44 protein-coding genes (1 of these 44 running past the window's edge) are annotated in these 57,671 nt (G+C 42.5%); 22 read left to right on the top strand and 22 right to left on the bottom strand.

Annotated features, from left to right (window positions below; translation table 11 throughout):
- Both DXN04_RS27740 and DXN04_RS27735 read left to right on the top strand, forming a co-directional pair.
- Positions 1 to 607: the 3' portion of a sugar porter family MFS transporter gene (locus DXN04_RS27740; protein WP_116856673.1), read on the top strand. The gene continues 767 nt to the left of window position 1, outside the view; 607 of the gene's 1,374 nt are visible here — the last part of the coding sequence; its start codon lies beyond the left edge, outside the window; its stop codon occupies positions 605 to 607.
- Positions 608 to 610: 3 nt separating this feature from the next.
- On the top strand, positions 611 to 3,442 hold the full coding sequence (locus DXN04_RS27735) for a sugar-binding domain-containing protein (RefSeq protein WP_199415152.1): 2,832 nt from the start codon (positions 611 to 613) through the stop codon (positions 3,440 to 3,442).
- Here the strand turns inward: DXN04_RS27735 and rpiA are convergent.
- Entirely contained in the window at positions 3,439 to 4,107 is a 669-nt protein-coding gene (gene rpiA / locus DXN04_RS27730) for a ribose 5-phosphate isomerase A (protein ID WP_158569184.1), read from the bottom strand. The two genes, DXN04_RS27735 and rpiA, sit on opposite strands and share 4 nt — an antisense overlap.
- Positions 4,108 to 4,416: 309 nt before the next feature.
- Positions 4,417 to 5,526 carry an alkene reductase gene (locus DXN04_RS27720; RefSeq protein ID WP_116856846.1) on the bottom strand — a complete coding sequence of 370 codons (1,110 nt, stop codon included), beginning with the start codon at positions 5,524 to 5,526 and terminating at the stop codon, positions 4,417 to 4,419.
- A gap of 131 nt (positions 5,527 to 5,657) precedes the next feature.
- On the opposite strand from DXN04_RS27720, the gene DXN04_RS27715 reads away from it, so the two are divergent.
- The 3 genes from DXN04_RS27715 to DXN04_RS27705 all read left to right on the top strand — a co-directional run bounded on the left by DXN04_RS27715 (position 5,658) and on the right by DXN04_RS27705 (position 7,556).
- Entirely contained in the window at positions 5,658 to 6,068 is a 411-nt protein-coding gene (locus tag DXN04_RS27715; protein ID WP_116856671.1) for a winged helix-turn-helix transcriptional regulator, read from the top strand.
- A 297-nt stretch (positions 6,069 to 6,365) separates the two neighbouring features.
- Positions 6,366 to 6,767: an ester cyclase gene (locus DXN04_RS27710; protein WP_116856845.1), complete on the top strand. Its 402-nt coding sequence runs from the start codon at positions 6,366 to 6,368 to the stop codon at positions 6,765 to 6,767.
- Positions 6,768 to 6,782: 15 nt separating this feature from the next.
- Positions 6,783 to 7,556, top strand: a complete 774-nt coding sequence (locus tag DXN04_RS27705; protein WP_116856670.1) for a helix-turn-helix domain-containing protein — start codon at positions 6,783 to 6,785, stop codon at positions 7,554 to 7,556.
- Positions 7,557 to 7,702: 146 nt separating this feature from the next.
- On the opposite strand, the gene DXN04_RS27700 is transcribed toward DXN04_RS27705, so the two are convergent.
- Complete coding sequence (locus tag DXN04_RS27700; RefSeq protein WP_199415151.1) at positions 7,703 to 8,743, bottom strand: zinc-dependent alcohol dehydrogenase family protein; 1,041 nt, start codon at positions 8,741 to 8,743, stop codon at positions 7,703 to 7,705.
- A gap of 104 nt (positions 8,744 to 8,847) precedes the next feature.
- Between DXN04_RS27700 and DXN04_RS27695 the strand changes: the two genes are divergently transcribed.
- Entirely contained in the window at positions 8,848 to 9,210 is a 363-nt protein-coding gene (locus tag DXN04_RS27695) for a winged helix-turn-helix transcriptional regulator (protein ID WP_116856669.1), read from the top strand.
- Between the two features lie 178 nt (positions 9,211 to 9,388).
- Here DXN04_RS27695 and DXN04_RS27690 read toward each other — a convergent pair whose 3' ends face one another.
- Positions 9,389 to 10,375, bottom strand: coding sequence for an aldo/keto reductase (locus DXN04_RS27690; RefSeq protein ID WP_116856843.1), 987 nt, complete (start codon positions 10,373 to 10,375; stop codon positions 9,389 to 9,391).
- Positions 10,376 to 10,526: 151 nt separating this feature from the next.
- On the opposite strand from DXN04_RS27690, the gene DXN04_RS27685 reads away from it, so the two are divergent.
- From DXN04_RS27685 to DXN04_RS27675, 3 genes are all read left to right on the top strand, one after another.
- Entirely contained in the window at positions 10,527 to 11,423 is an 897-nt protein-coding gene (locus DXN04_RS27685; RefSeq protein WP_116856842.1) for a helix-turn-helix domain-containing protein, read from the top strand.
- Between the two features lie 102 nt (positions 11,424 to 11,525).
- Entirely contained in the window at positions 11,526 to 12,386 is an 861-nt protein-coding gene (locus DXN04_RS27680; RefSeq protein WP_116856668.1) for a chromate resistance protein ChrB domain-containing protein, read from the top strand.
- A gap of 71 nt (positions 12,387 to 12,457) precedes the next feature.
- A complete protein-coding gene (locus DXN04_RS27675; protein ID WP_116856667.1) occupies positions 12,458 to 12,703 on the top strand; it encodes a hypothetical protein in 246 nt (81 codons plus the stop codon).
- On the opposite strand, the gene DXN04_RS27670 is transcribed toward DXN04_RS27675, so the two are convergent.
- The 8 genes from DXN04_RS27670 to glgP form a co-directional block, all read right to left on the bottom strand.
- Positions 12,700 to 13,665, bottom strand: a complete 966-nt coding sequence (locus DXN04_RS27670; protein ID WP_116856666.1) for a hypothetical protein — start codon at positions 13,663 to 13,665, stop codon at positions 12,700 to 12,702. The genes DXN04_RS27675 and DXN04_RS27670 overlap by 4 nt on opposite strands.
- A gap of 11 nt (positions 13,666 to 13,676) precedes the next feature.
- Positions 13,677 to 14,738 (bottom strand): hypothetical protein, encoded by a 1,062-nt coding sequence (locus DXN04_RS27665; RefSeq protein WP_147320081.1) that lies wholly within the window; start codon positions 14,736 to 14,738, stop codon positions 13,677 to 13,679.
- A 230-nt stretch (positions 14,739 to 14,968) separates the two neighbouring features.
- Positions 14,969 to 16,507 carry a CotH kinase family protein gene (locus DXN04_RS27660; protein ID WP_116856664.1) on the bottom strand — a complete coding sequence of 513 codons (1,539 nt, stop codon included), beginning with the start codon at positions 16,505 to 16,507 and terminating at the stop codon, positions 14,969 to 14,971.
- Between the two features lie 158 nt (positions 16,508 to 16,665).
- Positions 16,666 to 17,391, bottom strand: a complete 726-nt coding sequence (locus tag DXN04_RS27655; RefSeq protein ID WP_116856663.1) for a polysaccharide deacetylase family protein — start codon at positions 17,389 to 17,391, stop codon at positions 16,666 to 16,668.
- A 2-nt stretch (positions 17,392 to 17,393) separates the two neighbouring features.
- Positions 17,394 to 19,430 (bottom strand): site-2 protease family protein, encoded by a 2,037-nt coding sequence (locus tag DXN04_RS27650; protein ID WP_116856662.1) that lies wholly within the window; start codon positions 19,428 to 19,430, stop codon positions 17,394 to 17,396.
- Positions 19,431 to 19,449: 19 nt separating this feature from the next.
- Positions 19,450 to 19,995, bottom strand: coding sequence for an HdeD family acid-resistance protein (locus DXN04_RS27645; protein ID WP_116856661.1), 546 nt, complete (start codon positions 19,993 to 19,995; stop codon positions 19,450 to 19,452).
- A gap of 45 nt (positions 19,996 to 20,040) precedes the next feature.
- Entirely contained in the window at positions 20,041 to 20,238 is a 198-nt protein-coding gene (locus tag DXN04_RS35910; RefSeq protein WP_116856660.1) for a YgaP family membrane protein, read from the bottom strand.
- A 75-nt stretch (positions 20,239 to 20,313) separates the two neighbouring features.
- A complete protein-coding gene (gene glgP / locus DXN04_RS27635) occupies positions 20,314 to 24,285 on the bottom strand; it encodes an alpha-glucan family phosphorylase (protein WP_116856659.1) in 3,972 nt (1,323 codons plus the stop codon).
- Between the two features lie 287 nt (positions 24,286 to 24,572).
- Between glgP and DXN04_RS27630 the strand changes: the two genes are divergently transcribed.
- The 6 genes from DXN04_RS27630 (at position 24,573) to DXN04_RS27610 (ending at position 30,859) form a co-directional block, all read left to right on the top strand.
- Positions 24,573 to 25,586, top strand: coding sequence for a zinc-dependent alcohol dehydrogenase family protein (locus tag DXN04_RS27630; protein ID WP_233525703.1), 1,014 nt, complete (start codon positions 24,573 to 24,575; stop codon positions 25,584 to 25,586).
- Positions 25,587 to 26,329: 743 nt separating this feature from the next.
- Positions 26,330 to 26,848 carry a hypothetical protein gene (locus tag DXN04_RS34640; RefSeq protein WP_147320080.1) on the top strand — a complete coding sequence of 173 codons (519 nt, stop codon included), beginning with the start codon at positions 26,330 to 26,332 and terminating at the stop codon, positions 26,846 to 26,848.
- A 22-nt stretch (positions 26,849 to 26,870) separates the two neighbouring features.
- Entirely contained in the window at positions 26,871 to 27,620 is a 750-nt protein-coding gene (locus DXN04_RS27620) for a hypothetical protein (RefSeq protein ID WP_116856657.1), read from the top strand.
- Positions 27,621 to 27,629: 9 nt separating this feature from the next.
- Entirely contained in the window at positions 27,630 to 28,982 is a 1,353-nt protein-coding gene (locus DXN04_RS35275) for an HAD-IC family P-type ATPase (RefSeq protein WP_199415150.1), read from the top strand.
- 30 nt (positions 28,983 to 29,012) lie between these two features.
- Entirely contained in the window at positions 29,013 to 30,158 is a 1,146-nt protein-coding gene (locus DXN04_RS35270) for an HAD-IC family P-type ATPase (RefSeq protein WP_199415149.1), read from the top strand.
- 239 nt (positions 30,159 to 30,397) lie between these two features.
- The gene (locus DXN04_RS27610) at positions 30,398 to 30,859 is read left to right on the top strand and encodes a hypothetical protein (protein ID WP_147320079.1); all 462 of its coding nucleotides are present in this window, start codon (positions 30,398 to 30,400) and stop codon (positions 30,857 to 30,859) included.
- Positions 30,860 to 30,894: 35 nt separating this feature from the next.
- On the opposite strand, the gene DXN04_RS27605 is transcribed toward DXN04_RS27610, so the two are convergent.
- Together DXN04_RS27605 and DXN04_RS27600 are read right to left on the bottom strand one after the other, a co-directional pair.
- Complete coding sequence (locus tag DXN04_RS27605; protein ID WP_116856655.1) at positions 30,895 to 31,902, bottom strand: hypothetical protein; 1,008 nt, start codon at positions 31,900 to 31,902, stop codon at positions 30,895 to 30,897.
- Positions 31,883 to 32,416 (bottom strand): AAA family ATPase, encoded by a 534-nt coding sequence (locus DXN04_RS27600; protein WP_233525702.1) that lies wholly within the window; start codon positions 32,414 to 32,416, stop codon positions 31,883 to 31,885. The genes DXN04_RS27605 and DXN04_RS27600 overlap by 20 nt, the downstream gene beginning before the upstream one ends.
- A gap of 504 nt (positions 32,417 to 32,920) precedes the next feature.
- On the opposite strand from DXN04_RS27600, the gene DXN04_RS27595 reads away from it, so the two are divergent.
- Both DXN04_RS27595 and DXN04_RS27585 read left to right on the top strand, forming a co-directional pair.
- Positions 32,921 to 33,577, top strand: coding sequence for a BON domain-containing protein (locus tag DXN04_RS27595; RefSeq protein WP_116856653.1), 657 nt, complete (start codon positions 32,921 to 32,923; stop codon positions 33,575 to 33,577).
- Positions 33,578 to 34,440: 863 nt separating this feature from the next.
- Positions 34,441 to 35,505, top strand: a complete 1,065-nt coding sequence (locus DXN04_RS27585; RefSeq protein ID WP_116856651.1) for a response regulator — start codon at positions 34,441 to 34,443, stop codon at positions 35,503 to 35,505.
- A gap of 282 nt (positions 35,506 to 35,787) precedes the next feature.
- On the opposite strand, the gene DXN04_RS27575 is transcribed toward DXN04_RS27585, so the two are convergent.
- Positions 35,788 to 38,061 (bottom strand): TonB-dependent receptor, encoded by a 2,274-nt coding sequence (locus DXN04_RS27575; protein ID WP_116856649.1) that lies wholly within the window; start codon positions 38,059 to 38,061, stop codon positions 35,788 to 35,790.
- A 74-nt stretch (positions 38,062 to 38,135) separates the two neighbouring features.
- A complete protein-coding gene (locus DXN04_RS27570; RefSeq protein WP_147320078.1) occupies positions 38,136 to 38,513 on the bottom strand; it encodes a hypothetical protein in 378 nt (125 codons plus the stop codon).
- A gap of 192 nt (positions 38,514 to 38,705) precedes the next feature.
- Here DXN04_RS27570 and DXN04_RS27565 point away from each other — a divergent pair, with 192 nt between their 5' ends.
- Positions 38,706 to 39,329, top strand: coding sequence for a HupE/UreJ family protein (locus DXN04_RS27565; protein WP_199415148.1), 624 nt, complete (start codon positions 38,706 to 38,708; stop codon positions 39,327 to 39,329).
- 82 nt (positions 39,330 to 39,411) lie between these two features.
- On the opposite strand, the gene DXN04_RS27560 is transcribed toward DXN04_RS27565, so the two are convergent.
- From DXN04_RS27560 to DXN04_RS27545, 4 genes are all read right to left on the bottom strand, one after another.
- Positions 39,412 to 40,827 carry a TlpA disulfide reductase family protein gene (locus DXN04_RS27560; RefSeq protein ID WP_116856646.1) on the bottom strand — a complete coding sequence of 472 codons (1,416 nt, stop codon included), beginning with the start codon at positions 40,825 to 40,827 and terminating at the stop codon, positions 39,412 to 39,414.
- A 111-nt stretch (positions 40,828 to 40,938) separates the two neighbouring features.
- On the bottom strand, positions 40,939 to 42,360 hold the full coding sequence (locus DXN04_RS27555) for a RagB/SusD family nutrient uptake outer membrane protein (protein ID WP_158569182.1): 1,422 nt from the start codon (positions 42,358 to 42,360) through the stop codon (positions 40,939 to 40,941).
- Between the two features lie 10 nt (positions 42,361 to 42,370).
- Positions 42,371 to 45,934, bottom strand: coding sequence for a SusC/RagA family TonB-linked outer membrane protein (locus DXN04_RS27550; protein WP_158569180.1), 3,564 nt, complete (start codon positions 45,932 to 45,934; stop codon positions 42,371 to 42,373).
- 161 nt (positions 45,935 to 46,095) lie between these two features.
- Positions 46,096 to 47,268: a FecR family protein gene (locus DXN04_RS27545; RefSeq protein WP_116856643.1), complete on the bottom strand. Its 1,173-nt coding sequence runs from the start codon at positions 47,266 to 47,268 to the stop codon at positions 46,096 to 46,098.
- A 150-nt stretch (positions 47,269 to 47,418) separates the two neighbouring features.
- Here DXN04_RS27545 and DXN04_RS27540 point away from each other — a divergent pair, with 150 nt between their 5' ends.
- Both DXN04_RS27540 and DXN04_RS27535 read left to right on the top strand, forming a co-directional pair.
- Positions 47,419 to 48,012, top strand: a complete 594-nt coding sequence (locus DXN04_RS27540) for an RNA polymerase sigma factor (protein ID WP_116856642.1) — start codon at positions 47,419 to 47,421, stop codon at positions 48,010 to 48,012.
- A 349-nt stretch (positions 48,013 to 48,361) separates the two neighbouring features.
- The gene (locus tag DXN04_RS27535; protein ID WP_116856641.1) at positions 48,362 to 50,230 is read left to right on the top strand and encodes a DUF4859 domain-containing protein; all 1,869 of its coding nucleotides are present in this window, start codon (positions 48,362 to 48,364) and stop codon (positions 50,228 to 50,230) included.
- Positions 50,231 to 50,449: 219 nt separating this feature from the next.
- Here the strand turns inward: DXN04_RS27535 and DXN04_RS27530 are convergent, their stop codons facing one another.
- Positions 50,450 to 52,336, bottom strand: a complete 1,887-nt coding sequence (locus tag DXN04_RS27530) for a RagB/SusD family nutrient uptake outer membrane protein (protein ID WP_158569178.1) — start codon at positions 52,334 to 52,336, stop codon at positions 50,450 to 50,452.
- Between the two features lie 26 nt (positions 52,337 to 52,362).
- Positions 52,363 to 55,446: a SusC/RagA family TonB-linked outer membrane protein gene (locus DXN04_RS27525; RefSeq protein WP_158569176.1), complete on the bottom strand. Its 3,084-nt coding sequence runs from the start codon at positions 55,444 to 55,446 to the stop codon at positions 52,363 to 52,365.
- Positions 55,447 to 56,030: 584 nt separating this feature from the next.
- On the opposite strand from DXN04_RS27525, the gene DXN04_RS27520 reads away from it, so the two are divergent.
- Both DXN04_RS27520 and DXN04_RS27515 read left to right on the top strand, forming a co-directional pair.
- Positions 56,031 to 56,837 carry an SDR family oxidoreductase gene (locus DXN04_RS27520; protein WP_116856638.1) on the top strand — a complete coding sequence of 269 codons (807 nt, stop codon included), beginning with the start codon at positions 56,031 to 56,033 and terminating at the stop codon, positions 56,835 to 56,837.
- Between the two features lie 9 nt (positions 56,838 to 56,846).
- A partial coding sequence (locus DXN04_RS27515; protein WP_116856637.1) for a helix-turn-helix domain-containing protein occupies positions 56,847 to 57,671 on the top strand: 825 nt, incomplete at its 3' end.

The following is a 57,671-nucleotide window of genomic DNA, read 5'->3' as shown; positions in this document are numbered from 1 at the left end:
TGGCAGGGTATTGCCCGCTGTATTGGCGGGTATTGGCCTGGCTGTGTTCCAGCAGTTATGTGGCATCAATGTCGTCTTTAACTATGCGCCAAAGATCTTTGAAAGTATTGGCGCATCGCAGGATGATCAGTTGTTGCAAACAGTATTCATTGGTAGTGTAAATGTTATATTTACGGTGCTGGCCATGCTGCTGGTTGACAAAATCGGGCGAAAGCCGCTCATGCTTGCCGGTGCCGGCGGACTCGCTATAGTGTATGTGATCGTGGCCAACCTGCTGGCCACAGGTGCGCAGTCTGTCGCCTGGTTCTTGTTGGCCGCGATCGGTACGTATGCGGTGTCCCTGGCACCTGTTACCTGGGTGCTTATCTCTGAGATCTTCCCCAATAATGTGCGGAGTGCTGCCACCACCATCGCTATAATCTGCCTTTGGGCGGCCTATTTTGTACTGGTATTTACTTTCCCGGTATTGTTCGAAAAACTCGGATCCTTGTCCTTCTATATTTATGCGGGCATCTGTGCAGCCGGTTTCCTGTTCGTCTGGTGGAAGATAAAAGAGACCAAAGGTAAAACATTGGAAGAATTAGAAGGTATTATGACTAAGCAATAATTTATGATGAAACGTATATTCATTTTAGTAAATTTTGTCCTGGGGGTTATTAGTATAGACACTAATGCACAGGAAAGCAATAAAATACCCCTTGCGGGGGAATGGCGTTTTCAGACAGATCCATCAGATCAGGGTATTGCTCAAAAGTGGTACACAGGTGCATTAAAGAAGACGATTCATTTACCCGGATCCATGACCACTAATGGAAAAGGAGATGACATCAGTCTGCTTACACCCTGGACAGGTGAGATTGTGGATTCCTCTTATTTTTTCCAATCACAATATGCACCTTATAGAATAGACGGGAACATAAAAATACCCTTTTGGCTGCAGCCGGTAAAGTACTATAAGGGAGCCGCCTGGTACCAGAAAAGTGTGGCTGTACCAGCCGGCTGGGCAAGGCAACACCTTGAACTATTCATAGAAAGGAGCCATTGGGAAACGACGGTATGGGTCGATGACAAATGTGTGGGTATGAAGAATAGCCTGGCGACAGCACAGGTATTTGACCTTAGCGGGTACTTAACGCCGGGTAAGCACCAGGTCACGATTCGGGTAGATAACCGTGTGAAGGACATCAATGTGGGCATGAATTCGCACAGTATCACCGATCATACGCAGACGAACTGGAACGGTATGGCAGGAGCGCTGTATATCTCCGCCAGACCGCAGCTGTTTATTAGTGATGTGCAATTGTATCCTGATGTGGCGAATAAGAAGGTGCATGTAAAGGTGCTGATAAAGAATACTACTGGAGCCAGGGTGAATACCAGCATCCAGCTGAATACGCAGCTGCAGCATCAACCTGGTGTAAAAGGAAAGTTGCTCGTAAAGAACATCACCGTTCCTGCAGATAGTTTGCTGTTTGAAACGGATTATAGTATGGGGGATAAGCCCTTGCTCTGGGATGAATTTCACCCAAATGTATATACGATGGAAGCCCGTCTGAAGAACGGAGATTTATCTGCTGTTGATTTTGGAATGCGGACATTTAGTGCGGCAGGCGGCCGGCTGACTAACAACGGCCGCAACGTATTTTTACGGGGCACTTTGGAGTGTGCGGTATTCCCTTTAACAGGTTATCCGGCTACAGACCTGGCTTCCTGGCTGCGTATTTTTGAAACCGCAAAATCCTATGGTCTCAATCACCTGCGTTTTCATTCCTGGTGCCCGCCGGAAGCCGCTTTTCAGGCAGCGGACCAGGTGGGTTTTTACCTGCAGATAGAATGTTCATCCTGGGCAAATAGTGATACCCGGATAGGGGAGGGGGCACCTATCGATCAATATATTTATGAGGAGAGCAATGCTATTATAAAGGCTTATGGCAATCATCCTTCTTTCTGCATGCTCACCTATGGTAACGAGCCGGCTGGAAAGGGGTACCAGGAATACCTGGCTAAATTTACCAATTACTGGAAGCAAAAAGACGGGCGCAGGATCTATACTGCTGGCAGCGGATGGCCTGCGATTGCAGAGAATGAATACAACGTTACGCCTGATCCACGGATACAATCATGGGGGGCAGGACTAAATAGTGTTATCAATGCACAGGCTCCCAGGTCGGATTATGACTGGTCTGCGATCATTAGTAAATGGCAGGTACCTACAGTCAGCCATGAGATCGGGCAATGGTGTGTGTACCCGGATTTTAAGGAGATCAAAAAGTATAGGGGTGTATTGAAAGCAAAGAACTTTGAGATCTTTCAATCCACCCTCCATGATAATGGTCTCGGCCAACTTGCAGATAGCTTTTTACTGGCATCAGGTAAGTTGCAGGCATTGTGTTACAAGGCAGATATTGAAGCTGCTTTGAGAACTCCGGGATTTGGCGGTTTCCAGTTATTGGGACTATATGATTTCCCTGGTCAGGGAACGGCACTGGTAGGTGTATTAAATGCGTTCTGGGAGAATAAGGGATATGTGACGGCAAAGGAGTTCAGGCAATTTTGTAACACAACAGTGCCCCTGGTAAGGTTACCGAAAATGGTGTATTTAAATAATGAACAATTGAAAGTGCCTGTGGAGGTAGCACACTTTGGTGCGGTGCCATTGAAAAATGCAAAACCCTTATGGCGGGTGACAGATGGAAAAGGTAAGGTATTGTTTAAAGGAGTGCTGAAACAGGGAGATCTGCCTATCGGGAATTGTATCCGGATAGGCGAAATAGCGCAGGATCTCAGCACTGTAACCACGCCTTCGAAACTGACCCTAAGTGTATCCGTGAATGAGTTTCAGAATAGCTGGGATCTTTTCGTATATCCAGCCGTAAAGCCCCCTGTTGAAAATAAAATCCTCCTTACCCAGGTATTTGATGCGAAGGCAGAGGCATATTTGCAGGAGGGCGGTAGTGTGTTGCTGACACTAAGGAAAGGGGCTGTTAAAAATGATTGTGGCGGAAGTGTTGCAGTAGGTTTTTCAAGTATCTTCTGGAATACGGCCTGGACCAAAGGACAGGCACCGCATACCCTGGGTGTGTTGGTGGATCCCCGCCATCCGGTCTTTAATGAGTTCCCGACTGATTATTACAGCAACTGGCAATGGTGGGATGCAATGAGTCATTCCAATGTGATCATTTCGGATGCTATTGCCGGGCATATGCGGCCGTTAATACGGGTGATAGATGATTGGGTAAGTGGGAGATCATTGGGGCTGTTGTATGAATGTAAGATAGGAAAGGGAAAACTGATGTTGTCAGGAATTGACCTGGTATCTGAGGCAGAGACACGGGTGGAAGCACAGCAATTGCTGTATAGCATAAAGCGGTATATGGCAGGGCAGGAGTTTCAACCTTCAATAGCAGTCAAAGCGGAGACAATTCGCGCATTGATGAATTAAGAGGAAGGGGTAATTTCCTTTATGCCGGCAGGTCCTGAAACGATTGCTTTAGTGGCCATGTGGTAGAACAGGGAATGATCGATCACGCCTGGCAGCATTTTAATAAATGTATTGAGCATATTCAGCTCGGGCAATTGCTCAAATTTCAAATCTAATAAATAATTGCCGCGATCATTTAACTGGTCGCGTATGTCGATGCTGGCATGCTGAAAGGAGCTTAAGAGTTTTGCCTGGATAGTGGCCAGTGCAGCGGGTATGATTTCTATGACAAGCGGGAATTGATTTGTAAGCTTTGCTGCATATTTGCCGCTATCACCCAGCAGGATAAACTCTTTTGCCATAGATGCGGCTATTTTTTCCATGGTATGAATACCGCTGCCACTCTTGAGCGCATTGAGCTCCTGGTCAAACTGGTCACAACCGTCAAAATAAAGATCCAGGTGATTGAGATCGGTTAATGCTTGCACAGTAAGATCAAGTTCCAATAGCCGATGGATAGTTCTGGTAGAAGAGGAAGCAAATGAAAGGGTGGATGCCAGTGTTTTGTCGGCGGCGATTAGTTGAACCAGGTAGAGGATTGTAGAGCCGTCGCCAAGGCCGATGCTTTGATTTGCCTGGATGAGTTGAAATGCTTTTTCTGCAGCTTCCATTTTATAATCGGCCATAGTCATGAATTAAGAGGAACTAATTTAAGACTTAATTGCAGATAATTCAACGGACGATCTCATCGGAAGTCTGGCTTCCGCCTGGCATACTGACCTGGACCTGGGTCGGCCCATTGTGGTCATAACGGATATGAGTAAGAGTAGGAACTTGGGTTTTGTGAAGTATCAGCGCACGAAGGATTCTTTTTTTGAGCTATTTGCAAGGTTGGAAAATGATGGCTTGGTTTAGGTGGCATATAGCTATACCGTTCACTTTAAAATTTTGAAGTGAAATGCTTTCTTGTATCAGCACAAGAAAGCATTTGCTTATTATTTGACACTAGCAGGATAATCGGTGTACCCCTTTTCACCTCCGCTATAATACGTATCCCTGTCACTTTCTGCCAATGGCAGATGATGCTGAAAGCGCTCCACCAGGTCAGGATTGGCAATAAACGGTGCGCCAAAAGATACCAGGTCAGCTAGGCCTTCTTTCAGAATAGCATTGCCGCTTTCCTGTGTAAATCCCATGTTTGCCATCAGTCTGCCGCTATAATGACGGCGGAAATGGCTGAAATAATTGTCCTGCAATACAGCCACAGGTGTACCTGTTAAATCTTCTGCGGGCCCTACAATATGCAGGAAAGCCAGCTGGTAATCATTCAATTTTTTAAGGATGTACTGGAACATGGGAATGGTCTCTTCGTCCGGCACCACGATGCCTACATGACTGAGCGCAACCGGTGTGAACTTGATAGCTACCCGTGTGCTGTCCCATACTTCTATAATGGCATCCAGGATCTCAAATACAATGCGGGCACGGTTTTCAATACTGCCACCATAAGCATCCGTACGCTGGTTAGTGGCCAGGCTTAGAAATTGAGGAATTAGCATACCTGCCTGCGCATGTATTTCGATCCCGTCAAATCCTGCCTCCCTGGCATTTTTAGCAGCCTGTTTGTAATCCTGAATCGTCTGTTTGATCTCTGCGAGGCTCAGTTCGCGGGGTGTTAGTGTTTCTTTAAAGCCCACGGGGGTAAAAGAATGGGTTTGCGGATTGATGGCGGAAGGTCCGGCCGGCAGTTCGCCATCAAAGAAATCAGGATGGGAGGCGGCACCAATATGGCCTAACTGGGAGAAAATCAAACCACCCTTGTCGTGGACGGCCTGAGTCACCAGTTTCCATCCGGCCACCTGTTCTTCGGTATAAATCCCCGGCACATTGATGAAACCAATGGCTTTTGGACTCACCCAGGTGCCTTCGCTCAGAATTAAGCCTGCTGAGGCTCGTTGCGCATAATACCTGGCCATTAATGGTGTGGGTACCAGACCTGCATTGGTGGCCCGCCCACGGGTAAGAGAAGCCATCACTACCCGGTTCTTCAAAGTTAAATCTCCCAGCTGGTATTCCTCTAATAGTGGCTGCTTTGTATCTTTCATTACTTTTTTTTTACAAACCTCGGGCATCTGCTGCAGCGGTACAATATGGGAGAAACTAATGGTATAGGGATAAATTTATCCTATGGATCAATTCAGGTACAATCCCTAATTTTGAGTAAAGTGAAAAGGAAATGTACGAAAGAAAAACGCCTCTTACTATAGATTGTGGCCTGCACCTTACTAAAGAAGTGCTGAATGGCAAATGGAAGCCGGCCCTGCTCAATGCTATATCCATGGATATAAAGCGACCAAGCGAAATGCTCCGCTTATTGCCGGGCGCTACCCGCAGGGTATTGGGTGTACAGCTCAAAGAACTGGAAGCGCATGGGATGATAGAGAAAAAGACCTATCCGCAGCTGCCGCCCAAAGTGGAGTATTCGCTTACGGAGATCGGCTGGTCGCTTATGCCGGTAATAGATGCCATGAACCAGTGGGGCGATGCTAACCGGAGCTTTTTGGAAACGGTTGTAGCACAGGATCCGAGGATTGTGGAAACAACAAAATCGGCCTGCCTGATTTATAGGAATAGAAAGGCAGGCTGAGGTGTAAGATGCGTTAACGGTAGCTTATCCAAAGGAGGACCTACTGGATTGGGAGAACTGGCTGTAAAGGAGTTGCCGATGGCAAAGGGAAAAGAAATGGTATGGAGGAGCGCTATCAGTGGTGCCCTAAATAGCAGGCAAACTATGCTGGATGTCTGGCAACAGTATTTTGGACGCGTAGCTATAACATGCAGGTAGATATTGAGATAATTTTGTGGTATGAAACAAATGATCACAGGCATAATAATGCTGTTTTCACAGATAGCATTTAGCCAAACAAACTACAAATTATCTACAATGGAAGCAAACAAAGCAATTGTAAAGCGATTTAACAAAGAAGTGATTGAGCAGGGGAATGTCGAAAGTTTTAAAGAATTAATGGATCCTGCCTTTATTAATCATTCCGCGCCGGCAGGGGCCAATAATGGGCCTGCTGGTATGATTAATACATTTAACAACGTACTTCGGCCTGCTATGCCGGATATGAAAGTGATTATCTATTCCCAGGTAGCGGAGGGTGACCTCGTCACTACACGCAAAGCGATCGTAGGTACTCAAACCGGTACTTTGCTGGGCATACCACCAAGCGGCAAACAGCTCACTATCGACGTGATCGATATCGTCAGGATCAAAGATGGTAAGTACTTTGAACACTGGGGCGTAAACACATTGCCTGCTGTATTGGCATCATTAAAATAATGATTAATTTTAGCGATGCAGGTTTATCATCTTCCTTTTGATCGGACACCCGATCCCGTTATTATAAAGATTTATGATAGTGACCATAGTACAATTAAGAACAGGATTGTACTTGAACGAAATATGATTAACCTGGTGGTAGCAGGAGAGAAGATGTTATATCATACGGATGGAAATGTAAAGGTTAATGCCAGTGAACTAATTTTGATCCGCAGGGGGAACGTATTGACGACGGAGGTAAAACCTGACCATGCTAATTTTAAGAGCATCATTATTTACTTTACGAATGAGTTGCTGCTGAAATTTAATCCATCCTTTGTACACCTGCAGCAGGACGAATTTATCCGTCACTATGTGCACTCCCTGGAAATACTGCTGAAATCTCCCGAGCCTTTATCAGATAAGATAAGGTTATTAAAACTGGAAGAATTGCTGGTGTATATCCGCGAGCGTTATCCTGCTGCAGAAGTACTGCCGCAACGCGATGAAGATACATTGATTCAACAGGTCATGGAGAATAACATTGTTACACCTGTTACAGTAGAGGAACTGGCATTCTTATGTAATTGCAGCCTGTCATCATTTAAACGGAAGTTCGCCAGGATTTATCATACTTCTCCGCAGAAATGGCTGGTAGAACAAAAGCTGGCATTGGCCGCACAATTACTGGCTTCAAACTCGGAACGACCCGCTACTGTTTATTTGAAGGTAGGATATGAAAATCATTCCAGCTTTTCGCAGGCGTTTAAATTACGATATGGGGTAAGTCCGAAAGATTACCAGGGGTGATATAAAAGGGCGGAATAATATGAGGTTGTATCAAAAGTAAAATCTCCGGGATTTATTCCGGACAGCTAACATAAAGGGATGATTGTTTATTTAATTCTCCATGTTCTTTTACTTTTAATACAACCTCATAGTGTAACAGGGAAACATCATCCGGCTGGATCAATATCAATCACAATTTTCCCAAAAGGTCCTTTGTCAAGATGATCCAAAGCAGTATTTAAATCCTGCATGGCATACCTGCTATCAATCACCGGTTTTAAGCCTGTACGGTCCACCGCCCTGACCAGGTGTTCCAATGCCTTCCTGCTGCCTGTTCCGATGCCGAAAATGCTTACATCTTTGAGCATCAGTGGCATAGCCGGGGCACTTAGCTCAAACCCGTCCAATGCACCAATCTGGCAGATGCGGGCACCTACTGCCGCTGCCTGCACCGCTTTGCCCAAGTGCGCCCCACCAATCACTTCCAATACAATATCTGCACCCCGATCGTTTGTGATTTCGTAAACTTTTTCAACCAGGTCATCATTATGCTTGTCGATAAAATAATCGGCCCCTGCACTGAGTGTACGTTCCCTGTTGGCTGCATTGCCTGCCACAATCACCTGGGCACCATGCGCCCTGGCGATCTGCATGCCGAACAAAGCCACTCCACCTGTGCTGGGAATTAAAACGGTGTCGCCTGCACGTACCCTGGCGCGCTCTGCCAATGCAAACCATGCAGTAAGGCCTGCACAGGGAAGAGTACTGGCTTCAGCAGCTGTCAAAGAAGCTGGTGCCGGCACTAACCATTCTTCCGGCATTGTGACAAATTCTGCTAGTACACCGGGGTAATATCCACCCAGGGTACGGTAGGCCGGCGTGCGGGCGTTGCCGGGGCGCAGGCCATCTGTCCAGTCAGGGGTAAATGCAGCCATCACACGATCGCCAACCCTGAAGCGGCTGACCGCCTTACCGCTTGCTACGACTTTCCCGCAGAAATCGGAGCCTGGCGTAAATGGAAAGATTAGCGGGAGGCCGCGCCCGCTTTCAATCACCATTTTATCACGGTAATTGAGTGATACGGCAGCTATTTTTACCAGTACTGCGTCCGGTGCGGGCTGGGGTACTGGTACCTCTCGCAGTGTAAGCAGTTCCCGTCCTATACCATCCATTTGCCAGCACTTCATCATCTTTGGAATTTGAGACATGTTCTTTCTTTTAAACCGCAAAATTCCCATACAAGTATCAGCCGCACAAGAGTGGATTAATTTATCTACTGTTCCGGGCGTTCATTATTCCTTATTTTTGGAATATGGCAAAAGGATATGAAAGAAAGATTCCTATATTGGATTGCGGGCATGAATATATCCGGCAGGTATTGCATGGCCGGTGGAAGATAGCATTGTTGCTACGTATTGCGAATGGGATTAACAGGCCCGGGGAACTGGCAAGAAGTATTCCGCAGGCTACAAGAAGAGTATTGGATGTACAGTTGGATGAACTGGTCAGGCACAGGCTTGTGGACAAGCAGGTTTTTAGTGGGAAAATACAGCATGTGAAATATGCCTTGAGTGAACTGGGGGAGTCGATTATGCCGGTGATTGCGGTGATGGGTAAATGGGGAGATGAACATGTGGAGCAATTGAAGGAGGTGCTTGATTCGAAGAGGGGATAGTGTTTTGTATTTTACTGCGATGATAGAAGACTTATTTCAATAGACAATAACGTATTCATTAATATCAACTGCAGATTCGAAGTATAATTAACATCCGGTTAGCCGGCTCTACGGATAGAGCCGGCTATCGGTTTAGATGTAAATCACCATCCCTAAAATCCTTCCATTCTCCAATCTCCTAAACTTTCCTATCTATCACCTTATCCAGGCTTTCCGGATACCTGCCTCCCCTGGCTTCAATCCTATCCGCCCCCTGTGTGATCATGCTTAACTCCGTGGGAGAAAGCTCCACAGCTGTCGCGCCGATGTTTTCTTTCACGCGTTCGGATTTCGTGGTACCAGGGATCGGAACGATCCATGGCTTTTGTGCCAGGATCCATGCGAGCGCTACCTGCGCGGTGGTAGCTCCTTTCTCATTGGCCACCCGATAGAGCACCTCTACAAAAGCCTGATTAGCTTCCATGTTTTCCTTCTGGAACCGTGGAAAGTAACTCCTGCCATCCTCTTTCTCAAAGACCGTATCAGCACTTATTTTGCCCGTCAGGAAGCCTCTGCCGAGTGGGCTGAACGGCACAAAACCAATCCCAAGTTCCTCAAGGACAGGAAATACCTTTTCTTCGGGTTCCCGCCACCAAAGGGAGTACTCGCTCTGCAACGCCGTCACGGGCTGCTCGGCGTGGGCTTTACGGATGTTTACAACACCGGCCTCCGAAAGTCCGAAGTACTTCACCTTACCCGCCGCAATAAGCTCCTTTACAGTGCCCGCCACTTCCTCAATGGGAACTGTCGGATCCACACGGTGTTGGTAAAGCAGATCGATGGTGTCAATGCGCAGGCGTTTGAGTGATGCATCTACTACATTGCGGATTGTTTCCGGCCGACTATCGAGTGCGGCGTTCGATCCATTTTTGAATCCAAATTTGGTGGCAATCACTACCTTGTCCCTGACTGGTGCGAGCGCTTCCCCGACGATGTCCTCGTTGGTGTAGGGGCCATACACCTCAGCTGTATCAAAGAAGGTGATACCCTGTTCCACCGCATCGCGCAATACGCGAATAGCTTCCTTCCTGTCAGGCTGGTTGGCATAGCCATGGCTGAGGCCCATGCAGCCGAAACCAAGTTCGGATACCGTTAATCCTGTGTTTCCTAATTGTCGCAATTTCATTTTGAACATTTTATGCTGCAAAATTGTGAAGGAAGGGCGGGCCGTTTTGTATATAGATTACGGGTTTCTCTACCAATATTACAGATGGGACATACAGGTATCAAAAGAGATGGCAGGAACCAGTAAATTTGTAAGGATTAATAAACAGCGTATGGAAGAGATAGTAAAAATTAGCAGCATCGTACAATACAATAGCTTGCGGGGTATGACTACCAAACATCCGCTGGTGACAGTGATTGACCTGTCTATTGCGCAACCATTGCCCGCCATGTCATTCAACTTTGGTTTGTATGCGGTGAGTCTGAAACAACTGAATTGTGGCCAGTTGCGCTATGGAAGAAAATATTATGACTACCAGGAAGGAAGTTTGGTATTTATAGCACCCGGACAGGTTGTAGGAGTGCAACCCGGCGTTGAATCTATTACCCCGCAAGGCTGGATATTGCTCTTTCATCCCGACCTGGTAAACGGTACTTCCCTGGGTAAACACATGCAGGATTATTCATTCTTTTCGTATGATGTAAGTGAAGCACTTCACCTGTCGGACAAAGAGAAAAGTATTGTGATTGATTGCTTCTCAAAAATTGAGTATGAACTTGATCAAAATATAGACAAGCACAGTAAAAAACTGATTGCATCCAACATTGAATTGTTGCTCAATTACTGCATCCGTTTTTACGACCGCCAGTTCATTACCCGCGACAGTGCCAACAAAGGAATCCTCGAGCGGTTTGAATACCTATTGAAAGGATATTTTTCATCCGGTAAACCACAGCATGAAGGCTTGCCTTCCGTCGCTTATTTTGCAGAAGCCCTGCATTTATCACCCAACTATTTTGGTGACCTGGTGAAAAAAGAAACCGGCAGATCTGCGCAGGAATACATCCAGTCGAAAGTAATAGATGTAGCGAAAGAGAGAGTGTTCGACAAGAATAAATCTGTGAGTGAGATAGCTTATGAATTGGGGTTTAAATACCCCCAACATTTCACCCGTTTATTCAAACAGAAAACAGGTATTACGCCGAATGATTACCGGATGATGAATTAAATTCCTTTTTAAACATTCAATTTTTTGCCAGTTAGCATTTTTTTAAAATCTATCTTCCAGTTTTTGTTAGTTTCGGGGACTATTGCAGCAAATCAATATAATATGAAGTGGATCACACGTGAACGGCCTAAAATAGACAGAATAGCCTGCCCCTGGCTTATCAGGCGCTTCATAGATAAAGAGGCTGAGATCATTTACGTGCCCTTTTCTGACGTGATCAACCAGGCATCCCGCCTGAATGCTATTCCATTCGATATTCCGGGTGTAGAATACACTCATTATGAAGGTCAATGTACATTTGATTACTTTCTCAAAAAACACCAGCTAAACGACCCTGCCCTTATCCGCATGGCGGCTATCATCCGCGGAGCAGATACTGATCGTCATGATTTCGCCCCTCAATCAGCCGGGCTCGAAGCGATCTTTTCAGGACTGGCGCACAATATCACGGACGATTATATATTGCTAGATCTTGGCATGACCATTTACGATGGACTGTATATATGGGCAAAAGATTTATACCAGCTTAAACATACCCAGGCGGGGCCGGCAGAACAAATGTTGCTGGAGATTTTCAACCGGTATATTAATAATAAAGGCAACTCAAAAACACCCGATTGGGTGGCCGGACTAAAAGCACTTATCCAGGATCAGATTGATACCAACCTCAGTCTTACGCTAAAGGACTTATCAAAAGACCTTGATGTAAATCCTTCCTACATTTCTAGGGAATTCTCAAGGTATTTTGATAACTTATCTTATGGTGATTATATACGCAAACTAAGGATTGAACGTTCTGTTGATCTACTCAGGACATCCACCTATTCCCTAACCGAGATTGCCTACCTGACAGGGTTTTCAGATCAAAGCCATTTTACACGGGTTTTTAAGCAACAAATGGGAGAAACGCCTTCTGAGTTCAAAAAAAAATACTTAAAAGGTAAAAAGGATTCCAAAAGTTAATGCTGTTCTTTTCTATTTTAAAAGACAGCAAGGGGATTGAATTGCAGTTATAATTCATTTAGTTGAAAAATATGAAAGCAACTGTAGTTTTTGTATTGATTGTTCTTGTCTGCATGATTTCTTCCGGGGTTTTAATTGCTCAGACCTATCCAAAAATCACAGGGTATGTTGGCATCATACATCTCATTGTCACCTTCGGAAATGGTGCTACTATACAAATACGGGGAGTATCTCCTTCATTACAGGGCTGTGGCTCCAATGAATTACAAAAAGAGCTATCACCTTTTAACCTGATGATAGCCCTCTGTTCATTTTAAAAATCAAAATTTGTTGTTCCTGTCCAGGCAGTATCCGTCAACTGGAAATTTGGGCTTACATTCAACGAATCCGTATTCAGAAACACGGAGATAGCCGTCAGCGAACTACGTTTGGGCCGGACTGGTTTGGTCCCTAATACGATGGCATTCCCGCCCCCTTTTATCCAGGTAAGTGTGACCTGTAGCTGTGCCCCGGGAATAGAATCCTGTGTTCTGAACAGGTCAGCCGTATAAATCCTAATGGGCAGGGTATCGTTGGTACGCAATGTATCGGGCATCATTTGTCCGCCGTAGGTAGCTTGTACATATCCACTGGTCAGGTTATGAACATCATACCGGATAGCAAACGCCAGTCTTTTTAACAACAGGCTGATAGTGGTATTGCTTGCATCGCGGGCAGTGTAATTGGTGCTACCGAAATAAGTATCGGCTTGAGACAAAGGATATTTTGCAAATGTATTTGCCAGGGTATCTGTTACGATACTCATATTGTTCAGCGAGTCGATGAAACCTGGTTCCATTGTTTCATTTACAGCATACACCATACGATTCTGCAGGATTCGATGTATTGGATACGCATATTGCTTACCACCATTTACAGAGAGCTGCCACCACAATCCCAGGCCGCTGCCTCTTTTTATAGCGGCTACATTGACGATGTATGAGCTGTCTTTCAGCAGGTCGATGCTGATGCTGTCTGTGTTGTCAAATAATCCCTGTGCATATAACGCGCCCTGGCCGGTTCTGATATTCACACCATAAATGGTGCTGTCATACGCTGATCTGGCGGCGATCGATGTTTTGCGCAGATCCCCTATGCTGGTAGTAATGTCTCCACTGAGCTGTAAGTGAATGGTTACCTTTTCAGCGTTAGTGGGCGGTGGAGTAGGGGGCGTGGTAGCATCTCTTTTGCAGGATAGAAAAAGAAAAAGTGCTGCCGGTATGAGTAGGTAATTTTTCATAATGAAATTGCTTAGAATCTGATAGGAGTATTTGTAGACCAGGATGTTGTTGAATATTTCAGGCTAAGGGTACTATTGCCTGAAGTAGCGCTACTATCCAGTAAGGGTAATGTAATGTTTACATTGAGGAGTTGATTCCTGCCTGGCGTAGGTAGTGTGGTTAAACCATTGCCTATATTGTAAGTCCGGCCATCGGGAAGTTCCCATTTGATGCTGGCAACGATGTCATAAGTACCAACGGTGCCACTACCTCTTTGTAAGGTATCAGCTGTTAAGAATTCAACGGCAGAATAGATGCCCAGGTCAGTGTCGATCGTGTTTGGATACAATACTTTGCCAGGTAAATAATTAGGATAGTCAAAAGTAACCAGTAGCCGGCCCTGTGTGAGTTGGGGGCAGGTATATTTTATACCAAATACCAGCCGGCGCATGGGAATAGTGATAGTGGGCTGAGTAGCATCTACGGTGTAATTTTTTACTTCTCCGGCGTAGGTAGTGGCTTCAGCCAGGGGTCCGGTGACGATCGAGCCGGTGCTGTCGCTGGTAAAGGTCTGATAATCGGTCCCATTTTCCCCAAAGCCATAGGAGTAGAAAAGGATGTTTGGAGCATAATCCATATGGTTTTGCAGAATGCCACCTATGGGGTAATAGAACAGGGGCTTGCCATTATCCTGTGGATTGCCATAGGAATCGCCCCATTCATAATAATCACGGTAAAATCCGTGGCCGGTACCTTTTTGCAATACGACCAACCGTATTTTGTAGGTATAGGCCGGATCGAGCAGGAAATGGATAGAGTCGGGGTTGTCAAAAATTCCTAATGCATATTTCGAAGATCCATTCCAGATCTCTACAGAATAGTAGGTGCTATCCCGTATAGTTTTGGCGATCGTACTGCTGTTAATTTTTCTGGCAGACTGATCGACTGTGAATTCACCGCCGGGCTGGAGGGTGATCATTACTTTTTGGGAGGAGGTCGTTGAGGAAGGTTTGTTGTCTGTGTTCTTTTGGCAGGAACAGCAGTACATAACAAAGGCCACCCCACAAACAATCAGAGAGATTGTAGTTTTCATTTTGGGTTTTGTTTTTTTGATGAATGCTACACTTTCCAGGCTAACAGGCAGGGAGTTACAGCATGGAATAATTAGTAGTAATTGTATTGGTCCCCTTTATAAGGAGCAATTTACTGCATTTTTTGAGCTGGAATATTACTTGTAATAGTAGAGTGGGTGAGGCGTTTTGTATTCTTAAAGCAGGGATAAACGAAAGAAGGTGCATCTTTTGATGCACCTTCTTTTCTGGTTTAATTCACGGCGCTTCCCAGCCCCGCAAAAGCCTGATCCAGCCAAGCAATCCTATTGTGTAACCATGTCTTCATATAAAGTACTTCATTGTTATACGAGCCCCAAATGGCATAATTAGGAAAGGTATAGTTGTATAAAGTATTGTACTTATTATTGTTTTCAACGACTGCCCATTTCAGTTCAGCTGCGTTCTTATTGATAAAAGCGAGAATATCATTTTCTTTGGCCTTAAAATACGGCCATCTTGCTTTTACCTTCGCTACAAATGCCGGATCATCAAAGAGGCGGGAAATCCATAAGGCATTCTTTACCCAAAATCCCGTGTAGTCCTGGTTGTTATTATAGTTTACATTCCCCAATGCGATATCAAAATCCCAGATAGGTCCCATTTTTAATTTACCACCGGGCTTCAGGTTCATATAGCAGCTGGAATAAAAAACAGCATCATTGTTTTTAGTGATTTCATTGACCAGGTACCAATCTACAAAACTGTTTACATCCAGGTATTTGTTATAGCCTTCGGTGGAGTCCGTGAAGTTAGGGCTATAGAGTGCTACTTCCGCCATATAAACATATTGGTGGATGTAGTTATACTTTGCATCGCCGGGAGTCACATCCGGATCTTTGATAGTAATGGTCAGTCCCATCGTCTGGAAATAGATATCATCCGGGGCCAGTCTGCCTAACTGATCGACCTCGAGTACATATCCATTATCGCCTACATTGATACGATTGGTGCCTGTTTCAATCTTTTCCATGACCAGGTACGTGCCGATGTACACATCATTCATGAATACTTCTGCAAAATGACCATGTGGTGTCCAGTCCTGGTTGCTCAGTTGACCCATGTAGTAGGCAGTGGCATTGCGTAGCATGGTTTTATCAAAATAGTTAGCGATCAGGAGCCAGTCTTTGGCCTTGGGTTCACCGAGTACGGAAGTCTTGCTGTCGAATTTTATTTTGTAAGGATTTTTGGGATTGCCCCAGGTGGTGCCGCCATGGCCTTTTATCTGCATAGTGGCTGTGGCGAGGTCTGCATATTGGCCAGCGCCATCGATAGAGACGGAGCCTTTCACATAAGTGTCTTTCGAGGTGACAGGGGCTTCCGTTTTGATTTTGATAACAGGCAATCCTGTAAAGTTCACAAGTTTGACAGTGTAGTCAGTTTTGGCACCATCAGTACTGGTAACAGTGTACGTGAGGGGCTTTTTAAAATTTTGGGGGGTGATGCCGCTGGTTTGTATGCTGTCGTTGACTGTGACAGTGGCACCGGCACTCTCGAACGAAGGAATCAAATTACCAGGATCCGAGTAATAAGGAATTCTGCCTGTGATCGTATTGCCCGATATGGTCATATCGATCGTGTCGTTAAGGTAGAGTCTGTTTTGGGCGGTGTCGAACCAGAAGCGATAAAAATTGTTGGCTGCTGTAACCTGCGTGAGTGTTTGTACAAGGACTTCTTTTTTACAGGCGTAGCTTACAGTCAGCATAAACAATAGCATTGCATGCCTTTTTCGAAAAAGCTGTGGTCTTTTCATGTGGATCGTGGTTATAGAGTAAATAGTTAGGAAATGGTAATTTGGGACAATCTTTAGGCGAATGTAGCGTAATTATTTGAAAATCCAAGTTTTATAAAGGTCAACTCAGGTGGGGGAAGATACAATACCTTCTTTACTTCGTTTTTCATTGTGTTATTTTAATAGGGGAGCGTAAAAGCGTTCGTCATTGCTTTTTTGAGTTCAGCACCAGACCATTTTCCTGATACCATGATTCGCCTGATTGTATAGTTAGGATCTGTTGAGTACTGAGGTTTATCCAGCTGGAAGGCCGCGATGTAATCAGTTTCTTTCAAATCTTTAATAGCCTTTTCACTCCACACGCCGTAGGGATATGCAAAATAGCTGATGGTTTTTCCGGTTATTTTTTCCAGCTGTTTTTTTGGTTGTATCAACTGTTCATTAAGATGATAGTTTGGATGTAATGCCAGATTGGTATGGTCCCATGTATGACAGGCAATAATATGGCCTTGTGCGGACATTTCCCGGATCTCCTTGTCAGTTAACCAACCCGGTTTATTCAGGCAAACTGTCATAATAAAGAATACTCCCCTATAGTGGTATTTATTTAATACTGGTATTGCAATAGTGAAATGTGCTTCATGGCTGTCGTCAAACGTAATCATTACCGGTTTGGATGGTAATGGAGCGCTTCCATTCATGTAAGCATATAATTCATCGGGTGTAATCGTTACATATCCATCTTCATGCAGGTAACGTAATTGTTCATTTAACTGTTTATCGCTAATATGTAAGAGGTCTTCTTTTCCGTCCTTCCCATTACTTATGTTATGATAACACAAGATGGGTACTTCCTGCAACCGTAAGCAGCAAGATAAAATCAGGTATATAAGTGTATGGCCCATTATTATTGATATTGAATATAGACGGGAATTGGAAACAATTTCAAAATTTCATCCGGCTGCATGATTGTTTGCCTGGCCGGTGTAATGTCATTTTTATAAAAAAGTTTAAAGCCGGTATATTGAACAGGTTCTTTGGCTACAAAATATTTATAAGAGTCTTTTTTCTTTGCAGGAAATCCAAATCCATCCATGTTAATTACTATCTGGACCTGTTCACAGATTTTTATATTCCTGTAATTAGTGACCATTGATTGAGTGAAGCGATGAACAATGAGGATTTTGGGTGGCAGATGGTATTTTAATACCAGGTCTTGCAGGTAACTACATGCAAAATTTATATCTGCTGCGTCAAAGGTGCCAATTTCCGAACAGGGAATAGCATTATTTTTCATGGAATATTCAGGATCTATACCCAGGTGTACATCTGGTAGTTGCAGATATTTTTCCAGCGTCACCAGTTCCTCCTGCAAAGAGCTATGGCCTACCTGCACATCCAGGAAGATGATAGCATTGATCTGATGTGCGATTTTGATAATGCTGTCGATTTGGGATGCCGGCATCCGTAGGCGGTATTTTTTATCCTTTCCGGGTTTTTGTTGTGCTGTAACGGCAATATAATGTAAAGCCGGTTGTACCGGAAATAGAGGATCTGCCGCTGCCCATTTTTGAGATTCGGACAGTAATTGTGCTTTCATTTTCTCTGGTGGCAATTCGCCAAGTATGCCCATATTGGGTGAATATAGGTTGCCATAAAAAGCAACAATTCTTTTATAAGGTAAAATTGCACCCTGCAATGGAGGAGTTGGGTTATACTTCCATGTTAAGGTAGGTGTGTCATGCAATATTCTCATAGCATGACTATAATAGCCTGTAGTATCAACTGAGGGCTTTTGCTGAATACTAAATAGTGATAGTAGTAAAGGAAGTATAAAAGCCAGTGCAAATGGTTCTCTATGTGCCGTCATTGCCTGATTCAAAAGCGTACTGATAATATTGTCTCTGCTGATTACTCCAAGTACCTTTTTATTAGGTGATGTGACAGGCAGGAAAACATCTGCTTTTGAAGGCAATTGATTCCAGATGTCTGTTAATTTATTATCAAGCGGAATGGGCGTGATATCCGGGATGACAATGTTTTTCAGGGCAACTGCTTTCCTGTTGGTTAAAAATGAAAACAGGATTATCTCTTTGTCAAGGATGCCGACCACATTTTCATTGTCGGTTAATACAAAATACCGGTCATTGCAGGAGCAGATAATTTGAAGTATTTCTTCCTGTGAGTTTTGTACATCAATTTGCTTAAAATCGTGCGAAATTACATCGGCTACATTTTCATCCTTCAGCAGGAAGGAAATTATATAATTATCTTTTTCGATAGTTGAAAGGAAGAGCAGGAAGCTTCCAAATAAAATGAGTAGTAGGTTGCCTGTAAACAATCCGGCAAAGGTTAGCAGCAAACTAAATGTCCTGGTTATGATCAAAGTAGTTCTAAATGCCATATATGGAGATAAAAAAAGTCCCATTACCCCTTTAATTATTTTCCCCCCATCCATGGGTAGTGCTGGCAACAGGTTGATAATAGCCAGTGCAATATTGATGTTATATATAAAGTGGAACAGGTTTCCGGGATGCCAGTCCCCCCAAATTATACTTAATTTCCAAAAGGCAGTACCAGCTGGCAAAAACGGCAATGTTATAATTGCCAAACAAATATTGACCAGGGGGCCGGCCAGGCTAATCACTGTTTCCTGGCGGGGATTAGCTGGTTGGCGTGAGAAATAGGTAAGTCCTCCTACAGGCAATAACTGTATCTTGCGTATTGAAATTTTGTAATAGCTTGCAGCTAATGCATGGCCCATTTCATGCATGAACACACATACAAACACCACCAGTAATTCACCTATGGTCAATAGCACAGTATTCGCCGGTTCTCTGCTTATTACCTGGGTTATTAATACCCAAAATATCAATAAGAGAACTGTCCAGTGTATTTGGATCGGAATGCCTTTGAGGAAAAATGTTTTAATGGGATTTTTCATATAGAACCATTTTTAGTGATCATGGGGCATATATAATTTCTGCTTTGCGTAAACGGAATGAAAATAGGAATATAAATAACCCTACTCCAAAGAATGCCATACCCGTAAATAATCCTATAGTAAACCCAGTAATAATGGGGTTCCACAACAATAGGAGAGAAAGCAGCATAGACAAAATACTTATACCCATTAGCCAGAACCATCCTATTCCGTCATATAACCTCAGGCTGAATGAAAGCATCATCATCATTACCGAACGAAACATCAGTGAAATCGCAAGTAGATATGACAAGCCCTCAAACGAAAATTCCGGATAGATGATGACTCCAATAATCAGGTCCGTTATCCCGCCTGCAATCCGCCAGCCGCTGCTTTTCTGAAGTTTATCTTTGCGGATACCCATAACAATTTCGGCAGTACCGCCGACGATGAAAGTGATGCTTAAAAGCAGGCTGAGCGCATAGTATGTGCCAAAAGGTAGTATAGCCATTCCTGCGCCTGCCAGCATGAACAGCAGTCCTATTACAAAGGCCAAGCCCCAGTAATGCCTGAAGATGTGGTTCATGGTTTTGGTTTTTTATGGTTATTACATCTTTCTATACGACTGAGGTTATGAGGTTTTCTTTATTCCCAGCAAAGCATATAAAGGACACCATCCTACAAGTCCTGTAATTATTAAAATACCTGCTATTACCATCAGTACATATGCTGATGAACCGGATAACCTGTTAGCATAAAAGAGCACGCAAATGCCTACTCCCAAAAATATCCGTATACCCCTGTCTATGTTTCCGACATTTGTTTTCATTGGAATTAGTTTTGTTTCAATACTAAATTAGATATCTCATTAGTCAAAAGCATTGATTTCCATCATGTGAAATTATTACGTCCATAGTACTAATGGTATTTCAGTTTTGAACATGAGCAAAATGTTTCGGGCATATATTCTGCATGTTAAATTGTATTCCCCATTTTTGATCAGGGTTATATTTGCTGAATAGGTAGCGATAGCATCCTTTCGCTGAGTCAGCAATAATTCTTTTTTGAATACCTCCTGCTGGTCTCCGTGTTTTGAAGTAAATATTACATCTACCCCAATATCATCTGTAGAGAGCACACCAGTATCGATAGTAATGATGAAGTTTATGGTATCACCGGCCTTTCCGGAAAGTAATTTCCCTTTCTCCGGACTTACCTGTAGTACCTGGATGCTATTCCATCCATTGCTGATCTTCTCTTTCCAGGATGCTACTGACTTTGCCCGGTAATAATTGTCGATACTTAATGCCAGGGTATGGTCATGTAATTTTTTATAATAATAATAGTATTCGGTCATCATCCTGGTGGATGAAATCTTAGGTGCAGTATGTACAAAGGCATTCCTGATCATGGCTGTCCAACCCGTAGGAATATCATGTTCATCTCTTGTATAATATAGAGGTATGATATGGTGTTCCAACAGATTGTATAATTCCTCAGCATCTACTTTGCGCTGATCAGGAGTATCTTCATTTGCTGATACAGAATGTGAAGAAAGTGCCCATCCGGTTTCGGGGGTATAAAATTCGGCCCACCAACCGTCAGGCGTGCTGAAGTTCAGCACGCCATTAACCAGTGCTTTCATACCGCTGGTGCCGCAGGCCTCCGTATCCCTTATCGGTAGATTTAGCCAGCAATCGACACCTTGCGTTAGGAGCTGAGCGATTTTGATGTCATAATTTTCCAGGAATAGGATATTATTATGACTCGTCAGACTGAAAACTTTTTCCAGTATTTTTTGTCCTTCTATATCTGCTGGATGTGCTTTGCCCGCGATGATTAATATTACGGGCCGGTCTTTGAGATGTAGCAGTCGGGTGAGCCTGTCAATATCATAATATAAAAGGTCTGCCCGCTTATAGTGGGTAATTCTTCTGGCATAGCCGATAAACATAGTTGTAGGTTGCAGTTGCGCCAGGAAGTTTGTGATTTTTTCAGCAGGATAATGATGCCGGGTAAATTGTTCTGACAACAGTTCCCTTATTTCCGTTATACACCTCTTTTTTACAGAGAGCCTGGTGGCCCATATTTCGGCATCTGCCAGCTCCTTCAATTTTTCCCAATTTTCATCAGGGGTAGTAAGATGGAGGCCGTTTTGCTGAAATACCTGTTGCCATTCCGGAGCTACCCAGGTAGGCAGGTGAATGCCATTGGTTACTGCAATAAGTGGTAAATCCATTGGCAGGTAATTTTTCCAGAGGGGGCCCAATAACTGTGCTGTTACCGTCTTGTGTTTGCAACTGACAGCATTAATGAGTTGGGAAGTTCTGGCTGCCAGGCAGAACATAGAAAAGACAGTATCCTGGTTACCACCGGAACCCAATGAGAATAGCTGCTCCCAGGAAATGAAGCATTCTTTTGCAATATGTGCCAGGTAGGTATGTAGCAGTGTTTCATCATAAGTATCCATAGCAGCAAGGGCGGATGTATGCGTAGTAAACAGTTGGGAAGACCGCACAATTTCAGCTGCCTCGGCAAAGGTTAAATGTGATGTTGCTATCAGTTGGCGGATTCTTTCAAGTGATAGAAATGCTGCATGGCCTTCATTACAATGATAGACATCAATGGATAGTCCCAGTTCACTTATCAACCTGACACCTCCAATGCCGAGAATGATTTCCTGCTGAAGACGGTATTCTTTTTCTGCAGGGTATAGCTGGCCCGTAATTAGACGGTCATCGGGCATATTGGTAATGATATCTGAATCAAGTAGGTAAAGCATGGTATTGCCTACTTTTGCTTTCCATGCCTTAACCCATACCTGCCTTCCGGGAAAGCTTAAGCTGATCTGAAGCGTATCTCCGCAATGGTGTTTTACTTCCTGGAGGGGTAGGGTTGTTGGATCCAATTGTTCTTTTAATATGATTTGTTGTCCGCTGTCGGTCAGTTGCTGTCTGAAGTATCCCTGCCGGTAAAATAATCCAACAGCAATCACCGGGAGGTTTAGGTCGCTGGCAGTCTTCAGGTAATCACCTGCTAGAATACCCAGGCCACCTGCATAAATGGTAAGTGCCGGGTGAATGCCATATTCCATACAGAAATAAGCGATGGCAGGAGCGGCTTTTGCCTGATTTTTTTCCGTAGCATAGAGCTCATGTACCTGCTCCGGAGTAGACGATGAGATGTTAATCTCCCGCCATTTGGGCTCAGGTTTATATACTGATGGTATTTCAGGCGGGCGGGTGGCCGGCTTATCATGAAAGAGGTATTCCCGTTGCAAACTTTTGTTCAACGAAAAATGCCAGGCAGTCTTGTATTTATCAATACATTTTTCCCAGGTAAATTGTGCGCTTATATATTGGGCATTTGCAGACAGGGACAATTGCTCATCTTTGGATAAGTCCATATAGTGAACAATGCAGTTGGCAATTTCCTCAGTCGCCAGCATATTTTCTGTGAGGTGGCGATTTATGATAAATAGTCCTTTTGTTGCTTCTTTGGGTAATTGGGCAACAGCCTGGGCAAAACCGGCCTTATCACTTGTAATTGTATAGATGCCATTGGCCAGGCTTTCCATCGGGGTATATCCCCAGGGTTCATAGAAGGACGGGAATATGGCCAGATCGAAGGCGGATAGTACATTGTAATATGGCAGATTGAAAATACCGTCATTGCCATCCAGGTAAACAGGTGCGAAAATAACTCTTACAGGGCTGCTATCATTATTAACGAGGTCCTGGAAGAGCAAGCGTTTACAGATATCGTCTTTGTCAGGAGAATATAAATTATGAGTTAATATTTTAGAAAAAGGCCCTGCATCATTTGCAGACAGTACCCTGGGGCCGGTATGGCCGGCAGGAATAAACAAAAATAATATAACAGGATGATGAAGTGTCTTTTTTTTAAGGGCCCCCATGGCATCTATCAATAGGTCCAATCCTTTATTATGAAACTCATACCGGCCTGCCGAGAAAATAAACAGGGTATCTGGGGCAGTATTTTCCTTTAGTAAGCTAGTTGCCACCCAGGTTAGGAGATCGCGGACTTGTTGCCTGGACTGGGGTTTAGTTGCCGCAACCGGATGATTAAACCCATTAGGCGTTATAATGTCTGGTGCTTTGCCCAGGTAGGCAAGGCATTCACTAGCGGTAATTTCACTTACACAACAGAAGCAGTCTGCATTTGTGGCTGCATTTTTTTCAAGGGAATGTTTTGCCGTCAGGTGGAATGTGGCTGCCTGTACATCAGGCTGAATTTTATCCGGTATAATGCCGGCACCGGCAAGCGCTCTCCCCAGTACCGTTGCGTGAGTGGTAAATATCGTGGCTACCTGTGGAACATATTTTTCAATATACAGTACACCTGCACCGGTCATCCATTCATGAAAATGAGCTACAATACGATCCGTGGCATTTAGGTGGAATTTATAATAACTGTCAATGACTACCCCTGCTGCATATCCAAACAACGCAGGATCAATATAATCCCATTGCCCGGTTATAGAATCAAGCCTGTAGTGGACCCAGAGATCTCCGAAGATCTCATCTTTTTTACTGTAAAAAGTAGAGAAATCGATGAGGATAACGAGGGGTGAACCTTCAATATTCCATCTCCCTGTTTTTATGTTTAATCCTTCTTTTCCTGCCTGGGCTTTCCATCTGTAGAAGAGCGTATTGTCTTCAATAAATCCTGGTATGTTTCCTTCATGTCTGATGAGGTCGGGGCCGATCAATATATACCTGTTCCCAAATTGTTTTTGCACTAAAGTGGCTTTGGTACTGATCACTGTATAAATTCCTCCTACTTTGTTACATACTTCCCAACTTACTTCAAACAGATAATTGGGGGAGATCAATTCATGCATGGGGGCTGTCATGGCTGTTGATATTAAATTACAAACAAGGTATTTAAACGACGGGTGAATTAAAATGATAAAGGAGACAAGATTTTATTGAGTTTGGTCATAAGCAGGATGACCAATGTTAATGTTTTTGAGCAATAGGAGTGATAACTTGTGATGCATAATCAATTATAGCAATCTGGTATAAGATAACTGTTTGCGGGTGGACTACTCCACCCGCTTATTACATTGTACTTGATTTAGAAATAGAAACTAAGTTTTACGCTGCAGGCAGATTATCTGCCTGCTTAAATTTTATGAATATGAATGACATCATTTCATCCGGCAAAATGAGAGCGATGGTACTTCATCAGGTGGGGCATCCATTGATTCCATCAAGCATTGAAATTCCTGTGCCTGCAGCAGATCAATTATTACTCAGGGTTATTGCCTGTGGTGTTTGCAGAACCGACTTGCATATAGCAGATGGGGAGTTAGCACATTCTAAATTGCCATTGGTGCCGGGCCATGAGATAATTGGTACGGTTGTAAGGGTGGGGCAGCAGGTACAGGCCTTTAAAATTGGAGATATTGTGGGTGTTCCCTGGTTGGCCTATACCTGTAAACAATGCCGGTATTGTAAACGGCACCAGGAGAATTTGTGTGAACACGCACTGTTTACAGGCTATACTATGAATGGTGGTTATGCAGAGTATACGGTAGCTTATGAGCAATATTGTTTCCCTATGCCGGCTATATATGCCAATGCAGCGGGTGCGCCATTGTTGTGTGCAGGTTTTATTGGCTACCGGTCCTGGAATAAAATCCGGGAAGACGCTGAAAATATAGGAATCTATGGTTTTGGTGCAGCTGCACATATCCTGACACAGATCGCTGCATTTAAAAAGAAAAATATATATGCATTTACCAAACGTGGTGATAGTTTGTCCCAGATGTTTGCATTGGACAATGGTGCTCATTGGGCGGGTGATGCTACCGGCCATTCACCGGTAAAGCTCGATGCGGCCATAATATTTGCTCCTGATGGGGGCCTGCTTCCTATTGCTTTACGCAATCTTGATAAAGGAGGCCAGGTGATTTGTGGGGGGATCCATATGAGTGATATTCCTCCTTTTCCATATAGTCATCTGTGGGAAGAAAGATCTATCCAGTCGGTAGCCAATTTAACACGGGATGATGGGATATCCTTATTGCAGATAGCACCACAGGTGCCGGTCCGGACCACTGTCCGTACGTACAGCCTGGAGGAAGCAAATGATGCATTAAATGATTTGAGAACCGGGAAGCTTTATGGCGCAGCAGTATTAGTTTTATAGGATTGGAAAATGAGAGATCAACTGCCGGCTGCATTTTTTTGTGATGGATATCAATATCCGCGCTGATGATTCTTAATTTTTTTTGATGGCAAAAGTGGCAACTTTATAAAAGACTAAAAGGAAATGTTATGAAACGCGCCTCTTTAGTGCTTATCGGCAGATATAACAACATTCCATAATCGGACTATTTTTAAGGATATATATCTTATTGCTTACTATATTCAAATATAACAGACGACGAGTTATATAATCTGCAATTAAGTGCGGCATTCTACAAAGAATAAGGATGGATAGCGGGTGGAATTATCCACCTGCGCATTTTAATTCATATTTATGTCTTCAGGAGAAAATAATATACGATTCTTCATAAATGCAGTGGAATGGGCGCTGAATAAAATGACCTTATAATATTGTTACCCTGTTATCTATAATAATTCAAAGCTATGAGAAAGGTAATAATTGTCTTTGATGGCATACATTATTCTAATGGAGCATTTGAATTGGCTATGAGATTGAATGAACGGGAAAGGATTTTGTTAGTCGGCATTTTTATCCCGGAAATTGATTTTTCTGAGCCATCATTCGAATTGGAAGGTCAGGGTGTTTACAGGCCGTATAATTCATATGTAGAGGAAAATAAAATTGACAATAATATCAGGATCTTTGAAAAAAATTGCACCAGGCATGGAATTGATTTCAGTGTTCACAGGCCGCCGGTACCCTATTCCGTCAAAAACCTGTGTATGGAATCAAGATTTACTGATGTGCTGATAGTCGGCATGCAAAAGTTTTACGAGCATTTGCGTTTGGGGGAACCTAACGAACACCTAAGAGATTTGCTTCATGATTCAGAATGTCCTATAGTAGTTACACCTGAAAAATTTGCTTATCCCGAAAATGTGATTCTGGCATATGATGGAAGCAGGTCATCAGTGTATGCCATCAGGATGTTTTCCTATATATTCCCTGATTTGTGTCAATGTCCGGCTACTTTGGTATATGCTGCGTCAGGAAAACAATCCGAAATGCCGGAACAAGTTTGTATTCAGGAACTCGCCAGCCGGCATTTTAGCCAACTTACTTCCTTACTGCTGCAGGTGAAAAGGGTGGATGATCTTCATGGATGGTTGCAGAATATATCTAAACCAATATTGGTTACAGGAGCATTTGGCCGGTCCGGGTTGTCCAATTTATTTAAAAAGAGTTTTAGTACTAACTATATTTCTGATTATCGGTACCCCGTATTTATTGCGCATCAATGACGATACAGTTAAAATTTCAGTCATGAAAAGAATATTGTACGTGCAGGAAGCACTGAATTTTAATCCTGATAATCTCGAATTTATTGATTTTATATATGGTCTTGCAAGTGGACGGGTGATGGCATTTTTCCTGGAGAAAGAAGATATGCCGGAGGCATCGGTTCCCATCTCTAAAGGTAATATTTGTCGGTTTAAGGATGCCTGTCATGTCCGGGGAATTCCCTATTCTATTTTCAGGAATAATGTACAACAGTTGGTTGATATTGCCCTGGAAACAAGGTACGCAGACTTATTGTTAGTAGACCTTGCTAATAAGAAGGAGCATATTCCTGCTGAATTTGCTGCACAGCTGCTTCGTAATGCTGAATGTCCGGTAATTGTCCTGCCACTCAATTTTATGGGAATAGAAGAGCTGGTGTTTACTTACGATGGGAATGCATCTTCCGTTTATGCCATTAAGCAATTTGCCTATCTGTTTCCTTACCTGGGAAACTATAAAGCCAATTTAATCTGCATCAATCCCGGGAATATCCATGAAAGGGAATGGAATATATTTCGGGAGTGGATGAATACTGTCTATACCCGGATTGTTTTTATTTATGTAGAAGCCAATGTGGAGGAAAAGCTGTTGGAAATATTGCATAAAAGAGATCATCCTTTTATAGTAATGGGGGCCTATGGAAGAAGGGCGATTTCCGGATCTTTGGTTCCCGGTCATGCCGACGCTGTGATTCAACTGACCAGTCAGGCACTTTTTATTGCTCACCTATAAAAAGGCACTATGAATGGGCCTTTGTCAGATAATTTTTACCATCTCCCTGTCGGGGAAGTATTCAAGGCATTATCTGCCAGTGCTGAAGGACTATCAAATGAAGAAGCTGTTTTACGATTAAAAAAACGCGGTAACGGTTCCTTAAAAAATAATGAGCTCGTATCCTCTCTTAACCTTTTTATCTCACAGTTTAAAAGTCCGGTCACAATACTGCTGATCATAGCCGCTTTTCTATCGATGGGGCTTAGAGACATAATAGATGCCGGGATTATTCTTTTTATCATCCTGGTTAGTTGCGTGTTAAGTTTCTGGCAGGAAAAGGGCGCTAATCATGCTGTCAGTCAGTTGTTAAAGATAGTACAGATCAAATGCAGGCTAATCAGAAATGGGAAGGAAACTGATATAGCGGCGGAAGAAGTTGTTCCCGGCGATATTATTCTTCTGAAAGCAGGGGATATTATCCCGGGTGATAGTCTCTTGTTGTCTTCAGCTGCTTTGTATACCGACGAGGCGGCATTTACAGGGGAAACATTTCCTGTAGAAAAAATTGCCGGTCAGATTGCCCCTGATGCATTGTTGTCCAGACGGAGCAACACGCTTTTCATGGGTTCGCATGTGATAAGCGGGAATGGAAAGGCAATAATTGTTATTACGGGAAAAGAGACCCGGTTTGGCAGAATATCGGAACAGCTGAAATCAAAACCACCTGAAACAGGGTTTGAAAGTGGGGTGGAACAACTTGGGTATATGCTGATGGAAATTACCCTTTTGCTGGTAATGATCATCTTTGGCATCAACATACTATTGCATCGTCCTGCGCTTGATTCCATGCTTTTTTCCCTGGCGCTGGCGGTTGGTCTTACGCCTCAGCTTTTGCCGGCTATCATCACAATCAACCTGTCTGCCGGAGCCCGGGAAATGGCCCGGAACAAAGTAATCGTCAAACGCCTTTCTTCGATTGATAACCTGGGAAGTATGAATATGTTGTGTGCTGATAAAACGGGCACTATTACAGCCGGAAAAGTGACATTAAAAGATGCCCTGGATGCTGAAGGAAATCACTCGGAAAAAGTACTGCATTATGCCTGGCTGAATGCGACCCTACAAAGGGGATATGTTAACCCGGTTGATCAGGCCATACAATCCTCTTATAAGGGAGACGCAGGCGAATATAAGGCTCAGGCTGAAATAGCCTATGATTTTTCGCGGAAAAGGCTCTCTGTCCAGGTAAGACATCAGGGAGACAACTTCGTGGTCACCAAGGGCGCTTTAAATGCAATAATTGATTTATGTAGCCAGGTGGAGTTACCGGGTGGGGGAGTCCTCCCGATGCAGGAAAGGCTGCCGCTGATCAGGGAATAATATGAAAGGCTGAGCCATGATGGATACAGGGTGCTGGGTATTGCGTGGAAAAAAGGAAGTGATGACCGTGATTTTACCAGGAATAGTGAGGTAGAAATGATATTTCTGGGGTTTATTGTTTTATTTGATCCTATCAAAGCGGATGCAAATAAAACGATCGCGGCTTTGCAAGGCTTGGGTGTCCGGCTTAAAATTATTACTGGCGACAATGCAATTATTGCTGGTAATCTGGCCAGGCAGATAGGAATAGTGGATCCGGTGATAGTTACCGGCAAGCAGATAAATGAAATGAGCAACAATGCCCTTCTGTACCAGGCCCGGCATGCAGCTATCTTTGCTGAGGTAGCACCTGACCAGAAAGAGAAAATTGTGCTTTTCCTGAAAAAGTCCGGAAACGTGGTCGGGTTCATGGGTGATGGTATAAACGATGCACCTGCCCTGCACGTTGCTGATGTAGGTATTTCTGTTGATTCAGCAGTTGATGTGGCAAAAGAAGCAGCAGATATTGTATTGCTGAACCAAAGTCTGGAAGTGTTAATTCAGGGTATTATTTCAGGCAGGAAGACATTTACCAATACTCTTAAGTATATTTTTATGGCGACAAGTGCCAACTTTGGTAATATGTTTAGTATGGCGTTTGCTTCCCTGCTATTACCATTTCTTCCCTTGCTCCCCAAACAAATCCTGCTTACAAATATGCTGGCTGATTTCCCCGAAATGACTATTGCCGGGGACCGGGTGGATGAGAGGGCGATAGCCACACCACATAAATGGAATATAAAATTCCTCCGGCGATTTATGATCGTTTTTGGGCTACTAAGTTCAGTATTTGATCTATTAACCTTCTGTATACTGTTGTTTGTGTTGAAAACGGACACCGTTACTTTCAGGACCGGATGGTTTGTAGAATCTGTTGTTTCTGCTACATTGATTGTATTGGTTATGCGAACCCGTTTGCCTTTTTTTAAAAGTTTGCCAGGCAAAGGTATGTTGTTAGCGACCGGTTTAGTACTACTGTTTGTGTTAATGCTACCTTGGTTGCCAATAGCCGGATTTTTAGGGTTTACTCCGTTACAGGTGATTTATTATGGCTACATATTTCTGATAGTAGGCATGTACGTGTTATGTGCCGAGCTGGTAAAAAGTTGGTTTTTCCGAAAGCCGGTGAATACATAAATGTTATCTTTTTATGTGACGAATGTTATTGTCAGGAGCTGGATGATTTGCTACTTTTATTGAACTGATTCAAAAGTAAGGAGTCAGCCCATTCTGTTACAGAGGTAAGATAAGCGGGTAGAGTTATCTATCCGCTTTTTTAACTGTTAGCCAAATTGACACTGATATATGGTGTTAATCAAATTGATTTATGTTTTATAATGAAACAGATAAATGCTAACCCAATAACTTCATGTAGAATGAAAAAAATTGTCTATGTGCTGAATCCATTAAATTTAAAAATCAGGAATCTTGATTTTATCAGGTTTATTTGCAGCCAGACGGATTCCAGCCTTCATGCGGTATTCCTTGATAACAATATAGTTGAAAACATTCCCGATGACATTATACAACATGCAGCAATAGATATTGAAAAAGAAGATGTATTAAAAGACCTGGAGGCATTGAAGGAAAGGGTCTGTAGTGCCAATATGCTACGATTTAAGACGGCCTGGGACCATTACGGAATACCCTGTTACATGCACAGGGTAAGTAATAGTCCAATGGAAGAAATGGTGTTGGAAAGCAGGTATGCGGATCTTGTAATGCTGGACGTTTCTTTGAGTTTTTCTAGTCGTGATGAAAGTATACCATCTGATTTTGTTAAGAAATTTTTACACAATGCAGAATGCCCGGTAATTCTTTTACCAGTGAGTTTCTAATTCTTGTTTTAAATTTCTTTTTTTCCTGATGTTCCTCATATTGTTTGGCGGAGATAATTTTCCATCAACCGGAGATACTTTACAGTTTGCAGGAGATTCTCGTTTTTTGTTCTCTCATTGTCAGTAGTACTGGCTCTAAGGCTATTGACTTTTGCCCTCACGTTGGCACGATAACTTTTGTAATATATAAACAGTTTTTGTTCTTCAGTATTTTGTATAACGGGGAATTTTTCATTGTAACAGCTAATGAACTTATCAGATAGATCCTGTCTTCCTGCAGCATCCAGGTCCATACATAAGAAAGCAATTTCATTCAAAATATCAATCTGTCTGAAAGAGTCATTGAATTCAATACAGTCAAATGGTTGGGGATCAGGTAGAAGGAAGATATTCCTGGTATGAAGATCCCCATGGCAGTCCCGGTACAGACCGCTCTGTACTCGCTGTAATAATAATGGATAATTTTTTTTGAGGAAGTGATCAGAAGCCTGCATACTATCTTCTATAATAGCAAAGTCCGCATGGCTTAGATGCCCTCTTAAAAATGAAACTTCACTGCCGATGTCATTAAATTGTTTTTGCAGGTCCTGGGGGTCTATGTCATAAATTCTAACAGTATACTTATGAAAATTCGCCATTTTCCCGGCCAGTTTCATGATGTGCTCAGTAGTAACCTGGTTGTTTTTTAATAGTACATCCATTTGCAGGTTTCCGCCTATCCTTACCATCTTTACAGCATAGTCAACTGCATCACCGTTACCCTCCCCAATGCAATAATGGTCATTATCTATTCTGACTGCCTGCACGTTTATATAGATGTTGTCGGTAAGTCTTTTATTTAGTATCACTTCCTGTTCACAGTAGTATTTCCTCTGCTCTATTGTCGAAAAGTCGAGAAAGGAGTAATGCACCGGTTTTTTAATTTTATAGGCATATGCACCAGTCATAATCACCCATGAAATATGGGTTTCTATCAGCTCAGGTGGTTCCTGTAAGTATATGCTTATATCAGTAAGTAACTGATTAATCCCGTCTTTTGTCATTTCTTAATTGAATGTATTGATAAGCAAGTTCAAGCATTTTATTAATATTTTCATTTGTTGAGCGCAATGTTAAATGGGGGTCGTTTAAGGGCTCCCATTGCGATTTAATTAAATTATAAATCTTTAAATCAGCCTCGCTATCCGTTCTTGGTTGTTTGAGTCGCTCCTGAATGAGAGATTCGTCTGCAGTCACCTCGATGAAAATTATAGAACAGCCTGGCAATGCATGGCTGACGAACCTTTGCCGAATGCTATTTAAGTAAAAGGTACCATCCAAAACAATATTTTTTCCGTGGCGGATAGATATAAGCATCCGGTTAAGCATTTCCTCATAAACCATTTCCTTTTCTTTCGGAGAATATGTCCTGGTCTGTAGTATTGTTTTCCTGATACGGTCGCTACTGGCATATTCTGCCTGAAGATGGTTTGCCAGGCGCTCAGCAAAGTAGCTTTTCCCTGATCCCGGTAGCCCTGAAATGATTATAACCATACCAGCATTTTGATGAAGGTACATAAAAACGCGCGGAGAATTTTTTGATCTTCGTCGGGGATAATTTTAGCTGTAGAATAGACATGATAAATGCTACTTTTTTAAATGATGAATGCTATTGAAGTGCTATTTGACTTAAAATATCTTTGAGATAGAAAGTAAAATGCGATCAGGTGATTGCAGTTGACTATAATCTTGTTCGGTTAACTTCAGGTATATCTAAAATTCATCAGTATATCAGTGCCTGGAAAATAGTTCGATCTGTAAGGGTATTGCCCATATTATTTGTCGTGAAGATGGACAGAATTTATAGCTCTAAAGTGCATTGCCAATATTTAAGATGATACCCCGTTTTATTAAATAATTAAATAACACTATTAATATCGACACACATTAAAAGGCGATTAATCACTACTGCCAGATATTAATAAACCTGATGACCAATGTTAAGAGTTAAAGTGAATACAACATTTAAATTACAGTAGCCAATGAAATTATATTTATTCATTCACCCTAAAACTTATAATTATGAGAAGCGATTTGCAAATACAACAGGATGTTCAGGATGAATTACAATGGGATGCTATATTAAAGGCTGCTGAGATTGGCGTGTCTGTAAAAAATGGAATTGTTACCTTAAGTGGAACTGTTGACAGTTATAGTAAGAAAATTGCAGCGGAAGAGGCTGTAAAAAGGGTAAAGGATGTAAGAGCAGTGGCAGTAGATTTGGCCGTTGTATTTCCAGGAACAATTGATCACAAGTCCGACTCATCTTTAGCCAGTGTGGCGCTTGATGCTTTGAAATGGACAAGCTTTGTTCCGGAAGAAAGAATTCATTTACAGGTGGATAATGGGAACATTACCCTTGAAGGGGAGCTGGAATGGCAATATCAAAGGGATGCAGCTTTTAATGCTGTTAAAAATCTGCAGGGAGTTCGGAGTGTAATTAATAAGCTTCGGATAAAACCAGGTCCATCTGCCCATATCATAAAAGATAACATCTGGAAGGCCCTGACCAGGGATGCCAATATTGAAGCTAAAAATATAATAGTAGAAACCAGGGATAGAACGATTGTGCTGAAAGGGAAAGTAAGATCCTGGAGTGAAAGGTCAGATGTGGAAAGAGCTGTATGGTCTACACCTGGGGTACTGGCAGTACAGGATGAATTAACCGTTTCTTTATAATTTTGCGAACCTTACCTGACATGTAATCGCGGGCATATTCTTTTGTCCGCGTTTTTTATGATTTATTTCAAAACTTATAGAAGAGGTTGTGCTTTTTCCTTCGCTTTAAATTAACCCTACCCCCTAATAAAATTAATTAGCATAATACGGGTCAGATATATTTAATCATGCGTTTTTTTAACTCATTACCGTCTTAACCCAATGAGCCCGGAATAATATACTATGAGATTTATTGCCTGGCTATCGCTTGCTCGTTTTAGAAAAGATGAAACATGTTGAAAACCGGATACTCAACGTTCTTCACCGATATGGTAACCGGTGCATTTGCACTGTCGGAAGTATTTACTGTTTTTAGAATCATTTTTGCAGCAAGGGCTATTTTTTCAATAGTTTCCCCTTATTTATTCCTCATATTTATGATTATCCATCCAGGCGGATATTTCTACCTGCTTTTTTTTATCTTTGTCCTGATTTTTCCGGCCCAAAATAGCTCAACCACGTCAAGAACACAACAGGTACTGAAACTCTGACTATGTTAGCTAACAGATATGTGATTTCTCCCATAAGACCGGTGAAAAGTACTACCAGGCTTTTTGCTTTCCAAAAGATGAAAATTTACCTCAGACGAATGCATATATGAATAAGTCTATTATATTTTAAACAGGCACATATATTCCGCTTTCTGATTTACATGCATAACCGGATTAAATCCGGAAGGTTTGGTGCATATATAGATTACGCTTTGCCCTTGACCCCTTGAGCATGTTAACGAATGAACGGAATAAATTTAGCCATGGCTTTTAAGCGCAGGATGATTATAAAGTATTGAGCACAACCGATTATTCCAGTAATACTTCTCCTTTATGCCTACAATCCTGGTAATTGAAGATAATTTAACGGTAAGAGACAACCTGGTGGAGATCCTCCGGCTGGCCGGCTATGATGTCATTGTTGCCAGTGATGGGAAACAAGGCATAATGATGGCCGATACATTGCATCCGGATTTAATTATTTGTGATTTGTCTTTGCCAATCTTCGACGGTTATGTAGTACTTCAGATTTTAAGTAAAAATGAGTCCTGTTGTCGTATCCCGTTTATATTGCTGACCGCCCGTGCAGAACGGTCGGATGTCAGGATGGGAATGAACCTTGGTGCAGACGATTACATTACAAAACCTTTTGATCCATCAGAATTGCTTAGTTCCATTGAATGCCAGTTGAAAAAGGTAGAAAGTCACCGGCATCCACGGTTAAATGGTATGAAAAATATAATATCAGAAATAGATGTTCATGATTCCAACACAGAGGACCCACTCAAAGAGTTGGTGAGAGATCGTAATATTAAGATCTTTAAGAATAAACAAATTATTTACCAAGAAGGCAATTATCCATCGTGCTTATATTATATTGTAAAAGGGAAAATAAAGACGTTTGTTGTTGATGAGGACGGAAAGGACTTGATAACGGAGTTATGTAGTGAAGGCGATTTTTTGGGGTATGCTGCCTTGCTTGAGCGAACCCGGTACGTGGATACTGCCGAAGCTATTGGCGAGGTTGAATTGGCAATCATACCCATTGAGGATTTTGAGGAAGTACTGTTAAATGATTCAGCAATGCGACAACGGATTTTTAAATTGTTGACACAAAATATAGATGAAAAGGAGGTTCAACTATTAAAAATTGCTTATGATTCCCTACGGAAGAAAACCGCTGATGCATTGCTTACAGTATATCGTAAATATAATATAACTGATTACAGGAATGTAGGCCTGAAATTCAGTCGTGGCAACCTCGCAGCTCTTGCTGGTGTCCCCAAAGAATCATTGGCACGTACACTAGCTGCATTTCGTGACGAGCGTTTAATTGAATTGCGCAGCGGAATTATTTATATCCGTGAAATGGATAGGATTTCCCAGCTTAGTAAATGAATGTCGTTTTCCCTTTTTTTCCGGTCGGGCTTAGTCTAGCTGCAATGAATTTTATCTCTAATATGTTGGAATTGAAGGAAAGGAACTGTAAATCTGCCTTATATAATGCTGACATGGTGTATAAGATTGGTAAAAATTTATCTTCCACGATACCCCGTTCTTTAATCATGGCGCTTGTACCAGCTTTACCTATTAATAAAAAAGAGGTGCATCATAAAGCGGATGCACCCCTTTATGGGGAACCAGGATAATGAGGGAAAAAAGATCCCGGGTAACTATTGCTTACCTGAAGAAATAACTTACATGCGCAAGTGCTGCAAATTTCGTCCCCGCAGTGAATGCAATACCATCAACTGCCTGTTCTCCTCTTAAGCGTGTCACCGTCTCAAATTGGGTTTCTTTCCACCTTACATTGAATATATTATTCACAGTCAACCCTACCTCAAATTTTGCTCTTGTATAGTTCAATACCAGGTCATTTACAAAATATCCTTCCGCTCTCAAACTATAATCCTCATTAGCTGGCCTATCACCTAAATAACGATACCGGAAACTTCCATTGATACCATTTTTTAACTGCCAGGTGATACCGCCCGTACTGCTCCACACAGGAGCCAGCGGGATGTAATTTTCTCCCTTAGGATCATCAACAGAGCGACCATGCGCATAGTTTACATCCGCATCTACATACAAAGAAGCAATTGGCTGAAATCTTCCTGAAAAGTCAAACCCAAGGCGACGGGTACGGCCACTGAATTCCACAGTCCCTCCATCACCTGCATAGACATATTCTTTTTGCAGGTAACTATACCATACCGCAGCATTAAACAAGAGGCTTTTTGAGAGTTTTAAAACCGTTCCCAAATCGGCTCCATATGCAGCAGGCAAGGTTTGCCCTCCTTTTTCCACTACTACTACACGCGCATCATTGGAATGAAACCCTTTACCTAATAAAAGATAGATCTGGGCTTTGTCTGTTGCCTGGTAATAGAAATTAAGCTTCGGACTAAGCACATTATTATTCGCCTTATAAACACCTACTCCATGTAGTGTAGTATCCTGCGCCAGTTTGTTGTTGTACTTGTAATAAAACTGATCGAATCTGAGTCCGGCATTTAATGAAAACCGCTCATTAAACTGAAAAGTCTCGTTCAAATACCCACCCGCACTAAATTCAGTAATATCACCCAGTTTAAACGGTTCAATTAGGGTATATCTATTAATGGTGTGAGATAGAGATGAATTTTCCGTTGCATCGAAGCGTGCATTAATCCCTGCATGGCTGCTTAATTTAATATTCCCAAGATAGCTTTCATGCAGGTAACTTCCGTTATATCCAAATAGATTACGGGCTTCTTTCTGCCTGATCTCATCTCCATTTACAGTATCTTCTAAAAAGAAAGTAAAATTTGTGAACAGATCAAATTTATACCTGGAATAATACACCTGGTTTTTAATAATGTCATGATTAGGCAAGGTAGTAAGTAATTGTACATTCACATTTGTCCGTGAGGTAACGCCACCTTCATTAGGATCAAGCTGCCCGTAAAATCCTACCTTGCCTTCATCCACCGCACTTTCCGGGATCTGGCCGGAGGCATCCCATTTGCTATAAAGCGTAGAAGCCGTTAATGTTAGCCAGTTATGCTCATTCAGCTTACCATGGTATTTGGTAAAGAAATTGAACCGTTTAAAATGTTGCGACTTATTAAAGTAACTATCACTATAGCGATATTCTGATGCCGCATACCAGGATTGATCATTTGCCTTTGCATGTTCTCCCAGCAGGTTTAACATTGCCATTGCACGGTAGGTATTATATTGTCCTCCTTCGAGTTTTACAATATTAGCAGGGATTGCATCAGCGGTATTAAAGTTGACAAATCCGGTGACCGCCAAATCTCCTTTTTCAGCATTATACATCCCTTTTTGATAAGTCGTGCTTTCAATAGTTTCGGGGATAATAAAGTGGCTGTCAGCATATCCCTGACCGTGTGCCTGCGAAACCATATTGATTGGTAAACCGTCAACACTCATATTGATATCAGTGCCATGGTCATTATCAAATCCGCGTAGAAAAATCTGTTCTGCCTTACCACCGCCCTGGTGCTGGCCAATAAATAGTCCGGGTACGATACGCAGTACTTCCTGGGAATTAGATACTCCTCTGAGCCTGATATCCATTTCACTTAACACCTTATAAGGATTACCTGTATTAGCAGTAATTACTACATCAGTAAGTTGCGTTTGCCGTGTGGCAAGGCTTACTATCTGCCCGTCCTTAAATTCATTAATCTTGTACGATTCCTTCTTATACCCAACTGCTGAAATAGTCAGTACTTTTGCTTCCTTAGAAATCGTTTTAAAAAAGAAGCGTCCATTGTCATCCGTAATGTCTGTCTGGTTACCGGGACTCAGGCACACAGTTATCCCACTGGCAGGAATATGTGTAGCACTATCAATGACTTTGCCGGAAAGGGCTTGTTGTTGTGCAGAAATAGTATTCATGACCACGATGTTCATCGTGATAAATAGTAATAACTTATAAAACCTCATTTTTAAAATTATAGGACATACAATTGCTGATGGAAACCAATGGCTCCATCAAATCCAAAATAAATATTGTATGGCTATAACCGGGGAGGAGGGTAGTCTATATCAGGATAGGATGTGGGAGTAGCACTGGCAAATAAGGCATACACCCGCTTTATAATCTGTTCGGCAGGATAATCAAGATGTATATCAATTGCAGCAGTATGCGAAAAACTTTCCAGGTCGCTCTTTTGATTATTATCCGCATTTTCCTTGCCTGTTCGCTTATCCAACTTAATAATTTCAAGTCCCACGTGGTTGCTGCCATGTGCATGATGGGCAGTTTGTAAGTGTTCCTTCTTCCAGAATGTATGGGCGATAAGATCCGCCGTTAATGGCAGGTAAGGCGAAAATATATAGAAGATATATGAAAACAACACCAAATAAGACAAATCCTGCATCAATCTCTTTTTCACAGGCGTTTCCGAATCACTGGATACCTTAACCAGTGATTCATTTAAGTCACGTAAAAAAAGAAACTGATATAGTTTTTTAGTCAAGATCGCAGATAATGTTGTTAATTAAAGCTAAATTATTAATATAACCGGATAAACGCTGTATTTTCGACGTGCAAGTTAATATTATAGCTTAATATCATGCTGCTTCAGATGAAATTTATTATTATTTTTGCACATGTGCAGCCAGGAGAGCTGATCCGGTTATTAAAATCAAATGTAGCATCTGCTTACCTGTTAGAGGGTTATCAGCATATATTGCCCTACGGCTTTGATCATATTGCTTTTATATTAGGGCTGTTACTATTAAGCCCCCGTTTAAAACCTATCTTATGGCAGGCAACAGCATTTACCATTGCCCATTCTATTACCCTGGGACTATCCATGTACCATATAATAGCCCCTCCATTGAACCTCGTAGAGCCATTGATAGCACTTTCTATCTTATATGTTGCGGTGGAAAATTTACTTTCTGCTAAGCTGACACCATTCAGAATAGGAATTGTATTTCTTTTCGGATTGATCCATGGGTTAGGATTTGCAGGCTCATTGTCGCAATTAAACTTAACTCATGAACATTTTTTTACCTGCCTGATTATGTTTAACCTGGGAGTTGAATTAGGCCAGGTGACAGTAATTTTTGCTTTCTATTTTTTCCTGGCCAGATGGTTTGCCGATAAACCATATTACAGGAACTACATAGTTAAACCGCTGTCTGTTTTAATAGGTTTGATGGCGTGTTGTTGGATAGTACAAAGAATATTCTTCCTTTTTTAGTCAGTAAAAATTTGGATACGGCTTATACTGAAATGAATCAATATAAGCCGCTTGTTATCCTGGGTTAAATAATCAGGTACTATTATCCCTTTCTCACCTGTTCAATCATTGCGGATAATTTTTCTACAGCGGCATCAGTCCCGTCTTCGAAGCCTACGATACGGAAACGAATAACCCCATTTTTATCAATAATTATTTTATTGGGAATACCTTTTATCCCGTACTGATCAGCCACAATTGATTCACTATCCAGTAATACTTTAAAGGGATATTCATTTTTTGATAGAAAATTACTGATCATATTTGAAGGGTCTTTTACCCGCTCCATGCAATCAATAAACAGAAATACGACAGATGAATCGGCGGCATACCGGTTCATAGCAGACTTCATAGCAGGAAAAGATGCTTTACATGGACCACACCAGGTTGCCCAAAAGTCGAGGATAACAATTTTACCTTTCAGGTCTTCCAAAGAGACCGTGTTTCCGTTCAGGACCCTTAGTGAAAACGATGGTGCTTTTTCATCCAGCATTTGCAAGTCAAGCCCTGCTCTTGACGTTATTTTCATGCTGTCAATCAGTGGCTGTATATAAGCATCATATCCTGATACATTTCCATTCACTTTTAGATAAGCATTTTTTAGATCCACCAGCAACTTTTCATCTCCCTTACCTTTTTTTAGTAGGCCGGATAATAAAACCATTGCTTCTTTACTTTTGTTATTTGCGAGTAATATATTGGCATATAATCTCTCCTGTTCAGCTGTTTTGTTTTCTGCCTGGCTGTAGGCATCAGAAATGACAGTGAGCGCCTGTTCATAACGTTTAAGGTGATATAGAAAATCCGCATACTTCATCAAATACCTAAGTCTGAATTCTTTAAAGTCATCACCGGACAAAGAGCTGATTATCTTTATGCCCGTTTCCATGGACGCTATTGCTGATATGGTGTCATTGTTGTTCAGGGCGAGATCAGCTATATCGATGTTAGTAGTTGCGACCAACTGGGTGTCTTTTATAGTAGCCAGCCATTTATTCGCCTGTACATAATTACGTTCTTTTGCATAGGTTACAGCAACGTGAGCCCTGGCATTTTCATACAATTCTTTGTTTTCCCCTTTGTCAGGAAAATGTTTGACCCATTTATTGTAAGTTGCCAGTACCTTACTGCTATTCCCTTCCATCTTGATTATTTTGCTGTACTCTACCGTTTGAGCGGCATTGCCGTTTGGATATTTTTGTGCGGTAGCCAGATAAATAGAATCGCTCTCGATAGGCATACCCATATAAAATAACACATTGGCAGCCTTTAAGAGCGTTTCCTCGTCTCCCTTTATTGTATAAGCTTTCACTTCCTGTAATACGGCTATCTTTCGTTGTGGGTTCTCCATATTCATTAGCGATAAACACTTATTGATAAAGAGACTGTCTGTTATATTAGTCTGTGCATGTAGTGTGATAGAAAGAAGAGAAAATACTATAAGTTGTAAAATTTTCATATTTAATAATTATAATTGTAATTGGGAACCGGCTTCCGCCCTGTGTGAGAAGGGCGGGAAGCAGTATTCCGTTTTGTTGGTTTTTGAGGAACAGTATATGAGTTGAATCAATTATGGATTATTGATAAGCCCCGAACTTTGTTGAACAATTTTTTGAGGGAAGCGGAGTACCAGTCGTTCGGGCCTGAGCGTAATTTGCGTGGAAGAACCATCCTCACTATAAATAGTATGCAGGTATGTATTACCGCTAAAAAGAGGGTCCGTTGAAAGCCGCCTCATATCAAACCACCTTGTTCCTGTTACTGCAAACTCTCTCGTTCTTTCATCCAATATAAACTTTAACAGACTTATTTTTTCTCCTGATATACTGTCAGGAACAGGGGCTGTGGCTATAGGCAGACGTTTTTTCCTTAATGTCTCTACATCTGTTTTGGCACTGGCCAGATCATTGAGTCTGCATTCACATTCTGCTCTTAATAAGTATAAATCAGGTACCAGTACTCCAAAATCAAAAGCTGAAAACCTGTTTTTTCTTAAAATCCCGCTCACAGGATATGAGTATCCTCCATACGTTTTATCGGAATAAAATTTTAATCGGAGGTCAGTCGGGTCGAATAAGGCTGAAGCAGCAGGGCTTAATACCAATTCGTCATAAATATAAGACCAGTAGCAGGTTGACTGTTTAACCAGTATATTTTCGATGTCTGCGGTCATAGGGGGAACAGATGTACCATCATATATCCCGCCGGTAGCCGTCTCCGTTTGCAGGTCATAAAGCCCGACTGCAATTGAAGAGTTGCTCATGTCATTGATAGCTGCATTCAGCCAGGTAAGGCCGTCCTGGTAATTGCCCATAAAGACATATACCTTCCCAAGAATACCTTCAGCTGCAGCTTTAGACATTCTTAACCTGGAGGTAGTCTTCGCCGGTAACTTAGGAATAGCAGCTGTCAGGTCATTTATAATGAAATCATATACTTCCTTGACTGTTGCTCTTTTGAATTCAGTTTGGGTGATATCTGCTGCAGTGATGATGGGAAACCCCAGATCGGTAGCAGAAGTGGCACTATAGGGCAACCCATAGTAGTTGATCATCAGGAAGTAGGTCCATGCCCTGCCAGCCTGTGCCTCTGCTTTCAAAGAAGCTTTCTGGCTTTCTGTTCCATCAGTGGCTGTTTCAACTTCATTGATAATCTTATTGAACTCATAAATACTTAACATCGTATTTGTGAACTCAGCGGCATCGTCGTTACTTTCGTATACCACATCATCCCAGCGAAATAACCTTTGGGTGCGATAATTGGCCTGCGAAAAGTAAGGCTCCATTCCCGCCATTTCATCTCCCATAGGTACCTGGGCATTGCTGTTAATATATATAACATAGAGGTTATTAAGCAGCTGGTCATAGTCACTCACCGAAGATGCAACCAGTGATCCTTTGGGGTCTACTTCCAGAAAATGCTTTGAACAGGAAGTAATGCCCAGCAGGAGAATAATTAGCGAAATAGTCTTTCTGTTTATAGTATAGTTCATGAGATCTCTTTTAGAATTGGGCATTTATTCCCACAGTGAATGTCTTTTGTCCGGCAGGCATGGTCAGCGATCCGAAGTTACCATCCTGGAACTCAGGATCGATTCCATATTTGTTCGCTTTCCACAGCATAATATTAGATACCTGGCTGCGCAGTACGATCTGTTCTGCTCTCAGTTTTTTGAGGATGTATGAAGGAAGACTATAACTTAAAGAAATATCCCTCAACTTTACAAATGCTGCGCTTACCACATTGATATCCCCATAAGTATAATAATTCACGTCCCTACGACTATAGCTTGTATAGGAATCAGATACATAAGAAGGGATATTGGTCGTTTTTTCATCTCCTGCTGTTCGCCAGCGTTTCCCAAAATCACTGTGAAAATTTCCGGAAAAATTACTATGCGTTGGGGCGCCTGTATATAACAGGTTTCCTTCTCTTCGCATCACATGTCCCAGGTTGAAGACAGCGTTTGCACTCAGCATCCACTTACCGTAGTTAAAAATATTGGTGAGCCCACCATTGACTTTAGGCTGTGTCGTTCCTTTGTATTGCACATCAGCGGTAGAGGATACATACGGAGATTTTGTGACCGTACCGTCCTGTAACTTAATTTGTGGATCACCCAGGTCATCCAGCCCCATATACTGATAGGCAAATACACTATATGCAGGATAACCTTTCACATAAGACTGGTAAATCCTGAGATATCCTTCGGTCGTATTATATGCAGAAGTTACATTCACGAGCTTATTTTTATTATACGACACATTCAGCATTGTGCTCCATTTGAATGCTCCTTTTTTGATGTTGATGGTGGTCAGACTGAGTTCAATGCCCTTATTACTGAGGTCTCCCACATTACCGGTTACGGAAGAATAGCCTGTCAGTGCATTGGTAGGCATATAACCCAGCAGGTTGGAGGTGGCTTTGTTATAAATGTCCAGCGAGCCGGAAACTATATTATTCAGCACTGAAAAATCCAGACCGAAGTTGGTTGTTTTGGTGCTTTCCCAACTCAGGTTTCTATTTGCAGGGGAGGATATGTAGAGCCCTGCACCATTAGGGAGATAGGCACTGGAATATTTTGATAAGATATCAAAGGAGGCTGAGGTACCCGGACTAGGTGCATTGCCGGAGAGGCCGTATGTAGTCCGGAAGGCCAGGTTGTTTATCCAGCTGGCCCCGGAGAGAAATCCTTCATTCGATAATTCCCATTTTACACCTACGCTCCAAACAGGCTTGTTCTGTGCAGATTTATCCAGACCGAACAAATTGCTTTTGTCAATACGAAAACTTCCGTTTATTGAATATTTTCTGTCGTATGTATAAGCGCCATTTGCAAAATATGATCTGAACCTGGAGATTGTTTCTGTTTGAGAGAAGATGTTTTCATCCAGCAAACTAACAACTCCATAGTTGGGAATAACTGTACCAGCGACTCCTATAGTGCTAAGGGTCTGGTAATCCAGCATGGAATAGCTCTGTAGCTGTAGGTTATATCCTCTCACCTGACTGGTATTCCCCAGCGTTCGTTGTTCCTGTACTTCCTGCCCGGCAAGCAAGGTCAGTTGGTGTTGGGATTCATTCCAGCTGTTGGTGTAATTCAGCAGATTTCTTACAGTCCAGCTACGGCTGGTAGAATTACTGGTTGCAAAGGTGCCGCCTGTAGTAGGCAGGTAATATACAGGGGAAGCAGAGGTGCTGGGTGCTACTGTGAATTGGAGCAGCTCATACCTCATTTTATAACTTTTGATATCATCATAAGATTCCTGCCTGGTGTTACCGTTTATATATCCATAGGTACCTGAAAAGCTAAGTCCTTTTACAAGAGAGATGTTGACGTTCAGAATATTCCTGGTGTTCAACATATTCGATTTGGTATAACCATAATTCAATTCATCCAATGGTATATAGTCCAGGTTTATACCACTTCTTTCCTGGTAATCCTGCCTGATAGAGTCACTGAGCGTGCCCATATAACTCATGGATAGGTGGTGGCCGTTTGCATCTCTGAACAGCTGATAAGGATAAAACCGGGAATCAGCAGTGACAGGTCTTTTTGCGTTGGACAGGGTATTGGTAAGGTCGGTGACCAGGTCGAAATGGATATGCGGCCCGGCAGAAAACCCTTGTCTGAGGTTAAGTTTGTATGTATTGGTATTATTCCCTGGTTGGTAACTGTTATTGCGGGTATAGGCAAATGATCCATAAAAAGAATAGAGCTTAGTGCTGCCTGCCACAGAAAGTGTCTGGTTGGATAATAAGGCATTTGTATAAAGCAGGTCTCTTATTTGTTTTCTGTTGTCAATGGCAGATAAGCTATCTAAACTTTTGGTGGCCTGTTCACTGCTGATAAGCCCTCTATAACGGTTATATAAGATCACTTCATGAGGAGGCATACCAGATGAGGGATAATCAGTTAGAGATCCCCATGTATATGTTTCCGGATCAAAAATTTCTTCTGCATTCTTAATTAAATCCCTGCTGCTCATGCCGGGGTAGTAGTTTGTGTTAGGTTTTCCCTGGAAGTTCAGGAAGGCATCATACTGTACCTTTAACTTCCCTCCGGTGCTTCCTTTCTTAGTATTGATAACAATCACTCCGTTTGCAGCCCGTGCGCCCCAGATAGAGGCAGCGGTCGCATCTTTCAACACAGTTACGTCCGCTACGTCCTGCGGGTTGATGGTATTGATATCCGTGATAGGGATGCCATCTACTACATATAATGGGTTTCTGTTAGTGCCGTTGCCATAAATACCGAGTCCGGGTATTACCTCCGTACCTACAGTGGTAAGGCCTCTTACCAGAATGGGATTTTGCGTGGCACCAGGACTATTATTAATCACCAGCCCTGGCACAAGCCCATCCAGTCGCTGAAGGATATTCATGCTAAAAGACCGTTCATATACTAAAGACATGTCGGGTTTTCCAAAAGAACCTGTGCTTCTCTCTTTAGAGAGGGTCTGGTACCCGTTGGATACAACTGCAATTTCCGTGAGCTTATTAATTTCAGCTTTTAAGACTATGTTTAAATAATGCGATGGTTCACCACTCACTACAATTTCCCGGGTCTGATATCCTACAAAGCTGATAATAATAACATCTCCTGCTTTTAGCCCTGGCATAGTAAATTCTCCATTACTATCTGTTCCAATAACAGTAGGTGTTCTTTTCAGGCGGATCGTAGCTCCTTTTAACGGATTGCCGGTAGAGTCAGTGATACGCCCTGTTAGTGTAATAGGAGGCACGGAGTAATCAACAGGAACCGTGACGTCCTCCTTTTTCCGGAACAACACTACCTTATCTTTAATTTCATAGGTAATAGGTAAACCGGACAAACAACTATCTAAGACTTTTTCAATGGTGGTATTTTTGCATGAAAGGCTGATCATTTTAGCATCTTTCAACAAATCCTTGCTGTAAAAAAAGTCATAGCCTGTTTGATGCCTGATTTCTTTCAACACACTACTAAGCGGTACATTCTTAACATTGACATTTACAGTCTGGCCCATAGAACTGGCACTGACCTGCATGACAACCACCAAAAGCAGTATCGCACTGAAATTCATAATTAGCAGGGATTTTTTGGCATAATAAACCCATATGCCCGATTTCTTGGCAAAATTTAAATACATTTGTTTGGCTGGTTTGGTTGATTATAGCTATTTAATTCAAACTAATACTAGCACTCAGCCGATTTGTGTTCCAACCACAATCGGCTTTTTTAGTATTAATCTTTCACGATTACTGTTCTTCCGTTAATAATAAAATGTACTTTCTCTGAATTTTCTATAATTTTTAATACATCTTCCAGGCTCCTGTTCTTTGAAATTTCCCCCTCGAAATTTTCTTTGGATCTGGTATTTTTATAAACAATTTTGACATCATACCACCTGGCGATATTGTTCATAATATCCTCAAGGCTACCATTAAATTTGAAGTAACCATCCTTCCACGCTACAGCTTCCTCAGTATCTATATTATGCCTTACCTGTATCAAATTGTTGATGCTGCTTGATTGATCCCCCGGAGCCAGTTGTACCCGCTTACTACCGTTTGATACAACAACTGCACCCTGCACCAGCGTCGTTGTAACCGTTGGCGCATCGGGATAAGCCATTATATTAAAGGCTGTGCCCAATACCATCACTTCCTGATTCAGGCAGGTGATCTTTATAGGATGTTCACTGTTCTTTGTGACTTCAAAATATGCTTCACCAGAAAGTGTTATTTTCTTATTCTTACCCTCGAAAGGAAGATCATAAGTAATAGATGAAGATGCATTCAGCCAGACATTCGTCTGGTCCGGAAGAATTACCTGCCATTGGCCACCGGCAGGTGTTTTTATAGTATGGTGTTCGATTTTGTTACTACTATCGGTATTCCCCTGCGGTTCATATATTATTTGTCCATTTGACAGTTTTTTGATTCTTCCCCCACCTTCCAGCGGCAGATCTATGTTGTTGGTATTGTTCAGTATGATCGTTTGTCCATTGCCTATGGTCAGTGTAGCCTGGTCTGTACCTGGTAATATTTGTGAAAGCTGTTCCTGTTTTTGTACTGGCCTGCCTTCTTTTCTGGTCATCCAGAATGCTCCTGCGGTTATTAATAATAGGACTGCAGCAGCAATCTTTAGTGGCCGCGATTTATAATACCTGAGCTTATTCTTCGACTCTTTTTTAATAAATAGTTCAAGGTTCAGGTATACTTTTTCCAGTCGGCTATCCATATCTGCCGGTTGGTAGAGATTAGTGTCTTCTTGTTGTATTTCATTAAATATCAATTCTTTAAGAAGGGATTCTTCTGTAGGGATATTGAAATACTCCATTAAAACTGCTATCTCTTCCTTTGTACAATCGTCATTGACATATTTCCTGAAAATTTCATGTAATGAAGATTCCATTGGATATTTATTTATTAATAAACGGCAGCTTAAAAAAACAATGAATGGTTTTGAAAAAAAATATTTGGGCTACATAAGGATGAGTGAAAGACAGATTTTGGCGAAATATAAAATAATATGTTTTATGTTTGTCCATATTCCATAAATACTTTGGAAATTATAGATGTAAAATATCAGGAAGAGTTACTTAGTCAGCTTAGGGAAGGTGCTGAACCGGCGTTTAATGCGTTGTACAATGCTTATAGCAGGCCAATCTGGTTAAGAATTTTGAGGTTGGTCAAGGATAAGGATATCGCGGACGAGCTATTGCAGGAGGTTTTTATTAATATCTGGAAAAACCGACAGCAGATAGATCCTGAGAAGTCCTTTAAGGCTTTCATTTATACGGTAGCGCAAAATCTGGTATATAATTACTTTCGGAAGAATGCTTCCGATTCGAATCTGCTCCAAAACCTGCTTTTACAAAGCCCTCAACATTATATGAACGTGGAGCAGCTGATGGAAGAAAAAGAGTTGAGGAAGTTGCTTGACGATGCTATTAATCAATTATCACCACAACGTAAGCGGGCATTTATATTATGTAAGGTGGAGGGTCGCAGTTACGAGGAGGCAAGTAAAATAATGGGGGTTTCGGTTGCTACCATCAATAGCCATATTACCCAATCATTGCAATTCTTAAAGGAATATGCGGTTAAACATCTGAAGTTGATTGTACTGATTTTATTTACAGGATTGGATAGATAATAATTACAGAACCTCAAAATGATCAGAGCATTGCCCACTCTCAGTGACAATCGATCATATGCCAGCTCAAAACTATTAGCTAAAATCTGAACACATACAGCCAAAATATAAGAATGAAAAACCTTTCTTTTTAATCATTTTCACTTAAAGAATAAAGAGAGCTGTAAGGAATAACACGCACATTGAAAAACGGCCCTTTAGATCCACCACAAATACTATTGTAGCAACACCCGCTGATCTCATTGTCAGCCTGGATACTTTGCAATAACATTTTCTAATAAGACAGGTATACGTCTTATGCAAATCAATACTGTCAGCAACTTTCATTAATTACCAAAATATAGTCGTCATGTCTAACAATGTATCTCCCCGTCTATTGACCGGACGCGCAGCTGTCTTATTGTTGTCGTTATTTTTACTGTCAACTGCCTGCAAAAAAGAGGCTGTGCCGCAAAAATCATCCCTTGATTCTTCTACTATAGCTCCTGTAAAGCTAGGATTGTACAAGCCGAAAGAAATGGCTAATATGGACTGGAACTCCGCAGCCAGTGAATGGAGCCTTTCGCGGTCCAAACAGTCAGACCATTTTATTTTATTCTGGGCGCAGGGGTATGGAACAGACTTACCCTCGTCTTCCAATGTCCCTGAAAAATACCGGGTAGACATCGATGACCTGCTTGCAAAGGCGGAGAAATTCTATCATTATTACGTTGATACCTTGAAATTTGCCGTTATAGGCAACAAAACATCGTACCTGGAAAAGTATAAGATGATGATATTTTTATACCACCAGGATGACTGGCTGGCTACCGGACTGGGTTATGATGATATCATAGGGGCATTATGGATTAGTCCCCAGACTTGCCAACCGGTAAATGCTACCCTCGCACATGAAGTAGGGCACTGTTTTCAATACCAGGTGAGCTGTGATTTGGGTACCAGCCATGGCTACCGCTGGGGTTATGGAGGTGACGGAGGGAATACTTTTTGGGAGCAATGCGCACAGTGGCAGGCATTCAAACTGTATCCTGACGATGTATTCGGCGGATGGCTGGGTGGTTACCTGGATAACTACAATAAACACATCCTGCACGAAGATTACCGTTATTCCAGCTATTTTATTCATCACTACTGGACACAAAAACGAGGACTGGATTTTATCGCCAAATTATGGCGGCAATCTCAGGCTTCAGAAGATGCAGTGCAAACTTACCAGCGACTGGCCAATATTTCCAACGAACAGTTTAATGATGAGATCTATGATGCCAGTTCACGTTTAGTCACCTGGGACATTGACGATATCCGTGATGGTGGCAAAAATTATATAGGTGCCCAATCTTATAAAGTGAGCAGGCAATCAGACGGTTCCTTTCAGCCAGATCCCGGGTTTTGTCCACAGACAACCGGTTACAATGCTCTTCCGCTGAATGTGCCACAGGCAGGTACCAATATTTCTGCTGCATTTAAAGGTATTCCCAATGCGACAGGCTATAACACTGTCAACGCCAGTCTTGCAGGATACAGATATGGTTTTGTTGCATTGCTAAATAATGGGACGAGGGTCTATAGCACCATGTATAAAAAAATAACAGATACTGCAGCATTTACAGTGCCGGCAGATTGTGCACGGCTCTGGTTTGTCGTTACCGGTGCCCCTTCCGTTTATAATCAGCATGCCTGGGACAATAATAACGCCAATGATGAACAATGGCCTTATAATGTAAAGTTTGGGAATACAAATGTATACGCTTATTTAAATGAGGGTGGTAACACCGATCCAACTGATATTGCCTTCACCTACAATGTTTCAGTAAAAAATGATCCTGTTAATTACAATTATACTGTTGTTGACTTAAATAACGGCGACCTGCCTAAGCTCATCAATGCATTTCAATTGAACCGTGATGATATTACAGCAAACATGGGTAGCAGTATTAAATTCTATGCAATTGAGGCCAATGGCCAATTAAATGGAACTACCACTGCAAACGGATACGGGCATTGGTTTGATGCCAGTGGAAACGTGATTGCCTGGGGAACAAATGCAATGGTATATAGTGAATTCAATGAAAAGAATTTTCAATTTACAATAGGAGAATACCCTGGACATGTAAAGGTTGGGGATACATTCAGGATTTCACAGGCTTTGGTGTACACAAATGCAGGAGGTAAGCAGGCGAAGGCGACCTTTACTTTTAATGTCAGTATTACCAATTAATAAATAAAGGAATGAGCTTTTCCGTCAAACTGTACATGTGACTTTGTAATAAATTACTCCTACCTGGTTGTATTCAGTTAACTAAAACGGCCGGTGCATAGACATGCACCGGCCATTCTTTAACATCAAAATGTAAACAGATTCATTGTCCGGCAGGATGTTTATGAATAAATACCACTGCCGCTTATCATACTTTCAAATCTGGTTAACATGTCATCTTTACCAACCATAATTTTGTACTAATTGATGATTTACTTCTATCTCCGTTTGAGGTATTGGGAAAAGGTAATGTTTAGGTTGAAATACACGTGTTTGTATAACCACGCGTTTGTAAAACACGGACAAGCCGGCTTCTTTACTATTTACATCAAATCCAGAGGATTGCAATTCCTGTGTGGTAGGCCGTGCATTTAATCCATGCACCGGTCCGTTGTCTACAATTGTACCGATCAGCCAGCGCCTTACATCCCAGAACCTATGTGACTCAAAGGCAAACTCAACCCTGTTTTCATTTTGCACCCGCGCTCTGAAACCAGCAAGGGTATTGTCGTCAGCTATGATTGGCAATGCCGGCATATTGACCCTCGCACGCACTTTATTGATGGCGTTAAAAGCTTCAGCCGTTGGCCCCTGGTTATATTCGTTCAATGCTTCTGCATAAATGAGATAAATTTCCGGGAGGCGTATCACAGGATCATTCCGTTTCGCATCAGGGGATGTCCAGTAATTGAGCATATCCACATCGGGGGAAATCCATTTGCGGGGATTATAACCAGACACGGGGTAGGTACCGGTTGATTTTGGCCAGCCCTGTGATGTTCCGCCATTAGAGCCCCACCATGACATCCATACCGGTGTATTGGCCGTATGACCAATCGCCCATTTACTACCCTGGAAAGTCACGGTCGCATAAAACCTCGGGTCACGGTTTTTGTACATTTTAGAAATATTATCGAAATGCACATTTTCACTATAACCATCAGCACCAAAGATATCGCCAGACCAGGTACCTACAGAATCATATCCTGACGACGGGTCATTTATTGGATATCCGTTGTTCATCTCGTAAGCATCCACAAACTCCTGGAGGATGCTATACTTTCCCCAACCCCCAAACCAGCCGCCATATGGCAGGCATTCATTTTCTATATTCTTGCTGTTATTCTGTTGTTTGGCTATAATTATTTCGTCCCAGTTACGGGTATTAAATACCCTGGAGTAACTGTTAATCGGATCACCAGCTACGGTATTTAACGTATAAAGGTTCAGGTTAAGCACCTTCTGTGCTTCGTCTGCCGCTCTTTTCCATTTCTCCTTATCTGCCATCTGGCTAAACAGCGGTGTACCATCGGGATTTTTGATGTCCTTGTACAAAGGATTACCATTGAATAAAGGGCTCGCAGCATATGCAAGTGTCCGGGTCGCCAATGCGAGCGCGCCACCTTTGCTAATGCGCCCCAGGTCCCCATCTGCATAGCTGACAGGCAATAGTTCTGCAGCTTCCTCACATTCTCTTGCTATGAAATTCACTACTGAATCTACCGGTGTCCTGGGCATCTGCATCTCCGATGCTTCTGATGCGGCATACGAGCGGGTTAATACTGGTACCGCACCATAGCGCCTGAAGAGATCAAAATAGAAAAATGCACGTAATACCCTAGCCTCTGCTTTGTACCGGGGCAATACTGTTGCGTAATAAGATTGCTGATTCTCCGGCACAGGTACATTGTCTATATTCTCCAGGAACAGGTTACACTGACGGATTTTCTGGTAAGCATCCGCCCATATATCGTATGGGTTATTTGCCGCATTCCAGGCACCGGTATTGTAATAAAGAGGATAAAAACCGGCTCCCCAGTGATGATAACATTCATCCGTTGCTGCACATATCTCATCTGTCCAGCCATCGGCAAGTGATCCGGGCATCTTGGAATATAAATTCGCCAATACACCGTTGGCATTATTAATATTGCCCCATACCTGGTCTGATGTCACCAGTTCGGAAGGCACTACATCGAGGAATTTTTTACAGGAAGACGCGGCTATAAAGATGGTAACGATGGCCGCAGTCACCAGACTCCTGTATATATATGTTAGTTTATTCATAATGTTTGTGTTTAATTCATACAGCATTATAATCCTACGGTCAAACCTGCGTTGTAAACACGCATCTGGGGATAGTTTCCTGAATCATTAGGCGTTTCCGGATCGAAGATTTTAATCTTATCCCAGGTAACCAGGTTCAGACCATTTACGAAAAGTCTTAAATTCCGGATACCCACCAGGCGGGAAGTAGCGTTAGGAAGGGTATACCCGATTTCTAAATTTTTCAGTCGCAGGTAGTTTGAATTGTACAACCACCAGCTTGAGTTCTGATCATTGTTCTGATTCGCTGCATAAGACAATCTTGGATACTTTGCATTTGTATTTTCAGGTGTCCAGTAGTTGTCCTTAATGTCAGACAATACACCCGCATCGCCGGAGAAAGGCCACATACGCGGTCCGGTAAACCAGGTATGCCCACCAAATCCGCCCTGGAAAAGGATGCTCACGTCAAAAGAATGGAAATTACCACCCAATGCAATACCTGCGATCTTGTAAGGAACTGAGCGCTTGCCCAGGTAGGTCTGGTCCAGCGAGTTTACCACGCCGTCTGCATTCATATCCTTGTATTTCAGGTCACCTGGCTGCACGGTGCCAAACGAAGACTGGTCCGGACTTTTATTAATATCATCCTGTGACTGGAACAGGCCGAGCGCCACATATCCATATTGATCATCGATCGCACGCCCGGTATGCCGCTGGTAAGTATGGCCGTCAAAAGAAGGCTCGTCCATGGCAATAATACGGTTCACGTTATACGAAAAATTGGCTTTCAGGAAATACCCGTATTTACGGTAGTTCTTACGGTATTCCATAGTGAGCTCAAATCCCTTGTTTTGAACCTTACCCAGGTTGACATAGGGTAAATTGGTAATACCGATCATACTTGGAATGGTGCCCGGAGTAGCCAGGATATCACTTCTTAATTCATAGAACGCATCGCCTGATATGGAGAGGGCGCTACCAAACATCTCCAGGTCTATACCTGCGTTGTATTTGTTGGCTTTTTCCCAGGTCACTTCCATATTGCCCGTCCTGTCTTCCAACACCCCACCAAATGAGGAGCCATCGTGGTTACGTCCAAACTGGTAACCGGTACCACCTAATGACCAGGTGCTCTGGTACAGGAAGCGCTGCCCACCGATCTTGTCATTTCCGACAGTACCTGCCGATGCACGGATCTTCAACAGGTTGATGAGCGGTACGTGATTTTTAAAGAATGGTTCTTCGGAAATAACATAACTCGCAGAAACGGCCGGGAACAGGTCATAACGTCTACCCGCCGGAAAGTTTTCAGACCCGTTATAGCCAAAGTTTACCTCTCCGAATATTTTACTGTTATATGCGTATGTTACCCTGCCTATTAACCCGTTATATTTATAAGGAAGACCGTTGATAGCGTCATTGGATCCCACCGCGTCAAAAAAAGTTTGTTGCTGATAAAGCGCCATGGCCGTAACGGCATGTTTACCGAAAGTGCGGTCATAGTTCAGATAAGCTTCCAGCTGTGTACGGCGGTTACTGTTAGCCGCCACATCATAGCTCAGGTTATTGGAACCATCGGTCACCTTTGTATAGGTACCGGTAGAAAGGTCTGTAGCCTGATCATCAGCTATAGACCATTTATATGTGTAGTAGGATTTAGATCTGGTTATATTCCTGTAATTGTAGGAGTCAAATGAGAGTCTTACCCGGGTACTTAAGCCTTTGGTGATCCAGGGCAGGTTGAGCTTGAACCCGGTGGTGGCTTGCAGTGTATTTTGGAAATTACGCTGGTAACCTCCCTGCGTTAATCGGCCAAAGGGGTTGTAAGGTTTGGCAGACTGATAGGCAACAGATCCATCCGGATTTTGCATCGGGTACAGGTACGGGGGGATGGCCTGCATATCTGCGAAAAGTGCAGAAGCACCTACGTTTGGATAGTTATTATCATATACGATCTGGCCGAGGTTCAGTTCCATCGTCAGATCTTTGGTGATGTTCAGGTCAATATTTGAGCGGAAGTTATACTTGTTGTTAAGGGCCTGGATATTATAATCCGATAAGTTAGCATATTTGTATAAACCACTTTGCCTGAGATAAGAGATAGAGGTAAAGTAGCGCACAAAGTCATTACCCCCGGATACGTTTAAGTTACCCGAATACATAGGGGCAGTTGGTTTCAGCAGTTCATGCAGCCAGTTTACATCCGGATATAAATATTTGTAAGCAGGATGCGATCTGTCCCTGAATTTATTCAGGTATTCATCGGTATACATAGCATAATTCTGACCATCGTTGATCAGCGCTTCACGGTATAATTTCAATGCATCATAAGAATCGAGATATTCAGGCAATCTTGTTGGTTCCTGGATCCCTCCCTGCAGGGTAAAGTTGATCTGTGGCTTTGACTTCATGCCCCTTTTGGTGGTGACTAATATGACCCCGTTTGCACCCCGCACCCCGTACACGGCAGTAGAGGAGGCATCTTTTAATATAGAAATGCTTTCTACTTCGTTGGCATCAATACCAGAGAATGCACGTTCTACTCCATCCACCAGGATAAGTGGATTCTGGCTACCAGTAAAAGTGGCCATACCTCTGATCCAGAGTGATGATGCATCATAGCCGGGTTCACCGCTGTTTTGCAGGGTTACGAGACCGGGTAAACGTCCGGCAAGGGCATTACTTAAGTTGGCTACAGGACTTTGCTTCAGCTCCTTTGTACCTACAGAGGCAATGGCACCTGTCAGGGAAATCTTCTTTTGTTTACCATATCCCACAACGACTACTTCGTTCATATCGCTGGAAGCCGTCTTCAGAACGATGCTCCCTGCTCCGCTGACAGGCACTACCAGCGTGAGATAGCCGACATGGGAAATCTGGATGGCAGAATCGTTGTTCGTACGACGGATACGGAATACACCGTTTTCATTCGTATTGGTGACATGCTTGCTATTCAATAATTGAACAGTGGCACCGGGTATAGGTACACTTTCATCAGTGACAACTTTACCGGTTATAAAACCTGTGTCTTTTGCAGGTTGTCCCTGTGCCTGCAAATGTCCACTGTAAGCGCTAAAACAAATGCATAGCAGTGTTGAGATGTACAGATTAATTACATGTTTTTTCATAATATGAGTTGAGGTAAGGTACACAGTCTGAATACGAATGCGGTAATGTTTACGCATACTCATTCTTACGCATACAACAGCCACCTCTGTCTACGCAGTAGCTGCGGTAAACAGGCAGAAAATAGTTTTGTCAATAACTACTACAATGCAGACCAGCTGTATGTGTAAGGGGATAATACCCTTACATTGAGTAATACTATTAAAATGAAACTTTTAATTCGAAATGCCACAAGCGTATGTTCCAGGTATATTTTCTAAATGCTGGTTAGTTTTCTACTAATAGGTTTAAATTGACACTAGCCTTTTAATACAATACGCTAACTTACTCAAGACCTAAGGTTTATCATGGACAGATAATGACATGTTATTTGCAAATTTTAACAAGTCTTTTTGGAGTGGGGGATAGGCTGGCAATAATTGGTAGGGACAAATAGGGGAGGATCCCTTTAACCAGGATGGATCTTCTATAAGGCAAACTTTCCGTCCCCGGACCGCTGTTATGTCATTTTGAACACAATAAGACTCAATATGGATACTTCGGGTTACCCGTGCTGAACGAATTTTGTGTTGTAAACATCATCAACATGAGCAATACAATTTTCATTACAGGTGCATCTTCCGGACTGGGTAAAGCCACTGCTAAGTTATTTCAGCAAAAAGGCTGGCGGGTAATTGCCACTATGCGTCACCCGGAAAAGGAAACCGAATTGAACCAGCTGGACAACATTACCTTGTTACAACTGGACGTTACCGATATCCCAAATGTAAAAGCAACAGTCGCCAAAGCACTTTCAACAGGACATATAGATGTGGTATTCAACAATGCTGGCTATGGCCTGTCCGGGCCGCTGGAATCCACCTCAGCAGAGCAGATCCTGCGACAGATCAATACGAACCTGTTAGGCACCATATGGGTCACCCAGGCCTTTATTCCTTACTTCCGTGAAAGAAGGAAGGGCTTGTTTATCACCACCACTTCTGTAGGCGGTCTCGTAGCATTCCCTTTTTCTTCCCTCTACCACGCTACTAAATGGGGACTGGAGGGCTGGAGTGAAGGGTTGTATTACGAGCTGAAAAGCATCGGTGTCGGTATTAAAACGGTGGCCCCGGGTGGTATCCAGACCGATTTCCTGAGTCGTTCCTTCGATACATCTTCCCATCCGGCTTACGATGAACTATTCAGCCGTTTCTTTTCAAATGCAGATGGGGCATTGTTTTCCACCGCAGCACAAATTGCCGAAGTGGTGTATGAAGCCGCTACAGATGGCAAAGAACAGCTGCGTTACATAGCAGGTGAAGATGCCAAAGGTATCATGGCCCAGCGGGAGCAATTGGGTAATGAAGGTTTCAGACAATTTATGGAAACCGCATTTTTAAAGAAGAATTCTTAATTTCAGTATATGAAGAAGGCAGCGGACACACCTCATATGATCCATTCAATTTCAGCCCTGCACCAGTTGCTGGAATTACCGAAGCCCCTGCACCCCCTTATAAGCCTTTTCGATAATACCCAGGTAGTAGCCAGCAAAAAGCAATTACCCAGGACTTTCGTATTCGACTTCTACAATATCTCTTTTAAGAAGAAGCTAAAAGGCCGCACAGGGTACGGGCAGAATTACTACGATTTTGATGATGGGACCATGTTATTCACCGCTCCGAAACAACTTATTACTACCGGCAATGACATGGAGTATTATGGTGTGACCCTGCTTTTTCATCCCGACTTTATCCGACATCATCCCTTAGGAGAAAATATCAAAAAGTTTGGCTTCTTCTCCTATGAAAGCAATGAAGCCCTGCACCTGTCGGATAGTGAAAAACAAACTATCCTCTCAATATATAAGAACATCGAAAACGAGCTCTGTCACAACATAGACGACTTTAGCCAGGACATTATTCTGGCACATATCGAAGCCTTGCTGAATTACAGCAACCGTTATTACAAGCGGCAGTTTATAACCCGGAAGACAGTCAGTCATGATCTGTTATCCAAAGTCGAAAAAGTGATTGATAGCTATTTCGAAAGTGAAAGAGCCATTACCGCCGGCCTGCTGACCGTAGAGTGGCTGGCCGCCCAGATCAATGTGTCACCACGATACCTGAGTGATATGCTGCGTTCATTGACAGGGCAAAATGCACAATACCTGAGTAATGATTCGGTTCTCGGCATCTATGAACCCGTCACCAGAGACATTATCTTTGCCTCAGTTCTTCTTCCAGTTGTT

Source organism: Chitinophaga silvisoli (assembly GCF_003412465.1).
GTDB lineage: Bacteria > Bacteroidota > Bacteroidia > Chitinophagales > Chitinophagaceae > Chitinophaga > Chitinophaga silvisoli.
This window is presented reverse-complemented; position numbering and strand designations above follow the sequence as displayed.

Coding starts and splice junctions, on each gene's coding strand:
- DXN04_RS27670 (WP_116856666.1), bottom strand. CDS start 13,665: ATGAAAAATTACCTACTCATACCGGCAGCACTTTTTCTTTTTCTATCC.
- DXN04_RS35910 (WP_116856660.1), bottom strand. CDS start 20,238: ATGAAAACAAATGTCGGAAACATAGACAGGGGTATACGGATATTTTTG.
- DXN04_RS27720 (WP_116856846.1), bottom strand. CDS start 5,526: ATGAAAGATACAAAGCAGCCACTATTAGAGGAATACCAGCTGGGAGAT.
- DXN04_RS27620 (WP_116856657.1), top strand. CDS start 26,871: ATGAAAAGAATATTGTACGTGCAGGAAGCACTGAATTTTAATCCTGAT.
- rpiA (WP_158569184.1), bottom strand. CDS start 4,107: ATGGCCGATTATAAAATGGAAGCTGCAGAAAAAGCATTTCAACTCATC.
- DXN04_RS27665 (WP_147320081.1), bottom strand. CDS start 14,738: ATGAAAACTACAATCTCTCTGATTGTTTGTGGGGTGGCCTTTGTTATG.
- DXN04_RS27700 (WP_199415151.1), bottom strand. CDS start 8,743: ATGTCTCAAATTCCAAAGATGATGAAGTGCTGGCAAATGGATGGTATA.
- DXN04_RS27735 (WP_199415152.1), top strand. CDS start 611: ATGATGAAACGTATATTCATTTTAGTAAATTTTGTCCTGGGGGTTATT.
- DXN04_RS27560 (WP_116856646.1), bottom strand. CDS start 40,827: ATGAAAATTTTACAACTTATAGTATTTTCTCTTCTTTCTATCACACTA.
- DXN04_RS27690 (WP_116856843.1), bottom strand. CDS start 10,375: ATGAAATTGCGACAATTAGGAAACACAGGATTAACGGTATCCGAACTT.
- DXN04_RS35275 (WP_199415150.1), top strand. CDS start 27,630: ATGAATGGGCCTTTGTCAGATAATTTTTACCATCTCCCTGTCGGGGAA.
- DXN04_RS27645 (WP_116856661.1), bottom strand. CDS start 19,995: ATGAACCACATCTTCAGGCATTACTGGGGCTTGGCCTTTGTAATAGGA.
- DXN04_RS27605 (WP_116856655.1), bottom strand. CDS start 31,902: ATGACAAAAGACGGGATTAATCAGTTACTTACTGATATAAGCATATAC.
- DXN04_RS27655 (WP_116856663.1), bottom strand. CDS start 17,391: ATGGGCCATACACTTATATACCTGATTTTATCTTGCTGCTTACGGTTG.
- DXN04_RS27555 (WP_158569182.1), bottom strand. CDS start 42,360: ATGAACTATACTATAAACAGAAAGACTATTTCGCTAATTATTCTCCTG.
- DXN04_RS27585 (WP_116856651.1), top strand. CDS start 34,441: ATGCCTACAATCCTGGTAATTGAAGATAATTTAACGGTAAGAGACAAC.
- DXN04_RS27550 (WP_158569180.1), bottom strand. CDS start 45,934: ATGAATTTCAGTGCGATACTGCTTTTGGTGGTTGTCATGCAGGTCAGT.
- DXN04_RS27535 (WP_116856641.1), top strand. CDS start 48,362: ATGTCTAACAATGTATCTCCCCGTCTATTGACCGGACGCGCAGCTGTC.
- DXN04_RS27545 (WP_116856643.1), bottom strand. CDS start 47,268: ATGGAATCTTCATTACATGAAATTTTCAGGAAATATGTCAATGACGAT.
- glgP (WP_116856659.1), bottom strand. CDS start 24,285: ATGACAGCCCCCATGCATGAATTGATCTCCCCCAATTATCTGTTTGAA.
- DXN04_RS27650 (WP_116856662.1), bottom strand. CDS start 19,430: ATGAAAAATCCCATTAAAACATTTTTCCTCAAAGGCATTCCGATCCAA.
- DXN04_RS27565 (WP_199415148.1), top strand. CDS start 38,706: ATGAAATTTATTATTATTTTTGCACATGTGCAGCCAGGAGAGCTGATC.
- DXN04_RS27710 (WP_116856845.1), top strand. CDS start 6,366: ATGGAAGCAAACAAAGCAATTGTAAAGCGATTTAACAAAGAAGTGATT.
- DXN04_RS27685 (WP_116856842.1), top strand. CDS start 10,527: ATGGAAGAGATAGTAAAAATTAGCAGCATCGTACAATACAATAGCTTG.
- DXN04_RS27525 (WP_158569176.1), bottom strand. CDS start 55,446: ATGAAAAAACATGTAATTAATCTGTACATCTCAACACTGCTATGCATT.
- DXN04_RS27610 (WP_147320079.1), top strand. CDS start 30,398: ATGAAAAAAATTGTCTATGTGCTGAATCCATTAAATTTAAAAATCAGG.
- DXN04_RS27630 (WP_233525703.1), top strand. CDS start 24,573: ATGAATGACATCATTTCATCCGGCAAAATGAGAGCGATGGTACTTCAT.
- DXN04_RS27715 (WP_116856671.1), top strand. CDS start 5,658: ATGTACGAAAGAAAAACGCCTCTTACTATAGATTGTGGCCTGCACCTT.
- DXN04_RS27600 (WP_233525702.1), bottom strand. CDS start 32,416: ATGTACCTTCATCAAAATGCTGGTATGGTTATAATCATTTCAGGGCTA.
- DXN04_RS27530 (WP_158569178.1), bottom strand. CDS start 52,336: ATGAATAAACTAACATATATATACAGGAGTCTGGTGACTGCGGCCATC.
- DXN04_RS27595 (WP_116856653.1), top strand. CDS start 32,921: ATGAGAAGCGATTTGCAAATACAACAGGATGTTCAGGATGAATTACAA.
- DXN04_RS34640 (WP_147320080.1), top strand. CDS start 26,330: ATGGAATCAAGATTTACTGATGTGCTGATAGTCGGCATGCAAAAGTTT.
- DXN04_RS27675 (WP_116856667.1), top strand. CDS start 12,458: ATGAAAGCAACTGTAGTTTTTGTATTGATTGTTCTTGTCTGCATGATT.
- DXN04_RS27695 (WP_116856669.1), top strand. CDS start 8,848: ATGGCAAAAGGATATGAAAGAAAGATTCCTATATTGGATTGCGGGCAT.
- DXN04_RS27520 (WP_116856638.1), top strand. CDS start 56,031: ATGAGCAATACAATTTTCATTACAGGTGCATCTTCCGGACTGGGTAAA.
- DXN04_RS27575 (WP_116856649.1), bottom strand. CDS start 38,061: ATGAGGTTTTATAAGTTATTACTATTTATCACGATGAACATCGTGGTC.
- DXN04_RS27680 (WP_116856668.1), top strand. CDS start 11,526: ATGAAGTGGATCACACGTGAACGGCCTAAAATAGACAGAATAGCCTGC.
- DXN04_RS27660 (WP_116856664.1), bottom strand. CDS start 16,507: ATGAAAAGACCACAGCTTTTTCGAAAAAGGCATGCAATGCTATTGTTT.
- DXN04_RS27705 (WP_116856670.1), top strand. CDS start 6,783: ATGCAGGTTTATCATCTTCCTTTTGATCGGACACCCGATCCCGTTATT.